The organism is Paraburkholderia sp. BR10882, from assembly GCF_040948855.1.
In the GTDB taxonomy this organism is placed as follows: domain Bacteria; phylum Pseudomonadota; class Gammaproteobacteria; order Burkholderiales; family Burkholderiaceae; genus Paraburkholderia; species Paraburkholderia nodosa_A.
The window spans coordinates 913,275-968,875 of record NZ_JBFPKP010000001.1 but is presented as its reverse complement, the minus strand read 5'-3'; the positions used below and the strand labels follow the sequence as shown (position 1 = coordinate 968,875).

The window sequence follows — 55,601 nt, the reverse complement described above, 5'->3', positions numbered from 1 at the left end:
ACAGAAGTATTAAATATTGTGCGGCGCGATTTACTTGCCACACTTCGGCCGGTATAAATCGAGCGCTCGCGATCCACAGATACGCCATCTGGCCTATTCTTGTACCGCAGCCCCCTCCGCTGGATGCGTCGTCCGTTCCCGGCTCACTGAAAATGCCCTCAATGGAGTGATTGCCATGCTCAAGAAGCTGCTGATGCTCTTCCTCGCAATCGGCCTGTCGCTGTCCGCCGTGCTCGCCGCAGCCGTGGAAGTGAACACCGCCGACGAAACCGCGCTCGAATCGGTCAAGGGCATCGGCCCCGTCCATGCCAAGGCGATCATCGACGAACGCACGAAGAACGGCCCGTTCAAGGATGCCGACGACCTGGTGAACCGCGTCAAGGGCATTGGCCCGAAGTCGGTGCAGAACCTCGAGGCGGCGGGGCTCACGATCAACGGCTCCTCGGCGCCGCCCGCGGGCAAGACGGCTAGCGCGAAGAGCGGCAAGAGCGCCGCTGCCACGAGCGCCGCGCCCGCTGCGACCACGGCCAATCCGATGACGGCGCAGACGCCGGCGGCCGCGACCACGGCGCAAGCCGCCTCGGACACGGCCGCGGGCAAGTCGAAGCACAAGAGCAAGAAAGACAAGACAGCCGCCGCTGCCAGCGCGCCCGAAGCGGGCTCCGCTGCGGCAGCTCCGGCCACGGCATCCGATACGAAGGCGAAAAAGCCCAGGAAGTCGAAGAAAGACAAGGCCGCGTCCGCTACGGCCGCTTCCGGCGCCTGATTGCCGCCATCGTCCGGCGCGCGCAAGCCGTGCACTGGACCTCGAAAACGCGGCGCCACCCTCGCGTGCGCCGTCCGACTTACCGGCCGCGTCCCCGTCGCGGCCATCACCCAGAGAGATCGTCATGAGTCTGCTAGATACCCTCGGTTCCCTGCTCGGTTCGCAGTCGCAACAGCAAGGCGGCGGCCAGGCCCAGCTCCTCGCCGCGGCGATGGAGTTCGTCAACAACCAGCCCGGCGGGCTGAACGGCCTCATCGAGAAGTTCCAGCAAGGCGGCCTCGGCGACATCGTGCAGTCGTGGGTCGGCAACGGCGAGAATCAGCCTGTTTCGGCGGATCAGCTGCACAACGTGCTCGGCTCGGACGTCGTCTCGGGTCTCGCGCAGAAGGTCGGCATGCAGCCCGACCAGGTGAGCGGGCTGCTCGCCCAGGTGCTGCCGCACGTGGTCAACGCGGGCACGCCGACCGGCGAAGTGCCGCAAGGCGGCCAGATCAACACCGAAAGCGTGCTCGGCACGCTTGGTGGGCTGGCGTCGCTGCTCGGCGGCGGCAACAAGCAGGCATGAGCGCCCATTAGCGCTTCCTTGCAGGCATGAAAAAAGGGCAGCGGATCACTCCGCTGCCCTTTTCGTTTCGGCTCAGTGCGCCGCCTGCCGGCGCGCGCCTCAGCCGAGGGTTGCTACTCGCGTTAGTGCACCACGCGCTCGAACACGAACTTGCCGTCGTGCACGCCGACCGGGATGACATCCTTCGGCCCGAACTTGCCCGCGAGGATCAGCTTGGCGACCGGGTTCTCGATCTCCTGCTGGATCGCGCGCTTGAGCGGCCGTGCGCCGAACAGCGGGTCATAGCCGACCTTGGCGATCTGGCTCAGCGCCTCGTCCGACACCACGAGCTCCATGTCGAGCTTCTCCAGACGCTCGCGCAGACGCTGCAGCTGGATCTTCGCAATCGACTCGATATTCGAGCGATCGAGCGCATGGAACACCACGACCTCGTCGATCCGGTTCAGGAACTCGGGGCGGAACTGCTGCTTCACTTCGTTCCACACGGCGTCCTTCACCGCTTCCTGCGGCTCGCCCGCCATCGCCTGAATGAGGTGCGAACCGAGGTTCGACGTCATCACGATTACGGTGTTCTTGAAGTCGACGGTGCGGCCCTGGCCATCGGTCATGCGGCCGTCGTCGAGCACTTGCAGCAGCACGTTGAACACGTCCGGGTGCGCCTTTTCGACTTCGTCGAGCAGGATCACGCTATACGGCTTGCGACGCACGGCCTCGGTCAGATAGCCGCCCTCTTCGTAGCCCACGTATCCCGGCGGCGCGCCGATCAAACGCGCCACACTGTGCTTCTCCATGAACTCGCTCATGTCGATGCGGATGAGGTGATCTTCCGAATCGAACAGGAAGCCCGCCAGCGCCTTGCACAGCTCGGTCTTGCCCACACCCGTCGGCCCGAGGAACAGGAACGAGCCGTACGGCCGGTTCGGGTCCGAGAGACCGGCGCGCGAGCGGCGAATCGCGTCGGCGACGGCGGTAATGGCCTCGTCCTGACCCACCACGCGCTCGTGCAGCTTCTCTTCGATCTGCAGCAGCTTCTCGCGCTCGCCCTGCATCATGCGCGAAACGGGAATGCCGGTCGAACGCGACACGACCTCCGCGATTTCCTCGGCGCCCACGAGCGTGCGCAGCAGGCGCAAGCGCGTGGGGTTGTTCTGCTCGTTCGCCTCCGCGAGCGTCACCTGCTTGAGCTGCGCTTCGAGCTCCGGCAGCTTGCCGTACTGCAGTTCCGCGACCTTCTCGAGCTTGCCTTCGCGCTGGAAGCGATTGATCTCCGCGCGCACGCGGTCGATCTCTTCCTTGATCTGCGCGCCGCCCTGCACCGCGGCCTTCTCGGTGGTCCAGATCTCTTCGAGATCCTTATATTCGAGGCTCAGCCGGTCGATCTCTTCCTCGATCAGCTGCAGACGCTTTTGCGACGCTTCGTCCTTTTCCTTCTTGACGGCCTCGCGCTCGATCTTCAACTGGATCAGGCGGCGATCGAGCTTATCCATTGCTTCGGGCTTCGAATCGATTTCCATCTTGATCTTCGAAGCTGCTTCGTCGATCAGGTCGATGGCCTTGTCCGGCAGGAAACGGTCGGTGATGTAGCGATGCGAGAGTTCCGCCGCCGCGACGATAGCCGGGTCGGTGATCTCCACGCCGTGGTGCAGCTCGTACTTCTCCTTCAGGCCGCGCAGGATCGCGATGGTCGCCTCGACCGACGGTTCATCGACGAGCACCTTCTGGAAGCGGCGTTCGAGCGCGGCGTCCTTTTCGATGTACTTGCGATACTCGTCGAGCGTAGTCGCGCCGATGCAGTGCAGTTCGCCGCGCGACAGCGCCGGCTTGAGCATGTTGCCCGCGTCCATCGCGCCTTCGGCCTTGCCGGCGCCGACCATCGTGTGAATTTCGTCGATGAAGACGATGGTCTGCCCTTCGTCCTTGGCAATGTCGTTGAGCACGGCCTTCAGGCGCTCTTCGAACTCGCCGCGATATTTCGCGCCCGCGAGCAGTGCGGCCATGTCGAGCGAGAGCACGCGCTTGCCCTTGAGCGTTTCGGGCACTTCGCCGTTGACGATGCGCTGCGCGAGGCCTTCGACAATGGCCGTCTTGCCCACCCCCGGTTCGCCGATCAGCACCGGATTGTTCTTGGTGCGGCGTTGCAGGATCTGGATCGAGCGGCGGATTTCGTCGTCGCGGCCGATCACGGGGTCGAGCTTGCCCGAACGCGCGCGCTCGGTCAGATCGACGGTGTACTTCTTGAGCGCTTCACGCTGGCTCTCGGCGTCCTGGCTGTGCACCTGCGCGCCGCCGCGCACCGCGACGATCGCGGCTTCGAGCGCCTTGCGCGTCAAGCCGTGCTGGCGCGCAAGACGACCCGCCTCGCCCTTGTCCTCGGATACGGCGAGCAGGAACATCTCGCTCGCGATATACGTGTCGTTGAGCTTCTGCGCTTCCTTGTCGGCCTGATTGAGCAGCCCCGTGAGTTCGCGGCCGATCTGCACGTTGCCGTCGGTGCCCCGCACCTGCGGCAAGCGGTTGATGGCGTCGTTCAGCGCGTTCTGCAGCGCCTGGACCTGCACGCCCGCACGCGACATGAGCGAGCGCGCGGAGCCGTCCTGCTGCGCGACGAGCGCAGCCAGCAGGTGAACGGGTTCGATGTACTGGTTATCGTGTCCCACCGCGAGGCTTTGCGCGTCGGCGATGGCTTCCTGGAACTTGGTGGTGAGTTTGTCGATTCTCATTTGATGCGTGACCTCCAGATTTCTAGACTGTCACCAAATTTGAGGGGGGACGCGCCGGTTTCAAGCGCTCTGGCGTCATTTTTTCCGATTTTTGCGATTCAGGCGCGGGCAGCGTCCGTCTACCGTTGCTGCCGCGGCGTGAGAAAACGGGGAAGAATGCGAGGCGGCCGCTGCCGCGCGAGGCAGCGCGTCACGGCTGAACACCGCGACTCGTAGGGGAAGAAAAACGAAGAGGTGACGCTGACGCGCGCTTCAATGCTCGCGCGAAGACGCGGAGCGAGCCGCCTGGGCGCGCGGCATGAACTGGATCGGCGCGAGGCCGAGCAACCCGGTCAGTTCGCCTGCAGGCTGGGCCAGTTCGCCGATGGTATGGCAGTCGAGTTCCGCGAGAAACGCATCGCGCGCCGCGGCCAGCGCGTGCTTGAGTCGGCATTGCGGCTCGATGACGCAGCTGCGCCGGTCGCCATGTTCGTCCGGAAAGCAGCCGACGAGCGAGAAGTCGCTCTCTGTCTCACGGACAACGGCGCCAACGCTCAGATCGAGCGACGCCGGTGCGAGCCGCAAGCCGCCATTGCGTCCGCGAACGGTGTCGACCCAGCCGAGCTCGCCCAGGCGCTGCACCACTTTCATCAGATGATTCTTCGAAACGCCGTAGGCGTCCGAAATCTCCTGGATCGTGGCCAGGCTGTCGCGACGCAGCGCGAGATACAGCATCACGCGCAAGGAATAGTCGGTGTAGTCGGTCAGTCTCATGGCGATCGCAATGACAGAGAGGGTGCAGGTGACAGAACCCATACAATAACATGCAGTTAGCATGCAGGTTTTGCCTGGACTGAGTATCATTGTCACTCTGATGGACGCTTCGCAGGGCTTGGCAGCTTGCATGCGGCCCGTTGTCGCATCGTGCCGGCGCCCCGCCGCCGACTACACTCCAGGCACTTCAGGCATCACCCAGGCCCCAAATGACTCGCCCCGACACCCCTCCCGCTGCCGCGCTGCACGCCCGGCCAACTGAAGAAAACATCCGCGAACTCGTCTACGCGTTCTACGACCGCGTGCGCGACGACGCCATGCTCGGCCCGGTGTTCGACGGCGTGCTCGCTGGACGTTGGGACGAACATCTGCCCAAGATGTGCCGCTTCTGGTCGAGCCTCGTGCTCGGCACCAAAAGCTACCGCGGCAACGTGCAGCAGGCGCACGATCCGGTGCCTGGCGTCGAGCCGCAGCATTTCAGCCGCTGGCTCTATCTTTTCCTCGATACGGTTCAGGCTCGCTACGAGCCCGCGGCAGCGGTGCAGTTCATGGAACCCGCGCTGCGTATCGCGCAAAGCCTGCAACTGAGTCGCTTTGGCTGGGACTACACGATTCCACCCGAGCAACAGGCGATTCTCGATCGCGTGGCGCCTCGCAGGCGCCACGCCGGGCACGGTCATGACTTGCCAACGCGCCCGACCGGCGAGCCGTTTCCGGCCCGTTTCGTTGGCCGCCAGATGGATGTCGGCGAGAACACGCCCGCGGAGTGAGCGCATCTGCTTCAAGCGGTATATCCGAATAGGCGGTTAGTTGCGTTAAATAGGGGCGCGGGTGAGCTGAATCCGTCCCTTCGCCCCTGCGGACGAGCGCCTAGCTGGATTCCCGCGACGCATTCCCCGAGGCCCCCCCCCAGCGCGCCAGCGCCTTATCGTCACTCTCGCGGGCATCGACCCAGCGCGCGCCCCGCTCCGTCTCTTCCTTCTTCCAGAACGGCGCCTCGGTCTTGAGGTAGTCCATGACGAACTCGCAGGACGCGAACGCGTCGCCGCGATGCTTCGAGGTCGTCGCGACCAGCACGATCTGGTCGAGCGGCGCGAGCTTGCCCACCCTGTGCACGATCAGCACCTCGATGCCGGCCCAGCGTCGTTGTGCATCGTCGACGATCGCCTCCAGCGCCTTCTCGGTCATGCCCGGATAGTGCTCGAGTTCGAGCGAGGCGATCGTGCTGCCGTCGTTCAGATCGCGCACCGTGCCGACGAAGCACGCCACCGCACCGATCGCCGGATTGCGCGCGCGCAGTTGCGCAACTTCGGTGGTGAGATCGAAATCTTCCGTTTGTACGCGCACGGGCATCGTGAGTCTCCTGTGGCGCTCAGCCGCCCGTCACCGGCGGGAAAAAGGCGACTTCGCAGCCCTCGGTGATACGCGTGCGCGGATCCGTCATCACGTGATTGCAAGCCATTCGCAGCGCGCGGCCTTCCGCCAGCGTCTCGGCCCACACACCGCCGCGCGCACGCAGCCAGCCGCGCACATCGCCGACCGTCACGATGGCATCTGGCAGCGTGACCGTTTCGTCCGCGACGCCTAACGCCTCGCGCACACTCGCAAAAAATTTCAACTGGATCTTCATCGCTCGAGGCTTTTCAGTACAGCAATTCGGTGAACGGAATGAAGCGCACGGTCTCGCCGGCGCTGATCGCATGATTGGGCGGATTGTCGATGAGACCGTCGCCCCAGACCGTGGACGTGAGGACCGCGGAACTCTGGTTCGGGAACAGGTCCAGACCGCCAGCCGGGTTCACGCGCGCTCGCAGGAATTCGTTGCGGCGGTCGCTCTTCGCCTGGGTGAAGTCGGCGCGCAGCGAGAGCGCGCGCGGGCTCACCTGCGTCGCGCCCGCAAGGCGCAGCAGGAACGGACGCACGAACAACAGAAAGGTGACGAAACTCGACACCGGGTTGCCCGGCAACCCGATGAAAAACGCCTCGCCGGTTTCCGCGTCCGCCGCCCCCTGCGTCCGACGCACCGCGCCGAACGCGAGCGGCTTGCCCGGCTTCATCGCGATCTGCCACAGGTTGATGCGCCCTTCGGCCTCGACGGCGGGCCGCACGTGATCCTCCTCCCCGACCGAGACACCGCCCGAAGTGAGGATGAGGTCGTGGCCAGCGGCCGCCTCGCGCAGCGTCGCGCGCGTGAGCTCGAGCTGGTCCGGCACGATGCCGTAGTCGGTGACTTCGCAGCCGAGATTGCGCAAGAGGCTCGTGAGCGTGAAGCGGTTCGAGTTGTAGATCGCGCCGGGTTTGAGCGGCTCGCCGGGCATCGTCAGTTCGTCGCCGGTGAAGAACACCGCGACCTTCACGCGGCGCACGACGGTGAGCGTGGCGCACCCCACCGACGCCGCGAGCCCGAGTGCCGCCGGCGTGAGGCGCGTGCCCGCCGGCAGGATCACCGTATTCTTGCGGATATCGGCGCCCTGCGCCGTGATCCATTCGCCCGCCTTGGGCGCGTGCACAAAGGTGACGGCGCCTTGCGCGGCCTCGGTCTGCTCCTGCATCACCACGGCGTCTGCGCCCGGCGGCACCGTCGCGCCCGTGAAGATGCGCGCGGCCGTGCCTGCCGCGAGCGGTTGTGGCGCGTGGCCCGCGGCAATGCGCTGCGAAACCGGCAGACGGCGGCTGCCTTGCGCGAGATCGGCCACGCGCACCGCGTAGCCGTCCATTGCGCTCGTATGCATCGGCGGCACGTCGAGCGGCGAGACGACGTCTGCGGCGAGCACGCGGTTCAGCGCGTCGAACGTCGAAATCGTTTCGGCACCGGCGAGCGGCTTCGCCGCGGCAAGCAGCGTGGCGAGGGCGTCGGCAGTGGAGAGCATCGGCGCGCGCGGTGCGGGCGCCGGCGCAGCGGAAGACGGGGACGTAGGCGTGGACATCGAGGTCGTCTCGGACGTGGGCGGCGGGGCCGCCAGCAGCGGTTGGTCTGTCGTTATTGTAGCGGCGCGACCGGCGCGCCGTGCCTTATGCCGTGGATATCCCTGGCGCGCAATGCCTGCGAGTGCGCAGGCCCGGCTGAAGTGATGCAGCGCGCGGGTACGATCGACCCGCCGACGCGTAAAAGCTGATGCGATGTCCACGCGCCGGGACCGCGAACCGATCCGGCCCCGGCTGCGTCCATCAGTGCGCCGTGTGAGCGGCGATATAGTCCTTCACGCGCTGCGCGTCGGCAGGCACGACTTCGAAGCGCTGCGGCAGCGCCTCGAGGCCTTCGAACGCCGCCGGACGCTCCGGCTCGCGGTCCAGCGCTTCGCGGATCGTCTCGCCGAACTTCACCGGCTGCGCGGTTTCGAGCACGATCATCGGCACACCGGGCTGCAGGTGTTCGCGGGCGACCTTCACGCCGTCGGCCGTATGGGTGTCGATCATCGTCTTGTAGCGCGAGTAGATGTCGCGAATCGTGGCGATGCGGTCGTCGTGGCTGCTGCGGCCCGAAACGAAGCCGAACTGCTTCACGCGCACGAAGTCGCCGCTCGCCACGAGATCGAAACCGCCCTTCTCCTCGACGTCGCGGAACAACTGCGTCACGCGCGCCGGGTCGCGGCCCAGCAAGTCGTAGACGAAGCGCTCGAAATTCGACGCCTTCGAGATGTCCATGCTCGGGCTCGTCGTGTGATACGTCTCGGCCGAGCCGCGCACGCGGTAAATGCCGGTGCGGAAGAACTCGTCGAGCACGTCGTTCTCGTTGGTCGCGACCACGAGCTTTTCGATCGGCAGACCCATCATGCGCGCGATATGGCCCGCGCACACGTTGCCGAAGTTGCCCGAGGGCACCGTGAACGAGACGCGCTCGTCGTTCGACTTCGTCGCCGCGAAGTAGCCGGCGAAGTAGTACACGACCTGGGCCACGACGCGCGCCCAATTGATCGAGTTGACCGTGCCGATCTTCTGCTGCGACTTGAACGCGTGGTCGTTCGAAACGGCCTTGACGATGTCCTGGCAGTCGTCGAACACGCCTTCCACGGCCAGATTGAAGATGTTCGGGTCCTGCAGGCTGAACATCTGCGCCGTCTGGAACGCGCTCATCTTCTTGTGCGGCGACAGCATGAACACGCGCACGCCCTTCTTGCCACGCATCGCGTATTCGGCCGCGCTGCCGGTGTCGCCCGACGTCGCGCCGAGAATGTTCAGCTCCTGGCCGGCCTTCGCGAGCGCGTACTCGAACAGGTTGCCGAGCAGCTGCATCGCCATGTCCTTGAACGCGAGCGTCGGACCGTTCGAGAGTTCGAGCAGCGAGAGCGGCGCGCCGTTTTCCTCGCCGAGCGTGGTGAGCGGCGTGATCTTGCTTGCGTCTTCGCCATGGCGCACGTTGCGGTACGTCTCGCCCGTGTAGGTGCGGCGCGTGATGTCGCGCAGGTCGTCGGCCGGAATGTCGCCCGCGAACTTCGAGAGGATCTCGAACGCGAGGTCCGCGTACGAAAGGCCGCGCCAGCGCGCCAGTTCTTCCTTGCTGATCTGCGGATACCCGGCCGGCAGATACAGGCCGCCGTCGCGCGCGAGGCCGCCCAGCAGGATGTCGGAAAACGAATGATGCTCGCCGGCGCCCGCGCCGCGCGTAGATACGTAATTCATAGCCCTTGCCTTAGTTCAGTCCTTCCATACGCAGCTTCGTGACCTGCGACTTCACCGTCGCGAGCTTTTCGATCTGCGCGATCGCCGCGTTGACGTTCTTCTCGATCGTCTCGTGCGTGATCAGGATGATGTCGGTTTCCGCCTTGCCTTGCGCGTCGACCTGCTCCGCTTCCTTTTGCAGCAGCGCGTCGATCGAGATGCCGCTGTCCGCGAGGATGCGCGTGATGGCCGCCATCACGCCGGTCTGGTCCGCCACGCGCAGGCGCAGGTAGTAGCCGCTCGTGACTTCGTCGATCGGCAGGATCGGCGTGTTCGAGAGGCTGTCCGGCTGGAACGCCAGATGCGGCACACGGTGCTCGGGGTCGGCCGTGTGCAGACGCGTCACATCGACGAGATCGGCCACCACGGCGGATGCCGTCGGCTCCGCGCCCGCGCCCTTGCCGTAGTAGAGCGTCGTGCCGACCGCGTCGCCGTGCACGACCACGGCGTTCATTGCGCCTTCCACGTTCGCGAGCAGGCGCTTGGCCGGAATCAGCGTGGGATGCGTGCGCAGCTCGATGCCGCGATCGGTGCGGCGCGCGATGCCGAGCAGCTTGATGCGATAGCCCAGTTCTTCCGCGTACTTGATGTCGATGGCGTCGAGCTTGCTGATGCCTTCCACATAGGCTTTGTCGAACTGCACGGGCACGCCGAACGCGATCGCGCTCATGATCGTCGCCTTGTGCGCGGCGTCCACGCCTTCGATGTCGAAGGTCGGATCGGCTTCGGCGTAGCCCAGTTCCTGCGCGGCTTTCAATGCGGTCGCGAAGTCGAGCCCGCGCTCGCGCATTTCCGAGAGGATGTAGTTGGTCGTGCCGTTGATGATGCCGGCGATGTACTGGATGCGGTTGGCCGTGAGACCTTCGCGCAGCGCCTTGATGATGGGGATGCCGCCCGCCACCGCCGCCTCGAACGCGACCATCACGCCCTTGGCGCGCGCCGCTTCGAAGATCTCCGTGCCGTGCACTGCCAGCAGCGCCTTGTTCGCGGTAACGACATGCTTGCCGCTGGCAATGGCGCGCAGCACGAGATCCCTGGCGAGCGTCGTGCCGCCGATCATTTCGGCGACGATCGAAATCGCGGGATCGTCGACCACGGCGTTGAAGTCGGTCGTCAGCTCGACGCTGCCGGCTTCACTGCCGAGCGCCGTCGTGGCCTTGGCCGGGTTGCGTACGGCGATGCGCGCCACCTCGATGCCGCGGCCCGCGCGGCGTTTGATTTCTTCCTGGTTGCGGCGCAGTACCGTGAAGGTGCCGCTGCCCACCGTGCCGAAGCCCAAGAGACCTACTTTGATCGGATCCATGCAGCGTGTGTTCGTCCAAGTGTTTGAAAAGGGGATGCGTGTGACTGGCTCAGGTGCCGTGCCGCTGGCGATAACCGTCGAGGAAGCGCGCGATGCGGTTGATCGAATCGGTCAGGTCGTCGACGTTCGGCAGGAACACCACGCGGAAGTGGTCCGGCTGCTTCCAGTTGAAGCCCGTGCCCTGCACGAGCAGCACGCGCTCCTGCAAGAGCAGATCGAGGATGAACTGCTGGTCGTTCTCGATCGGATAGAGCTTCGGGTCGAGGCGCGGGAACATGTAGAGCGCCGCTTCCGGCTTCACGCAGGTCACGCCCGGGATGGCCGTGAGCATGTTGTACGCCAGTTCGCGCTGGCGATAGAGGCGCCCGCCCGGCTGGATCAGCTCGTTGATGCTCTGGTAGCCGCCCAGCGCCGTCTGGATCGCGTACTGGCCCGGCACGTTCGCGCACAGGCGCATCGAGGCGAGAATGCCGAGACCTTCCGTGTAGTCCTTCGAGCGGCGGCGGTTTTCCCCCGTCATGCCCGAGAGGAACATCCAGCCCGCGCGGTAGCCGCACGCGCGATAGCTCTTCGACAGGCTGTTGAGCGTGACGGTGATCACGTCTTCCGAGAGCGAGCCGAGCGCCGTGTGCGTCTTGCCGTCGTAGATGATCTTGTCGTAGACCTCGTCGGCGAACAGGATCAGGCCGTGCTCGCGCGCGATCGCAACGAGCCCGCGCAGCAGGTCGTCCGAATAGAGCGCGCCAGTCGGGTTGTTCGGGTTGATGACGACGATCGCGCGCGTATTCGGCGTGATCTTCGAGCGGATGTCGTCGAGGTCGGGCATCCACGCGTTCGACTCGTCGCAGATGTAGTGCACGGGCGTGCCGCCCGAAAGGCTCACCGCCGCCGTCCACAGCGGATAGTCGGGCGCGGGCAGCAGCACTTCGTCGCCGTCGTTCAGGAGCGCCTGCATGGCCATCACGATCAGTTCGGACGCGCCGTTACCGATGTAGATGTCGTCGAGCTCGACGCCCTTGATGCCCTTTTGCTGCGCGTAATGCATGATCGCCTTGCGCGCGGCGAACACGCCCTTCGAATCCGAATACCCCGAGGAGCCCGGCAGGTTCAGGATCATGTCCTGAATGACTTCGTCGGGCGCGTCGAAACCGAACGGCGCGAGATTGCCGATGTTCAGCTTGATGATGCGGTGGCCTTCTTCTTCGAGGCGCTTCGCGTGCTCGAGCACCGGCCCGCGGATGTCGTAGCAAACGTTCTGCAGCTTGTTGGATTTGAGAATCGGTTTCACGGCGGGCTATCGGTTATCGGTCAGTAAAGCGGTCAGAGAATCAGTCAGGGCGTCAGAGGCGAGTAAGACGCGGTAAAAGGGCTGGAACAGGCTGAAATGCCGTCGACCGGCCGGCGGATGGCGCCTTGGTGGACAGGACAGGCAGGGAGCCGGAGGGGCGCCCCCGGCGGGACAAAAGCCGTGCACGATTGCGTGGGGAGCACCGGGCGCACGCGCGACGCTTCGCAAAGCGTGCGCTGGCCGACCCGACTACCCCAAAACCGCCCCAGCAGCTTGTGGCTGCCCTCGCCCGATGCGCGGATGGCGCGCGTAGCGGCCTGCCGGCGCGGTCTACCCGCGGGCGCCGCCGCAGCGGCGGCTAAAAAGCTATAATTTAGCGGATTTTGACCAACTTCCGCAATGCGCAATCGGCCACGAGGCGGGTCGCGAAGCGGGTGACACGGCGGGCTGCAAGGCGGTTCGCCGAGGCCGGCGGCGGCACAGGATATGCGCCCCTCGCTTGCGCACCCGACCTGCCCTTACCCCGGAACCCCGTTTTGAAATTACACCAGGACTCCAGCGCCGCGCTGAACACCGTGACCGGTTACGGCGCCGACTACGTCGAAGTGAACCTCGAACGCCATACGGGCAGCATCATCGTGATGCCCGAATCGCCGGTCACCCCCTGGCCGGTGCAGTCGTTCGACGCCCTCACGCCCGAACTCTTCGAGCTGCTTCTCCCGCTGAACCCCGAAGTGGTCGTCTTCGGCAGCGGGGAGCGGTTGCGCTTTCCGCATCCGCGCCTGACCGCGGCGCTCGCCAGGAAGCGCATCGGTGTGGAGGCGATGGACTTCAAGGCCGCCTGCCGCACCTACAACATCCTCATGGCCGAAGGCCGCCGTGTGGCGGCCGCGCTTCTGATCGAAAGCTGACGCCCCTTAAGCTTGCCATCAGGTCGCCGCGCGGCGGCGTAGTACACTTGCGCGCCGTGTGCGTAGCGCGCGCCCCGGACCCGGCCGCACACCGCGCGCGGCCAGCGCGCGCTTCGCACCCCGACCGCAACGACTGCAACAAGAACAGGCTGAAACCCATGAACGATACGCCATCGAGGCTACCGCTCAACCGCAGCGCGATCCTGCTACTGATCCTCGCCCTCGCCGTGATCTGGTTCCTGCCGCTCGGCTGGCGCCACCTGCTGCCGAGCGACGAAGGCCGCTACGCCGAAATGGCGCGCGAAATGCTCGCGAGCGGCGACTGGATCACGCCGCGCTACAACGACTACAAGTACTTCGAAAAGCCGCCGCTGCAAACCTGGATGAACGCGCTCACCTTCGCGTGGTTCGGCATCGGCGAGTGGCAGGCGCGCCTCTACACGGCGCTCACCGGCTTCGCGGGCGTGCTGCTGATCGGCTTCACCGGCGCGCGCGTGTTCAACGCCGCCACGGGCTTCTTCGCCGCGGTCGTGCTCGCCTGCGCGCCGTACTGGAACCTGATGGGCCACTTCAACACGCTCGACATGGGCCTGGCATTCTGGATGCAGCTCACGCTGTGCGCGCTGCTGCTCGCCCAGCGCCCGACCCTGCCCAAGGCGAACGCGCGCCTGTGGATGTGGGTGTGCTGGGCCGCCATGGCGATGGCGGTGCTGTCCAAGGGCCTCGTCGGCCTGATCCTGCCAGGCGCCGTGCTGGTGCTCTATACGGCGATTTCGCGCGACTGGGCGCTCTGGAAGCGCCTCTATCTCGTGAGCGGTCTGATCGTCTTCTTCGCGATCGTGTCGCCGTGGTTCATCCTCGTGCAGCAGCGCAATCCCGAGTTCTTCAACTTCTTCTTCATCGTCCAGCAGTTCCAGCGCTACCTCACGCCCGCGCAGAACCGCCCCGGCCCGTTCTACTACTTCGTGCCGGTCATGCTGGTGGGCTTCCTGCCGTGGCTTTCGGTGAGCGTGCAGAGCGTGCGCCATGCGCTGCGCGCGCCGCGCCAGCCCAACGGGTTCTCGCCCGTCATGCTGATGCTCGTGTGGACGGTGTTCATTTTCCTGTTCTTCAGCGCCTCGCACTCGAAGCTCGTCTCCTACGTCCTGCCGATCGCGCCGCCCGTGGCGCTCATCATCGGCATGTATCTGCCGGTCATGACGCGCGCCCAGTGGAACAAGCACCTCGCGGGCTACGCGGTGTTCGCCGTCGCGCTGATGGCGGGCTCGTTCGTGCTCACGCGGCTCGGCGACGCGCGCAATCCCAACGCGCTCTACCGCGAGTTCCAGGTCTGGGTGTTCGCCGCGGCCGCGGTGGCCTTCGTCGGCACCATGGTCGGCCTGCGCCTGAACCGCGCGAAACGCACGCCCGAAACCGGTGCGCGCGCGCCAGCGGTTGCGCTCGGCACCGCGTGGCTGCTGCTCGCGACCATTGCGGGCACGGGCCACGACGTGTTCGGCACGCTGAGTTCCGGCGCGCCGCTCGCGCCCGCTGTGCGCGCCGCCATTGCGAAGCTGCCGCCCGACACGCCGTTCTACTCGGTGGGCGTACTCGACCATACGATGCCTTTCTACGTGCGCCATACGATGACGATGGTCGAGGTCACCGACGAGCTGGCCTTCGGCATCTCCGAGGAGCCGCAAAAATGGGTGCCGACCATTGCCGACTGGGAGGCGCGCTGGAAGTCCGACCGCTATGCGCTCGCGCTGCTTCCCGTGAAGCGCTACGAAGAGCTGGCCGCGCAGGGCCTGCCGATGCAGGTTGTCGCGCGCGACGCGCGGCGCGTGATCGTTGAAAAGCCGCAATCCTGAGCGCTTCCTGGCCCCGATTGACGCATGGGCGATAATCGGGCCGCGCCGCGCCGGTGCGCGGCGGCCCGGGCTGGCCTGAACGGCACGGCCGGCCTGCGCAGCCCGGGCTCCCGCCCCAACCCGACAACCCGTTGAATCGCCCTTTCCGATGAATCCGATTTCCCTCATCTGCATCCTCGCCGGCGTCGGCCTCAACGCCTGCGCGCAACTGTTGCTGAAAGCGGGTGTCAATGCCGTTGGACACTTCGAATTCAGCCGTGCGAACATCTTGCCCATTGGCCTGAAGCTCGCGACGCAAGTGCCGATTCTCGGCGGCCTCACCTGCTACGTGTTCAGCGTGGTCGTGTGGATCGTCGGGCTCTCGCGCGTGGACGTCTCGATCGCCTACCCGATGCTCTCGCTCGGCTACGTGGTCAACGCGTTCGCGGCGTGGTATCTGTTCGGCGAGGTGCTGAGCGTGCAGCGGCTCGTGGGCATCGGCATCATCCTGATCGGCGTGTTCGTGCTGGCGCGCAGCTGACGCGCCGCGGCGCGCTGTGGCGCGCGTGGCGAGGCCGCTTGCAGCGCGGCATATTGCGCCCATATAAGTATTTCGTAAGATGCGCCGCGGCGGCCTTGCCGCCCGGCCCCACTTTCTGACGAGCAAAGAGCAAAGCACTCATGACCCAGTCATCCCCGCAGTCGACCCTTCCGTTCTTGCCGTTCGTGCGTCCCGAAATCGACGAGGAAACCATCCAGGGCGTCGCCGACGTGCTGCGCTCGGGCTGGATCACGACCGGCCCGCAGAACCAGGCGTTCGAAGCGGCGCTCTCGGAGTATTGCGGCGGCCGTCCGGTGCGCACCTTCAACTCGGGCACGGCGACGCTCGAAATCGGTTTGCGCCTTGCCGGCGTGGGTCCCGGCGACGAAGTCATCACGACGCCCGCGTCGTGGGTTTCCACGAGCAACGTGATCTACGAGGTGGGCGCGACGCCGGTGTTCGCCGACATCGATCCCGGCACGCGCAACATCGATCTCGACAAGCTCGAAGCCGCCATCACGCCGAAGACCAAAGCCATCATCCCGGTCTTTCTCTCGGGCCTGCCCGTCGACATGGACCGGCTCTACGCGATCGCCCGCCAGCACAAGCTGCGCGTAATCGAGGACGCCGCGCAGGCGTTCGGCTCGAGCTGGAACGGCAAGCGCATCGGCGCGATCGGCGACATCGTCTCGTTCAGCTTCCACGCCAACAAGAACCTCACGTCGATCGAAGGCGGCGCGCTCGTCCTCAACGACGAAGCCGAGGCCGTGCTCGCGCAGAAATACCGTCTCCAGGGCATTACGCGCACGGGCTTCGACGGCATGGACTGCGACGTGCTCGGCGGCAAGTACAATCTCACGGATGTGGCGGCGCGCGTCGGGCTCGGCCAGCTCAAGCACATCGAGCGTTTCATCCGGCAGCGCCGCGAGCTTGCGCGGGCTTACTTCGCGGGCTTCGAAGGCGGCGCGGCGGTTAAGCTCGGCGTCGGCCTGCCGCTCGCCGATTTCGCCAACAGCAACTGGCACATGTTCCAGATCACGCTGCCGCTCGACACGCTCGCGATCGACCGCGCCGGTTTCATGGGCGAACTCAAGGAGCGCGGCATCGGCTCGGGCGTGCATTACCCGGCCATCCACCTCTTCACGCTCTACCGCGAGCGTGGTTTCAAGGCGGGCATGTTCCCGCACGCGGAGCGCTTCGGTGCGAGCACGGTCACGCTGCCGCTCTTCACGCAGATGACCGAAGCCGACGTGGCGCGCGTGTGCAGCGCAGTGAACGAGATTTGCGCGAAGTTTGCGAAGTAGTTGGCAAAACAGGCAGTAACGGAAGTCGGAGACGGGATAACGCCGCTCTGACGGGCATGGGACCCGTGGCAGCGCTACAGCGCCAACTCGGGTCGACACAGGGGAAACGCAGGCGGACGGCGCGGCGCATGCGCCGCCGATTTGCGCATGCAGCAAACCGCAGCATCCAATAACGGAATCGACGCACACATGAGTCAAACGGAACAAGGCACCTTGACCCCGGACACGCCGGAAGTCTCGGTCATCATTCCGGTCTACAACGAGGAAGCTGGCCTTCCCGAGCTGTTCGTGCGCCTGTATCCGGCGCTCGACAAGCTCGGCACCTCGTACGAAGTGATCTTCATCAACGACGGTAGCCGCGACCGCTCGGCCGCGATGCTCGCGGAGCAGTTCCGCGCGCGGCCCGATACCACGCGCGCGATCCTGCTCAACGGCAACTACGGCCAGCACATGGCGATTCTCGCGGGCTTCGAGCAGGCCCGCGGCGAGATCGTCATCACGCTCGACGCCGATCTGCAGAATCCGCCCGAGGAAATCGGCAAGCTCGTCGAGAAGATGCGCGAGGGCTACGACTACGTCGGCACCATCCGCAAGCAGCGCCAGGACAGCCTCTGGCGGCGCAAGGCCTCGCAGGCGATGAACCGTCTGCGCGAGCGCATCACGCGCATCAAGATGACCGATCAGGGCTGCATGCTGCGCGCGTACAACCGCCGCATCATCGACACGATCAACCGCTGCGGCGAAATCAACACCTTCATCCCGGCGCTCGCGTACACGTTCTCGCAGAACCCGGTCGAGGTGGAGGTCGCGCACGAGGAGCGCTTCGCGGGCGAATCGAAGTACTCGCTCTACAGCCTCATTCGCCTGAATTTCGACCTCGTGACGGGCTTCTCCGTCGTGCCGCTGCAATGGCTCTCGTTCATCGGCGTGATCCTCTCGCTCGGCTCGGCAGGCCTCTTCCTGCTGCTGCTGATTCGCCGCTTCGTCCTCGGCGCGGAAGTGCAAGGCGTGTTCACGCTCTTCGCCATCACGTTCTTCCTGCTCGGCGTGATCATCTTCGCGCTCGGGCTGCTCGGCGAGTACATCGGCCGCATCTACCAGCAGGTGCGCGCGCGTCCGCGTTACCTGATCCAGACGATCCTCGAGGAGCGCAATGGCCGCGCCGTCGTCGATACGCCGCGCCAGGATTTCATGCAGGCGGCCGCCTTCGCGCAACCGGCTGAACCCGCGCGAGCGGCAGGTGCGGCTGCAAGGCCGGCCACCACGAACGCGGCCAATGAAGGAGCCGGCCAATGAAACCGCGCGCCGTTGTGTTCGCGTATCACAACGTGGGCGTGCGCTGTCTGCAGGTGTTGCTCGCGGGCGGCGTCGACGTTGCGCTCGTCGTCACGCATGAAGACAGCCCGACCGAAAACATCTGGTTCGGCAGCGTGAAGTCGGTGGCCGAGGAGCATGGCATCGAAGTCGTCACGCCCGCCGACCCGAAGAGCGCCGAGTTGCGCGCGGCCGTTTCGGCAGCGCGCCCGGACTTCATCTTCTCGTTCTACTACCGGCACATGCTGCCCGTGGACCTGCTCGCCCTCGCCGGGCGCGGCGCGTACAACGTGCACGGCTCGCTCCTGCCGAAATACCGCGGCCGCGTGCCCACGAACTGGGCCGTGCTCAACGGCGAAACCGAAACGGGCGCCACGCTGCACGAAATGGGCGCGAAGCCCGACGCGGGCGCGATCGTCGCCCAAACCCCGGTGCCGATCCTGCCCGACGACACCGCCGCGCAGGTCTTCGACAAGGTGACGGTCGCCGCCGAGCAGACGCTCTGGCGCGTGCTGCCCGCGCTGATCGCGGGCGAAGCGCCGCATCTGCCGAACGATCTCACGAAGGGCAGCTATTACGGCGGGCGCAAGCCGGAAGACGGCCGCATCGACTTCGGCGAGAGCGCGCAGCACGTGTACAACCTGATCCGCGCCGTCGCGCCGCCCTATCCGGGCGCGTTCACCGACATCGGCAACGAACGTTTCGTGATTGCACGCGCGCGTCTCGTGCGCCCCGGCTCGCAAGACGCCGAAAGGGTCCGCACCCTCGCCGGATTGCCCGTGGGCATCCACGTAAGCGATAATGCGCTTTTCGCCGTTTGCGGCGACGCACGCGCCATCGCGATCCACGAACTGCGGCATCAGCATAACGGTCAGGAGACCGTCATTAGCCCCGCCGCGTTCTCCGAACTCATTTCATCTGTCCCCCGTCCATGACCAAAAAAGTTCTGATCCTGGGTGTGAACGGCTTTATCGGCCACCACCTCTCCAAGCGCATCCTCGAAAGCACGAACTGGGAAGTGTTCGGCATGGACATGCAGACGGATCGCCTCGGCGACCTCGTCAAGCATGAGCGGATGCACTTCTTCGAAGGCGACATCACGATCAACAAGGAGTGGGTCGAGTACCACGTCAAGAAGTGCGACGTGATCCTGCCGCTGGTCGCCATCGCGACGCCCGCCACCTACGTGCAGCAGCCGCTGCGCGTGTTCGAGCTCGACTTCGAAGCGAACCTGCCGATCGTGCGTTCGGCCGTGAAGTACCGCAAGCACCTCGTCTTCCCGTCGACATCGGAAGTCTATGGCATGTGCTCGGACGAGCAGTTCGACCCGGATGCGTCCGCCCTGACCTACGGCCCGATCAACAAGCCGCGCTGGATCTACGCGTGCTCGAAGCAGCTGATGGACCGCGTGATCTGGGGCTACGGCATGGAAGGCCTGAATTTCACGCTGTTCCGTCCGTTCAACTGGATCGGCCCGGGCCTCGACTCGATCTACACGCCGAAGGAAGGTTCGTCGCGCGTCGTGACGCAGTTCCTCGGCCACATCGTGCGCGGCGAGAACATCAGCCTCGTGGATGGCGGCGCGCAAAAGCGCGCGTTCACCGACATCGACGACGGCATCGCTGCGCTGATGAAGATCATCGAGAACAAGGACGGCGTCGCCACGGGCAAGATCTACAACATCGGCAACCCGACCAACAACTTCTCGGTGCGCGAACTCGCGCACAAGATGCTCGCGCTCGCCGCCGAATTCCCGGAATACGCGGAAACGGCCAAGAAGGTGCAGCTCGTCGAAACGTCGTCGGGCGCGTACTACGGCGCAGGCTATCAGGACGTGCAGAACCGCGTGCCGAAGATCGACAACACGAAGCAGGAACTCGGCTGGGCGCCGAAGTCGACCTTCGACGAAGCGCTGCGCAAGATCTTCGAAGCATACCGCAGCCATGTCGCCGAAGCGCGTGCGCTCGTCGAGCAACATTAAGCGTTAGAGAAAGGTCATCGCCTCTTGGCCCGCATCGTCCTGAAAATCGACGTCGACACGCTGCGCGGTACCCGCGAAGGCGTGCCGAATCTCGCGCGCATCTTCGACCGCTACAAGGCGCGCGCCACGTTCCTGTTCAGCCTCGGCCCCGATCACACGGGCTGGGCGCTGCGTCGCGTGTTGCGACCTGGCTTTCTCAAGAAGGTCTCGCGCACGTCGGTGGTCGAGCACTACGGCGTGAAGCAGCTGATGTACGGCGTGCTGCTGCCGGGGCCCGACATCGGCGTAGAAGCCGCGGCGGAAATGCGCGCGATTCACGAAGCCGGCTTCGAGTGCGGCATCCATACGTGGGATCACGTGTACTGGCAGGACAACGTGCGCAAGCGCGACGCGCGGTGGACCGCGCGCCAGATGCAGAAGAGCCACGACCGCTTCACGCGGATCTTCGGCACGCCGCCCGTCACGCACGGCGCGGCAGGCTGGCAGATGAACGAAGCCGCCTTCGAGCAGATCGACACGTGGGGCATGCGCTACGCCTCCGACGGGCGCGGTCATTCGCCCTACCGTCCGGTGGTGGCGGGCCGCACGCTGAACCACGTGCAGATGCCCACCACGCTGCCCACGCTCGACGAGGTGCTCGGTGTCGATGGCGTCGATACCGATACGGTCGCGGCGTGGATGCTCAAGCGCACCGAAAACAACCCGCACGATCAGGTCTTCACGCTGCACGCCGAACTCGAAGGCCAGAAGCTCGCACCGGTGTTCGAACAGCTGCTCGCCGGCTGGCGCGCACAAGGCCATACGTTTGCCACGATGGGCGACTACCATGCGACGCTGGACCCGGATTCGCTGCCATCGTACCCTGTCACCTGGGGCGAGATCGCCGGCCGCTCCGGCCAGCTGATCGTGCAGCCCGACTGAATCCGCCGCCTGCGCGCCGCTCAGTGCCTGCCAGGACCCGCGCCCGTGCAACGCCCCCGCCGCGGGCGGCACGCCGTCCCGGCGAAACGGCGCCGTGCGCTGCGGCAACGCCAGCCAATAACAAAGGGAGAGCCACGTGCCTGACGTGACCATCGCAGTCGACCACCCCGTCCCGGACTTCACCGCCCCTGCTACCGGCGGCGACTTCACGCTGTCGAGCCTGAAGGGCAGCAAGGTGGTGCTGTACTTCTATCCGAAAGACAACACGCCCGGCTGCACGACCGAAGGCCTGCAGTTCCGCGACCTCTATCCGAAGTTCAAAAAGGCCGGCGCGCAGATCGTGGGCGTGTCGCGCGACAGCGTGCGTTCGCACGATAACTTCAAGGCCAAGCTCGAACTGCCGTTTACCTTGGTATCGGATGCCGACGAAGCGCTGTGCACGCTCTTCGACGTCATCAAATTGAAGAAAATGTATGGCAAACAGGTACGAGGGATCGAACGCTCGACCTTCCTCATCGACGCGACTGGCGTGTTGCGCCAGGAGTGGCGCGGCATCAAGGTCCCGGGCCATGTCGATGAAGTGCTGGAGGCTGTACAAGCGCTTTGAGGAGCGTTATATTGGGCTGCAATGAGTGCCTGTCCAACCCTTTTTACGTCGCGTTGCGGCGGTTTCGCAGCCGGTCATGGAATGACCGGAAGGGCGTATCCGAGGCAACGGGACAACACCGAAATGAAGCCGCTTGCCTCGTCATCCGGGGCGGCGGCTTTTTTGTTTGTTCGATGCTGTTCTCTTCCGCTTTTCTCCCCGTTCGTGCCGGCTTTGCGACCCGGCGCGCGCAAACATCAAGGAGCTGATCGAAAACCAGGCGAACCGGCATTTTCTGACATGAGCGCGCACCTTGCGCAGTAACGGCGGAGGCCTACCCGGCACCCGCACGCACCGCCCGAAAGCGCGCCTTACTGGGTAACCCCGCGACCACTCGACCCGATTTTTTCGAGGGACACCATGCCTTTGCCTACTCCCCCCAGCAAGCTCGGCAACCTGCTGCCGCCCGAAGAATACAAGGCGCGTGCCCGCACGACGCGCAGCACACGCAAGGCCGCGAGCGAGAACGACGCGGCCGACGTTGCAGAATACGGCCCCGGCAGTGTTGCCGAGCCGATGACGCAGGCCGCCAACGCCGCAACCACCTTGCGCACGGTGCCGCTTTCGAGCGCCAGCGCCGAACTGGCCGCGCTCGAACCGGTCGCACCGGCGCCCGCGCGCAACAAGCGCAACCACAGCAAGCAAGTCACGGCAGCGCTGCTGCAGCCTCTCGAGGCCCGCACCGATGCCGACGAGACACCCGTTGCGCGCGGCGGCAAACCCGCCTCGGCAAAAGCGTCCGGCGGCGCCGCTGCGCCCGCCACGCGCGCCGGCACGAAAAAACGCGTGCATCCCGAAGAGAGTACCGAAGTCCAGAAGCTCTTCGTGCTCGACACCAACGTGCTGATGCACGACCCGACCTGCCTGTTCCGTTTCGAGGAACACGACGTCTATCTGCCGATGATGACGTTGGAAGAACTCGACAACCACAAGAAGGGCATGTCGGAAGTCGCGCGCAACGCGCGCCAGGTGAGCCGCACGCTCGACCAGCTGGTCGCCAATGCGGGCCCGATCTCGGAAGGCATTTCGCTTGGCCGCCTCGGCAGCCGCGAGGCGCTTGGGCGCCTGTACTTCCAGACCACGCTCACGCATATCGATCCGGTCGACGGCCTGCCCCAGGGCAAAGCCGATAACCAGATCCTCGGCGTGGTGCGCGCGCTGCAGCGTGACCGGCCGGACCGCCTCGTCGTGCTGGTGTCGAAAGACATCAACATGCGCATCAAGGCTCATGCGCTCGGCCTGCCTGCGGAAGACTACTTCAACGACCAGGTTCTCGAAGACAAGGACCTGCTCTACTCGGGCGTGCGTGCGCTCCAGCAGGACTTCTGGTCGAAGCACGCCAAGGGCATGGAGTCCTGGCAGGACACCAAGACCGGCACCACGTATTACCGCGTGACGGGTCCCGAGTGCCTCTCGATGCTCGTGAACGAGTTCGTCTATCTCGAACCGCAGAACGGCGAACCGGCGTTCCACGCGATCGTGCGCGAGCTCAACGGCAAGACGGCGCTCCTGCAAACGCTGCGCGACTACGGCCACCACAAGAACAATGTGTGGGGCATCACGGCGCGCAACCGCGAGCAGAACTTTGCGCTGAACCTGCTGATGAATCCGGAGATCGACTTCGTCACGCTGCTCGGCCAGGCCGGCACGGGCAAGACACTCGTCGCGCTCGCGGCGGGCCTGGCGCAAGTGCTCGACGAGAAGCGCTACAACGAGATCATCGTCACGCGCGCGACCGTGCCGGTTGGCGAGGACATCGGTTTCCTGCCGGGCACCGAAGAAGAAAAGATGCAGCCCTGGATGGGCGCCTTCGACGACAACCTCGAAGTGCTTCAGAAGACCGATGACGCCGCCGGCGAATGGGGGCGCGCCGCGACCCAGGAACTGATCCGCTCGCGCCTGAAGGTCAAGAGCATGAACTTCATGCGCGGCCGCACGTTCGTGGACAAGTATCTGATCATCGACGAGGCGCAGAACCTCACGCCGAAGCAGATGAAGACGCTCGTCACGCGCGCGGGTCCGGGCACGAAGATCGTGTGTCTCGGCAACATCGCGCAGATCGACACGCCGTATCTGACCGAAGGCAGCTCCGGCCTCACCTACGTGGTGGACCGCTTCAAGGGCTGGGCGCACAGCGGCCACGTGACGCTCGCACGCGGCGAACGCTCGCGGCTTGCCGATTACGCGTCCGATATCCTGTAATCCATTCGCTTGGGCACCGCCTTTCTGGGGCGCCCGTGCAGATGGCGAGGACCGTATCCGGGGAACCGGATACGGTCCTTTTTTATTGCCCAGGCGTCCCCCAGGCACAACAGTTGGCGCACGAACTTCAAGTAAGTTGTGAAGAATTCTTGCGAAAGCGCTGACGGGCGGGCTACCATCCGCCCATGATCCGTTTTCCCGATGGCGCGAGCGTCGCGCGCGCGCCACCTCCGCTTCATGCGTCGACTCTGGCTTCCGCTTCTGATCGCAGTCCTGCTTGCCGCGTGCTCCAGTGCGCCGCAAAGGGTATCGCGCAGTGGTTCGTCCGCCGGCGAAAACGCGTGGCGCACCAAGCCTGCGGGCGTCCCCAATTTCGTCGATCACAGCGTGGGCCGCGAGGAAATCTCGATCCAGGCGATGGGGCTCGTCGGCATTCCGTATCGCTGGGGCGGCAATACGCCCGACAGCGGCTTCGATTGCAGCGGTCTCGTCAAATACGTGCTCGCGCGCTCGGCCTCGGTGGACTTGCCCCGCACCACGGCCGACATGAGCATGCGCGGCGAAACGATCGAGCCCGACGAGATTGCCGCCGGCGACCTCGTCTTCTTCAATACGACGGGGCGCCCGCATTCGCACGTCGGGATATATGTCGGCAACCTGCGCTTCGTCAACGCGCCTTCGACCGGCGGCACAGTGCGACTCGACTATCTGACCAACCCGTACTGGGCGAAGCGCTTCGACGGGATCCGCCGCATGGCGCCGCCCAAACGCACGCCTTTCGAGACGCCGACCTGGGAAGCGTCTGCGCCGGCTGAACGCGTGCCTGGCGCGAACACCGCGCCACCGGCTGCCGCAATGGCGAGCGTCGCGCCGACTGCGGCGGCGCAGCCCGTGCCGCGAGTCGCGGCCGCGAGCCAGAACCGCGTCGTCGGCGCACCGCAGGCGGCCTATGCGGCAACACCACCGACAACGCCAGCCACCACGCCGACGGCTTCCACCGCCGCTCCGGCCGACGCGTTCGAGCCCCCGCCCGCCTCGCTCGGCGCGGCGCAGACGCAGGCACGCGACGCGGGCGCGCTCGCACCGGCGGCCGCGCCCGCCAACAACGCGCCTGCATACGCTACCAACCCCGCCGCCAGCGCCCCGCGCGACGCCATCGACGCCGCCGCCGACGCCTTCGAGCCCCCTCCGCCCACGGCAAGCGCAGCGGCGCGCCAGGCCGGCCAGGTGGGCTCGACGCCGATCCAGGCGACGTCGCCAGCCGCGGGAGGCGCGCAGATCATGCGCGCCTCGACGGCCGGCCCGGCCTCGCCCGCCCCGACCCAGCCCAGCGACGACCCGATCGCGCGCTTTGCCAACGGCGGCGACTGAAGCGACCCCGGCCACGGCGCTGCGCGGCACGTTGCCCCTGGCCGAACGGCCGAGCATGCTTGCAGCGGTTTGCGGCGCCCCGCGCCTCTGCTATCGTTTTGGGACCGTTTTTCATACTTTCGCGCAGCGAGGCGACGATGGATCTTGGACTCAGCAAGAAGGTGGTACTCGTGACGGGCGGCAGCAAGGGCATTGGCCTTGCCTGCGCGCGCGCCTTTGCGCAGGAAGGCGCCCGCGTGGCGATCGTCTCGCGCGACCCCGCCAATCTCGCGCGTGCTCGTGAGCAACTAGCGAGCGAAGGCCTGCACGTGCACCTCACGCGCGCGGACCTGCACGAAGCGCATAGCGCCGCCGACGTGGTCGAAGAAGTCTCCACCGCGGTCGGCCCCATCGATATCCTCATCAACAGCGCGGGCGCGGCACGCCGCTACGACCCGGAAACCCTCGATGCGGACGCGTTCAGGGCCACGATGGAGGCGAAATATTTCCCCTACATCTACCCGCAGCAAGAGGTGCTGCGCCGCATGGTGCAGCGGATCAAGTCGGGCGAGAGCATGGAACCCGGGGCGATCGTCAACATCATCGGCATGGGCGGCAAGTTCGCGAGTGACATCCATATCGCGGGCGGCGCGGCCAACGCGGCGCTGATGCTCGCGACCGTGGGCCTCGCGCATTACCACGCGCGCTATGGCATCCGCATCAACGCGATCAACCCCGGCGCCACGCTCACGGAGCGGCTGCAGGAGGCCGTTCAGCTGGAGGCGCAACGCACGGGCGTCGGTGCGCAAGAGGCCTTGGCGAACGGCGAATCGAGGGTGCCGCTCGGGCGCTACGCGAAGCCGGAGGAAATCGCCGATGTCGCGCTCTTCCTCGCGAGCCGCCGCGCGAGCTACGTCACCGGCGCGCTCATTCCGATGGACGGGGCCAGCACGCCACTGATCTGAAGCGCGCGTCAGCGCGCGGGCGTAGCCTCAAAAGCACTGCGGCGCCCGAAGGCGCCGCAGGTTTTACATGAAGCGGTGACCGAGCCACCATGCGGCCGCGGCCAGCGTGGCCGAGGCCGGTATGGTCAGCACCCAGGCCCAGACGATGTTGCCCGCCACGCCCCAGCGCACCGCGCTGAGTTTTTGCGTCGCGCCAACGCCGACAATCGCGCCGGTGATCGTGTGCGTGGTCGAAACGGGAATGCCCATCCACGAAGCCGTGAAAAGCGTGAGCGCCCCGCCCGCCTCCGCGCAGAAACCGCCCACCGGCTTGAGCTTGGTGATCTTCTGCCCCATCGTGCGCACGATGCGCCAGCCGCCGAACAGCGTGCCGAGACCCATCGACAGATAGCAGCCGCCGATCACCCAGATGGGCGGCGCGTCCGAGCCGATCGCCGAGTAGCCCGTTGCGATCAGCAGCATCCAGATGATGCCGATGGTCTTCTGCGCGTCGTTGCCGCCGTGGCCGAGACTATAGAGGCTCGCGGAGAGCAGCTGCAGGCGCCTGAAGCGCCGGTCGACCTTGCTGGGCGGCGTGCGGAAGTACAGCCACGACACCGTGAGCATGAAGAACGAACCCAGCACGAAACCGAGCAGCGGCGAGATGAAGATGAACGCCACGGTCTTCATGAGGCCGTCGAAGTTGAGCGAGGCCCAGCCCGACTTCGCGAGCGCCGCCCCCACGAGACCGCCGATCAGCGCGTGCGACGAACTCGACGGAATGCCGTAGTACCAGGTGAGCACGTTCCAGCCGATCGCGCCCATCAGCGCGCCGAACACCACGTAGTGGTCGACGATATCGGGATCGATGGTGCCCTTGCCTACCGTCTGCGCCACCTTCAGGTGGAACACGAAATAGGCGATCACGTTGAACATGGCGGCGAAGGCCACCGCCTGCTGCGGCTTCAGAACACCCGTGGACACGACCGTGGCGATGGAATTCGCCGCGTCGTGAAAGCCGTTCATGAAATCGAAGACGAGAGCGATGGCGACCAGCGTCGCGACCGCCCAGAGAGCGAGTTGTATCGATTGCATCGCAGTGTGCTCAGGCGTTCTCTAGCACGATGCCTTCGATGATGTTCGCGACATCCTCGCACTTGTCCGTGATCGCTTCGAGCAGTTCGTAGATCGCCTTCAGCTTGATCAGGTTCTTGACGTCGTCTTCCTCGCGGAAGAGCTTCGAAATGGCCCCGCGCAGCAAGCGGTCGGCGTCGGACTCCAGACGGTCGATGTCTTCGCAGGCCTGCAGGATCTCGCGCGCCTGCTTCATGTCGGAGAGCAGGCCCACCGCCAGCTGCACGCGCTCGGCCGTGGCCGTCACCACGTGCGCCAGCTGGCTCGCCTCGGCGGTCACGGCTTGCACGTCGTAGAGCGAGATGGCCGTGGCGACGTCTTCCATCAGGTCGAGGCAGTCGTCCATCGTGGTGATCAGCTTGTGGATCTCGTCGCGGTCGAGCGGTGTGATGAAGGTCTTGTGCAGAAGGTCGATCGCCTCGTGCGTGAGCTTGTCGGCGGCCTTTTCGGAGGCCTGCACATTCTGCTTGTGAACCTCGGCGTCAGCGAGGTTATCGATCAGGAGTTCGAGTTCGCGGCTCGCGGAAACGATGCATTTCGCATGCGCATTGAAAATCTCGAAGAACTTGCCCTCGGTGGGCATGAATCGACCGAACATTGGTATCCCGGAAATTGGTCTCGGATTGCCGTCACGAAGCGGTGACTTCGCGGTCACTTCGCGGCAATCGGGCGGCAAAATAAGTGACAGAGATGGCTGTCATAAAACGGCAATATTGTATCGTCAGGCGAGAGCTGCCGCATGGATCGGCAGTCGCCAACGCGGCATTTGCGCCACTTTGGCGCAAGCCGCGCAACGCTTTGCGTTATTCGCCGTAGAAGGTCTGCGCTCCGGCAAAATTATCGAACTTCGTGTATTGACCGTGGAACGTGAGGCGAACGGGTCCGATCGGACCGTTACGCTGCTTGCCGATGATGATTTCGGCCGTGCCCTTGTCGGGGCTGTCGGGGTTGTAGACTTCGTCGCGATAAATGAACAGGATGACGTCCGCGTCCTGTTCGATTGCGCCCGATTCGCGCAGGTCCGACATCACCGGCCGCTTGTTCGGACGCTGCTCCAGACCGCGGTTCAACTGCGAGAGCGCGATCACAGGGACATCCAGTTCCTTCGCCAGGCTCTTGAGCGAGCGCGAAATTTCCGAAATTTCGGTCGCACGGTTCTCGCCCGTGCCCGAGCCGCTCATCAGCTGCAGGTAGTCGATGATGATGAGCCCGAGCTTGCCGCACTGGCGCGACAGACGCCGCGCGCGCGAGCGCAATTCCATCGGATTCAGGCCGCCGGTTTCGTCGATGAAGATCTGCGCCTCGCTCATTTTCTGCACGGCGTGCGTGAGCTTCGGCCAATCCTCATCGGTCAGACGGCCCGTACGCATGCGGTGCTGATCCAGACGGCCCACCGACCCGAGCATACGCATGATGAGCTGCGTGCCCGGCATTTCCATTGAGAACACGGCCACCGGCAGACCATACTCGACGGCCACGTACTCGCCGATGTTCATCGAGAACGCGGTCTTACCCATCGAGGGGCGCCCTGCCACGATGATCAGCTCGCCGCCGTGCATGCCCGACGTCATGCGGTCGAGGTCCATGAAGCCCGTAGGCGTGCCCGTCACGTCGCTCGGGTTGGCCGTGTGATAGAGCGTGTCGATGCGCTCCACGACCTGCGTGAGCAGCGGCCCGATCTCGAGGAAGCCCTGGGTGCCGCGCGCGCCGTCTTCGGCGATCGAGAACACCTTCGACTCGGCCTCGTCGAGCAGCTGGCGCACTTCCTTGCCCTGCGGGTTGAAGGCGTCGGCGGAAATTTCGTCGGCGACGGAAACGAGGCGGCGCAGCACCGCGCGGTCACGCACGATTTCCGCGTAGCGGCGAATATTCGCGGCGCTCGGCGTGTTCTGCGCGAGCGCGTTCAGGTACGCGAGGCCACCCACGTCATCCGCTTTGCCCGAGGTGCCGAGCGCCTCGTACACCGTCACCACGTCGGCCGGGCGCGTGGCGGCGATCAGCCGGCCAATGTGCTCGAAGATGATGCGGTGATCGTAGCGATAGAAGTCGCTTTGCGAGAGGAAGTCGGCAATCCGGTCCCATGCGCCGTTATCCAGCAGCAGGCCGCCGAGCACCGATTGCTCGGCTTCGATCGAATGCGGCGGGACTTTCAGCGAGTCGAGTTGGGGATCTTTCGGAGCGTTCATGGAGGGCAATTATCGGACAAGGGGGTGCCTCGAACAAGCTTGAAAACTTGCAATGCGCGGAGCGTCCAGGCAGCGCACAACAAAAAAGGCAGAAGCCCTGCGGCTCCTGCCCTTCCTGAATCTTGCGTCAAACCGCGCGGCCCGTGAGGGCCGCACGTGGGTACTTAGGCGTGCTCGCCCAGCACCGACACCGTGACGTCGACGAGGACGTCGGTGTGCAGTGCAACCTGCACCGGGTGGTCGCCCACCATCTTCAGCGGGCCTTCCGGCAGACGCACTTGCGCCTTTTCCACTGCGAAGCCTTGCTTCGTGAGCGCAACGGCGATGTCCGCGTTCGTGACCGAACCGAACAGGCGGCCGTCCACGCCGGCCTTCTGGCCGATCTGGACGGTCAGGCCGTTCAGCTTTTCGCCTTCGGCTTGCGCGGCTGCCAGCTTTTCAGCGGCGACCTTTTCGAGTTCTGCGCGGCGGACTTCGAATTCAGCGATTGCGTCCTTCGTAGCACGGCGTGCCTTCTTGTTCGGGATCAGGAAGTTACGTGCGTAACCGTCCTTCACCTTGACGATGTCGCCGAGGTTACCCAGGTTGACGACTTTTTCCAGAAGAATGATCTGCATTCTATTGCTCCTTATCGCGTCGTCTTATTAGGCCTTGTGCTGGTCGGTGTACGGCATCAGCGCGAGGAAACGCGCGCGCTTGATAGCCGTGTCCAGCTGACGCTGATAGTGGGCCTTCGTACCCGTCAGACGAGCCGGCGTGATCTTGCCGTTTTCGCCGATGAAGTCCTTCAGCGTGTCGAGGTCCTTGTAGTCGATTTGTTCGACGTTTGCAGCCGTGAAGCGGCAGAACTTCTTGCGCTTGAAGAGCGGGTTTTGTTGCTGACGACGCTTGTCGAATTTCTTACCAGTCGGGCGGGGCATGATTAGTCCTTTCCTGTGCCTTGCATTTCGGTGATGTGAAACACCAGGGTTCGCGCATTGCGGTGCTTTTTCGCCAGAAAACCGGTGAAGAGCGCTTCCACGCCCATCTCACAGCTTTCTACGAGACCGCAGGCCTTGCCGGCCGCGACCGCGGGCATCGTGAGTTCGACGAAGCGGGGAATGCCGGCTTCGACGACCTCCGTGCGATGCTGCAACGTGACGCTTGCGATCGGAACGCCGGCGGGGGTATACCGCACCGGTTCGCGTTCGACGACGCTAGCGGTAAGTTGAAGCCTGTTCACGCGGGGTTGGCTATGACTTTGCTTGAATCCTGATGGCTTACGTACTTAAGCCTGCGCTTCGGTCGGCTGGGCAGCCGCCTTCTTGGCTTCTTCGCGCTGCACTTCCTTCATCATCGGCGACGGGCCGGTTTCGGCCTTCTTCATCTTGACGATGAGGTGACGCAGAACAGCGTCGTTGAACTTGAACGCGTGTTCCAGTTCGTCGAGCGTGGCCTGGTCGCATTCGATGTTCATGCAGACGTAGTGAGCCTTCGCGAGTTTCTCGATCATGTAGGCCAGTTGACGACGGCCCCAGTCTTCGATGCGGTGGATCTGGCCACCGTGCGAGGTGATCGTGCTCTTGTAGCGCTCGATCATGGCGGGCACCTGCTCGCTCTGATCGGGGTGCACGATGAAGACGATTTCGTAATGACGCATGTATCACTCCTTGTGGATTTAAGCCACCCGGGCGTCGGAACCGGTGCGGCAAGTGAGAAGCCGAAGATTGTAGCGCGGATGGGCTACGCACGCAAGACAGATCGTGCGTTCGGGCGATGATTCGGGCGTGTTTTCAATGACTTGCGCGGCGAGGAGCGCCATGAAGGCGCCCCTGTGCGGCCGTGTGAGGCGACAGCCTAGCTGCCGGCCGCCTCGCTCGCGCCGCCCGCGAGACGGGCGTCGAGCGCCGCGCGCAGGCCGTCGAGCGCGTCCGCACCGGCGTCCGACACCGCCCACAAGGTCATGCCCGCCGCCTGCCAGCGCAGAAGGGCGTAGCCTTCGCTCGAACTCTGCGGCACGGCGCCCGAGACGGCCGGCCCGTTCGCGCCTGGCGGGAACACATAGACATCGATCACGTGCTTGCCATGGTGATAGACGAGCACGGCGACGCGTTCGCGCCCCACATAATCGAGACGTCCGCCCGCGAGCGCAAAGCCCTGCTGCGCCAGATCGAAGACAGGCGGCGCGTAGTCGATCCGGCCATTGAACCACGGCTTCACGGTATGGCGGTCGGTCGAGATCACGTCGATATCGCGGCCCGAAATCTGGGCCCGCACGTGGCTGGACACGAGATCGTCGACGAAGGCCACCTCAGCGGCCGGGCGGCGCAGTTGCAGCGTGGCAATCACTGCCAGCGCGCAAAGAATCAACACCGCGCAGCCGAACCACGCGAGCGTGGCCGCGCGCGGCCCCGCGTTGACGGACGCAGCGCCCCAGCCACGACCGCCCGCCTCGCCTCGCGCCCCGCCGCCGCTGCCCGGCCACCAGTTGCGCAGCCAGGCGCGCCAGCCGCCCGAAGCGCGCGCGGGGGTTGGCGAAGGCATTGCTTTTGCCGGCGGTACGTCCGTCGCCGGCAATGCCGCGACGATACGCGCAGCCAACCCAGCCGGCGCACGGTTGTATGGCGCGGATCGGATCATTCGAGAGATGGCCTGCGCGTCGTCGGCGACACGCCGGCATGGCTCGCAGCCTGCGAGATGCTCGCGCACACGCCATTCGTCGGCGGCGGAGAGTTCGCGGTCGACGCTCGCGTCGACCAGCGGGCGCGCTTCGTTACAGTTCATCGGGCGCCTCCGTCGTTCGGCCTTCGGTTTGAGAGCGAGTGCGCAACGGCGCTCCGCCGTCGGCGGCCGGCTCCTCGCGGAACCGACCGCCGTTCCCCCGGCCGGATGGTCTCCTGGCTTGACTGCTTCCCCCGACTCCTGCCCTGTCGTCCGCGCAGCCGGGGGCGCGGACAACCGAATCGTTTGCAGTCTCACCGACTGCACTACCTGCCGCTGACCTGTTTCGCTCGCCGCCGTGGTACGCCGCCAGCAGCGTCGCCAACCGTCTGCGGCCACGCGCGAGCCGCGACATCACGGTGCCGAGCGGCAGATCGGCGATCGCCGCGATCTCGCGATAACCCAGCTCCTCCAGCTCGCGCAGCACCAGTACTTCCCGATACTCCACCGGCAGGCGCCTGAGCGCATCCTGCACATAACGGGTGTCTTCGGCGCGGATCGCGAGCGTCTCGGGATCGACGCCGCCCGTTTCCCAGCCTTCGAGCGGCGCGTCGTCGCGCAACTCGTCGAACGGCGCCACCTCTTCCGCGCCCGCGCGCCGCCGCCATTCGTCGTACCAGACGCGCCGCACGATCGCGAGCAGCCAGGGGCGGGCCTCGTCGCCGCGAAACGCGTCGAAGAAGCGGAACGCCCGCAGAAACGCCTCCTGGACGATATCTTCCGCGTCGCCCGGGTTACGCGAGAGCCAGCGCGCGAGGTTGTAGGCCGCATCGAGATGCGGCAGCGCCAGCGCCTGAAAGCGGCGGCTGCGTGCGGCCTCATCCTGCTCGTACGCGGTTTCTCCCACGTCGTCCCCTCGCGTCTTCGTTTGGCTTACGCGACCGTGGCCGCATACAGGCACTACCGAAGCTCGGGCCAGTTTATTCCCGCTCCGTGTGCACGAAAACGAAAAATAAATGCGAAGCGCGCGACTACGCGCCGGCCCAGTACCCCGGCCGCGCGTAGACCTCCTTGAGGTAGTCGATGAAGTAGCGCACGCGCGCCGGCACGTAGCGCTGCTGCGGATACACCGCGAGGATGTCGTAATCGGGCAGCGCGTATTCGTCGAGCACCGTTTCGAGTTCGCCGCGCGCGAGCTGGGCGTCGATCTCCCAGGTCGAACGCCAGCCGAGGCCGAGGCTCTCGGTCACCCAGCGATGCAGCAGCTCGCCGTCGTTGCAGTCGAGCGTGCCGCCCACGCGCACGGTGACGAGCTTGCCGCCGCGGCTGAAGTACCAGCCGCGGTTCTGGCCGCCCTGCAGGTTGAACGCGAGGCAATTGTGGTTTGGTAGGTCTTCGAGCGTTTTCGGCCGCCCGTGCCTGCGGAAATATTCGGGCGTGCCGCACACGACGCGCCGGTTGGTGGCGAGCTTCACGGCGACGAAGTTCGGGTCCACCGCGCCGCCGATGCGGATCGACAGGTCGTAGCCCTCGCGCACCAGATCGACCACGCGGTCGGTGAGGTTGAACGACACCTGCAGTTCGGGCTTGTCGGCGAGGAACTCGGGCGCGAGCGGCGCGACGTGCTTGCGCCCGAACGCCGCCGGCGCCGAGACGATCAGATGGCCGCTCACCACCTGGCGCCCGGCGGATAGTTCGTTTTCGGCCTGATCCCAGTCGGCGAGCAAGCCGCGGCAGCGTTCGAGAAAGGCCGCGCCCTCCTCGCTCACCACGAGCCGCCGCGTGGAACGGTAGATGAGCTTCACGCCGAGGCGCTTTTCCAGCGCGTCGATACGACGCCCGAGGATCACCGGCGAAACGCCTTCCTCGAGCGCCGCCGCCGCGAGGCTGCCCGCGTCCGCGACGCGCACGAAGGTCTCGATCTGCTTGAAGCGGTCCATTGCGTGTCTCCCCCGTCGGGTTGCGAGCCGGAAAGCCCCCTCCCGCCGGCATTCCATACTTTTTGTTTCGGAATAAACGACCTGGACTGATCTTATCAAACCTTTCCTGCGCCCCTAAAGTGGGCCTCAACGCATCGCCATTCCTCGCATACGAGACATTCAGGAGACAATCATGGCCAAAATGAGAGCCGTCGACGCCGCCGTTCTGGTGCTCGAAAAAGAAGGCATCGACACCGCTTTCGGCGTGCCGGGCGCCGCCATCAATCCGTTCTATTCGGCGATGAAAAGGGCCGGCGGCATCACGCACGTGCTGGCGCGCCACGTCGAAGGCGCCTCGCACATGGCCGAAGGCTACACGCGCGCCACGCCGGGCAACATCGGCGTGTGTATCGGCACCTCGGGTCCCGCGGGCACCGACATGATCACGGGCCTCTACTCGGCCCAGGCCGATTCGATTCCGATCCTCGCGATCACGGGCCAGGCGCCCCGCGCGCGCCTCTACAAGGAAGACTTCCAGGCCGTCGACATCGAGTCGATCGCCAAGCCCGTCACCAAGTGGGCCGTCACCGTGCGCGAGCCGGCGCTCGTGCCGCGCGTGTTCCAGCAGGCGTTCCATCTGATGCGCTCGGGCCGTCCGGGTCCGGTGCTGGTCGATCTGCCGATCGACGTGCAGCTCGCCGAAATCGAATTCGACATCGACACGTACGAGCCGCTGCCGGTCTACAAGCCGCGCGCGACGCGCAAGCAGATCGAAGCCGCGCTCGAACTGCTCAACGCGAGCGACAAGCCGCTGATCGTCTCGGGCGGCGGCGTGCTCAACGCAGCAGCCGAAGACCTGCTCGTGCAGTTCGCCGAAACCGTGGGCGTGCCCGTGATCCCGACGCTCATGTCGTGGGGCGCGATTGCCGACGACCATCCGCTCATGGCCGGCATGGTCGGCCTGCAGACCTCGCATCGCTACGGCAACGCCACGATGCTCGCCTCCGACTTCGTGCTCGGCATCGGCAACCGTTGGGCGAACCGCCATACGGGCAGCGTCGAGGTGTACACGAAGGGTCGCAAGTTCGTGCACGTCGATATCGAACCGACGCAGATCGGCCGCGTGTTCGGCCCGGATCTCGGCATTGTCTCGGACGCGAAGGCCGCACTCGAACTGTTCGTCGAAATCGCCAGGGAATGGAAGGCCGCGGGCAAGCTGAAGGATCGCAGCGCGTGGGTGGCCGACTGCCAGGAGCGCAAGCGCACGATGCTTCGCAAGACGCACTTCGAGAACACGCCGATCAAGCCGCAACGCGTGTACGAAGAGATGAACAAGGCGTTTGGCCGCGACACCTGCTACGTGAGCACCATCGGCCTTTCGCAGATCGCCGGCGCGCAGTTCCTGCACGTGTACAAGGCGCGCAACTGGATCAACTGCGGCCAGGCGGGCCCGCTCGGCTGGACGATTCCCGCGGCGCTCGGTGTGCGCGCAGCCGATCCGACGCGTCCCATCGTGGCGCTCTCGGGCGACTACGACTTCCAGTTCATGGTCGAAGAGCTGGCCGTGGGCGCGCAGTTCAAGCTGCCGTACGTGCACGTCGTCGTGAACAACTCGTATCTCGGCCTGATCCGCCAGGCGCAGCGCGCGTTCGACATGGACTTCTGCGTGCAGCTCGCGTTCGAGAACATCAACGCACCTGAAGTGAACGGCTATGGCGTCGATCACGTGACGGTCGCCGAAGGCCTCGGCTGCAAGGCGCTGCGCGTGTTCAAGCCCGAAGAGATCGCCCCGGCGCTCAAAGAGGCCCAGGCGCTCGCCGCCGAGCACAGCGTGCCGGTCGTCGTCGAAGTGATACTCGAGCGTGTGACCAACATATCGATGGGCACCGAGATCGACGCCATCAACGAGTTCGAGGAACTGGCCGAAAAACCCGAGCACGCGCCGACTGCCATCAGCGCGATCAATGCCCTCGACTGAGCGCACTCGAGCCCGCATCAACGCAGCACGAGCAGCGCGCCCGGCATCGGCGCGCTGCCTGAATGATTGACTGCGTGACCTTCCGCCTGACTTCTTTCATTGACCGACCAGCGAGACCCAGCACCATGCCAAAATTCGCCGCGAACCTCACCATGCTGTTCAACGAAGTGCCCTTCCTCGACCGCTTCGCAGCGGCCGCACAAGCGGGCTTCGACGCCGTGGAGTTCCTGTTCCCGTATCCGTACAAGGCCACTGAGCTGGCCGAGCGCCTCGAGGTCAACGGGCTGAAGCTCGTCCTCCACAACCTGCCCGCCGGCAACTGGGAAGCGGGCGAGCGCGGCATTGCCTGCCTGCCCGAGCGCCGCGGCGAATTCCAGGAAGGCGTGGGCCGCGCGATCGACTATGCGAAGGCGCTGAAGGTGCCGCAACTGAACTGCCTCGTCGGCATTCCGACGGCAGGCGTCGATCGCGACACGGCGCTCGCCACGATCGTCGAGAACCTGCGCTACGCCGCGGGTGAATTGAAACGCGAAGGCATCCGCCTGCTGGTCGAGCCGTGCAATTCGTACGACATTCCCGGCTTCGCGCTGAACCGCTCGGGCGAAGCGCTCGACGTGATCGAAAAGACCGGCTCGGACAACCTGTTCCTGCAGTACGACATCTATCACATGCAGCGTATGGAAGGCGAACTCGCCGCGACGATCAAGAAGCACTTCGCGAAAATCGCCCACGTCCAGCTCGCCGACAATCCTGGCCGCAACGAACCCGGCACGGGCGAAATCAACTACCCGTTCCTGTTCGATCTGCTCGACTCGCTCGGCTACGAAGGCCACATCGGCTGCGAGTACAAGCCGCGCACGACGACCGTCGAAGGCCTCGGCTGGCTGCGCAGCGCGAAGCAGCGCACCGCCGAACTCGCCTGAGCCCGCAATCGGACGCAACTACGCACATTCACGCATTCGCTTTAACGGAGACACAAGATGGCAAAGATTGGCTTTATCGGACTCGGCATCATGGGCGCGCACATGGCGCGCAACCTCATCAAGGGCGGCCACACGCTCGCCGTGAACGGCAAGTATCCGGTGCCCGACGACCTGCGCACGCAAACCGAAGTCGTCGCCGATTCGACGGCTGTCGCGAAGGTATCGGACATCGTCATCGTGATGGTGCCGGACACGCCTGATGTCGCCAACGTCCTGTTCGCCGACGACGGCGTCGCCAAGGGTCTCTCGGCCGGCAAGCTCGTGATCGACATGAGCTCGATCTCGCCGCTCGAAACGCAACAGTTCGCCAAACAGATCAACGCACTCGGCTGCGACTATCTCGACGCGCCGGTCTCGGGCGGTGAAGTCGGCGCACGCGAAGCCACGCTCACGATCATGGTGGGCGGCCCGCAGAAGTCGTTCGATCTTGCCAAGCCGCTGTTCGAATTGATGGGCAAGAATATTTCGCTCATCGGCGACAACGGCGCGGGCCAGACCTGCAAGGTGGCGAACCAGATCATCGTCGCGCTGAACATCGAGGCCGTGGCCGAAGCGCTGCTGTTCGCAGCACGTTCGGGTGCGGACCCCGAGCGCGTGCGCAAGGCCCTCATGGGCGGCTTCGCTTCGTCGCGCATTCTCGAAGTGCACGGCGAGCGCATGACCAGGCGCACGTTCAATCCGGGCTTCCGCATCGAACTGCACCAGAAGGACCTGAATCTCGCGATCGACGGCGCGCGCAAGCTGGGCATCGCGCTGCCGCATACCGCGAGCGCGCAGCAGCTCTTCAGCGTGTGCGCCGCGAACGGCGGCAAGGCATGGGACCACTCGGCCATGATCCGCGCGCTCGAGATCATGGCGAACTTCGAGATCGCCGAGCCGCAAGCGCAGGTGAAGGTGGCTTGATTTTCAGCGGTAGCAGGTAGCAGCACGGCGGTTCGCGCGACGCAACGTGCGGACCGCCTGTAGAACCGGATCACGCATACCGGCTGGTGCGCAGGCATTCGAGCGTGTGCATCAGCCTCCCGTGGGGCGCTTCGCGGCGGCGGCAACCGTCGCGAGGCAAATCGGTGCCGCTCTGGGCTGAGGGCGGCCAGTGGGGTCCGAAGCGGCGCCCGGTGACGGCGGGGAAGCCTTGGTCGGTCAGACGTCGTCATCGGGTGTCCGCGTGTCGGATGCCCGTTTTTCTTTGCCTTCTCTCTTCTTTCCCCGGTTTCACACTCTTTGACGCTGCCCCGATGGACGCGTTCGCAACCGCGTTTCTAGAATCGTGCTTTCATCGGGCTGTCATGCCGACGGGTCAATGTGGACCCGACGCGTGACCACCCAGTCATTTCCAGCACGTGAGGAGTGTGATCGATGGGCATTATCAATTTCATCAAGGAAGCAGGCGAAAAACTCTTCGGCACGGCTGCCGCGCCGGCCGCCGCCGCGGAACCCGCTGCCGCACCGTCAGACCCCGCCGCGAATCTCGCCGAGCTGAACCAGAAGGCCGGCGACGCGATCGCGGCCTATATCCGCTCGCAGGGCCTCGACGCCGACAACCTCGGCGTGACCTACGACGGCGTCTCGCACACGGTGACGGTCACCGGCAACGCCGCCGACCAGCCCACCAAGGAGAAGATCCTCGTCGCGGCCGGCAACGTGCAGAACGTCGACAAGGTCGACGACCAGATGACCGTGACCAACCCCGCGCCCGAAGCGCAGCACCACACGGTCGTTGCCGGCGACAACCTCTGGAAGATCGCCGAAAAGTACTATGGCAGCGGCGCGAAGAACGACGCGATCTTCGAGGCGAACACGCCGATGCTCAAGAGCCCGGACAAGATCTATCCGGGTCAGGTGCTCGTGATTCCGCCGCTGCAGTAAGTGCGGCGACACACGAACAGGGCCAGAAACGAAACGGGCCTGGCGGAGCGATCCGCCAGGCCCGTTTTACTTTGTACGCGGCCAGGCTCAGTACGTGTCGAACACGCCCTGCAGCCCCGCCTTGTCGGTCGTGCCAGCCGCCAGCGCGAGCAGCAGCACCACACGCGCCTTGTACGGGCTAAGCGTGCCCGAAGACACGAAGCCGAGCGTATCGTCCTTGGCCGCGCCGTTGTGCATCACGTGGCCCGAGCCGACGCGCGAGGCGCGCACGACGGCCACGCCCTTGGCGGCCGCTTCGGCCAGCGACTGCTGCAACGCGCCGTGAATCGAGCCGTTGCCCGTGCCGGCCACGACGAACCCATCCACACCGGCGGCAAAGAGTGCTTCGACCGCCGCGCGCGACACGCCCGCGTAGCTCGTCACGATCTCGACCTGCGGCCATTGGACCGGTGCCGTGAACGGCGCATCGACCGTATGCGGGCGCAGCGCGCGGCGCTGGAATTCCACGCGCCCATCCTGCACCCAGCCCAGCGCGCCGATTTCCGGCGACTGGAATGCATCCACCGCATAGGTGCTGATCTTCGCGACGTCGCGTGCGCAATGAATGCGGTTATTGAACGCCACCAGCACGCCCTGTCCCGCCGCCGCCTCGCTCGCCGCGAGCGTGACGGCATTGAGCAGATTGAGCGGGCCGTCGGCGGAAAGCGCCGTGGCGGGCCGCATGGCGGCCGTCAAGATACATGGCTTCGCGCTCTTCACCGTGAGATGCAGCAGGTACGCGGTTTCTTCGAGCGTATCCGTGCCGTGCGTGATCACCACGCCGTCGATCTCGTCGCTGGCCAGCAGTTCGTTCACGCGCTGCGCGAGCGTAGTCCACAGCGCAAGCGACATGTCCTTGCTGTCGATGCTCGCGACCTGCTCGGCATGGATCTGGGCGATGGCGTCGAGGCCCGGCACGGCTGCGAGCAGCTGCGCGACGCCGATCACGCCGGCCTGGTAGCCCGCGGTGTTCGCGGCGTCCGCGGCGGAGCCCGCAATCGTGCCGCCCGTGGCGAGCACGGCAATGCGCGGCAGCGCCCTGGGCGCCGCCGCTGAGGAGGAAGTGGAAGTATTCATGGCGGCGATTTTAAGCGATCCGCCGCCCGCCGAGAAAATCAGCGCGCTTTTCAGGTTGCCTCGCGCAGCTGGCTCGCGATCTGCTGCTCGGTGAGCTGCGGCGCGAACATTTCGATGAGCCGGTACGCGTACTGGCGCAGGAATGCACCCTTGCGCAGGCCCACTCGCGTCGTGCTCGCATCGAAGAGATGCTCCGTGTCGAGCGCGACGAGTTCGCTGTCGCGCTTCGGGTCGTAGGCCATCGCCGCGACGATGCCCACGCCCATGCCGAGTTCGACGTAGGTCTTGATCACGTCCGCGTCGATGGCGGTCAGCACCACGTCGGGCACCACGCTCGCTTTCGCGAACGCCTGGTCGATGTGCGAGCGGCCCGTGAAGTCCTGGTCATAGGTGATGACCGGATACTCGGCCACGTCTTCGAGCGTGAGATTTTCGCGGCCCACGAGCGGATGCGACTTCGGCACGACCACCACGTGATGCCACGAGTAGCACGGGAACGTGACGATGTCGGGGAAGCGGTCGAGCGCCTCGGTCGAGATGCCGATGTCGGCCTCGCCGTTGATGATCATCTGCGCGATCTGCTGCGGATTGCCCTGGCGCAGCGCGAGGTGGACTTTCGGAAACACTTCGCGGAACCGGTGCACGACCTTAGGCAGCGCGTAACGCGCCTGCGTATGCGTCGTCGCGACCACGAGGTGACCGCTGTCCTGGTCCGCGAACTGGCGCGCCACGCGGCGCAGGTTCTCGGCGTCGAGCAGCATGCGCTCGATCAGCTGATGCACGGCCTTGCCAGGCTCCGTGAGGCCGGTCAGGCGCTTGCCGCGGCGAATGAAAATGTCCACGCCGAGCTCGTCTTCGAGATCCTTGATCTGCTTGGAAACGCCTGATTGCGACGTATACAGCACGTTCGCCACTTCGGTCAGGTTCATGTTCTGCCGTACGGCTTCGCGCACGAAACGCAACTGCTGAAAATTCATGGTCTTCTCTCCGGGACTGCTGACCGATTATTCGTTTTTGTCGATGTGAGCACTGTAACGCTTGCTGCGCCGCTTTTTACAGCGCTCATTGCGCCGGAAATACGCGAAGCCCGCGCGGCACGGCCGTCACGCCCTCGCCGACCGAAAGGCCCAGCGCACGCCACGACTCGCGGTCGAGCTCGGCTTCGAGCGCGCCGCCCGTGCGGCTTTCCAGCTCCACGCGCACCGAGCCGCCCAGCGTCACCACGCGGCGCACGTCGACGACGATGCCGTCGCGATGATCGCTCGCCTGGCGGTGCAGCACGAGGTCGTGCGGCCGCACGTAGGCGAGCGCGGGGCCTTCGAAGCTCGCGTGCACGGAGATCGGCTGCGCCGCGCCCTCGGCGACGAAACCGCGTGCATCGACGCTACCGCGCAGCCGGTTCGCAGCGCCCAGGAACTCGTAGACGAAGGCCGTCTGCGGATGATCATAGACGTCCTGCGGGCTGCCGACCTGCTCCACGTGCCCATGATTCATCACGACGATGCGATCGGCCACCTCGAGCGCTTCCTCCTGGTCGTGCGTGACGAAGATCGTCGAGATATGCAGGTCGTCGTGCAGGCGGCGCAGCCACGAGCGCAACTCCTTGCGAACCTTGGCGTCGAGCGCGCCGAATGGTTCGTCGAGCAGCAGCACCTTCGGCTCGACGGCGAGCGCGCGCGCAAGCGCGATGCGCTGACGCTGGCCGCCCGACAGCTCGGACGGATAGCGCTGCGCGAGCCAGTCGAGCTGCACGAGCTTGAGCAGTTCATGCACCTTCTCGCGAATCACGGCCTCCGAGGGCCGCTCGCTGCGCGGCTTCACGCGCAGGCCGAACGCCACGTTCTCGAACACCGTCATGTGGCGGAACAGTGCGTAATGCTGGAACACGAAGCCCACCTGGCGCTCGCGCGCGCCCACCTCGCCCACGTCCTGGCCTTGCAGCACGACCTGGCCCGCGTCGGCGTATTCGAGGCCCGCAATGACGCGCAGGAGCGTGGTCTTGCCACAACCGGAAGGTCCGAGCAGCGCAACCAGTTCGCCCGGCGGAAAGTCGAGCGAGACGTTGTCGAGGGCGGTGAAGTCGCCGAAGCGCTTGTGCAGATTGCTGACGGTGATGCCCATGTTTACTGCTCCCCTACTTGAATCGGTTGGCGCACGGCGCGAGGCGCTGCGTGTTGTGAAACATGTTGCACGGCCACGGGTTGCGGGCCGGCGTAGGCGGGAATCTCGTCCGCGCCGCGCAGTTCCGCCGAAAGGCGGCGCTCCGCGAGCAGCTTCAGGCCGAGCGTGACGAGCGCGAGCAACGCGAGCAGCGATGCCACGGCGAACGCCGCCGCGAAGTTGTACTCGTTGTAAAGAATCTCGACGTGCAGCGGCATCGTGTCGGTCTGGCCGCGAATATGACCCGACACCACCGACACCGCACCGAACTCGCCCATGGCGCGCGCGTTGCAGAGAATCACGCCGTACAGCAGACCCCAGCGGATATTGGGCAGCGTCACGCGGCGGAACATCTGCCAGCCCGAGGCGCCCAGCACGTGGGCGGCCTCTTCTTCGTCGTTGCCCTGCGCCTGCATCAGCGGAATCAGCTCGCGCGCGACGAACGGGAACGTCACGAAGATGGTGGCGAGCACGATACCCGGCACCGCGAAGATGATCTGCACGTTGCGGTCTTCGAGCCACGGCCCGAGCCAGCCCTGCGCGCCGAACAGCAGCACGTAGATGAGACCTGAAATCACGGGCGAAACTGAAAACGGCAGGTCGATCAGCGTGGTGAGCAGCGCCTTGCCGCGAAACTCGAACTTCGCGATCGCCCACGACGCCGCGAGGCCGAAGCCCAGATTCAACGGCACCGCGATCGCCGCGGTGATGAGCGTGAGCTTGATCGCGGAGAGCGCGTCGGGATCGACGAGCGACGTGAAGTAGAAGCCGATACCCTTCGACAGCGCCTGCCAGAACACCGCGACGAGCGGCACCACGAGAAACAGCGCGAGAAACGCGAGCGCGATGCCGGTCAGCAGCCAGCGCACCCACGGTGATTCGGTGACCGGGTCCGGCCGGCGCGTACTTCGTTGTTGCGGCAGCGTGCTCATTGCGCACCTCCCGCGACGGTTGCGCCCACCACGGCACTCGGCGCGCTGCCGGCCGTTACACCCCGGCTCGTGCGGCGCTGCAAATACCACTGCAGCGAGTTGATGAGCAGCAGCATGACGAACGAGACGCAGAGCATCATCACGGCAAGCGCCGTTGCGCCCGCATAGTCGTACTGCTCGAGCTTGGTGATGATGAGCAGCGACGTAATCTCCGACTTCATCGGCACGTTGCCGGCGATGAAGATGACCGAGCCGTACTCGCCCAGCGCACGCGCGAACGCGAGCGCGAAACCCGTGAGAAGCGCCGGCAGCACCGCGGGCAGCACGACACGGCGGAACGTGAGCCAGCGCGAGGCGCCGAGGCACGCAGCGGCCTCTTCCTGTTCGCGCTCGAAGTCCTCGAGCACCGGCTGCACCGTGCGCACGACGAACGGCAAGCCGATGAAGGTCAGCGCCACGAGCACGCCGAGCGGCGTGAAGGCGATCTTCAGACCGAGCGGCTGCAGGAACTGGCCGATCCAGCCATTGCCGGCATACACGGCGGCGAGCGAAATGCCCGCCACGGAAGTCGGGAGCGCGAACGGCAGATCGACGAGCGCATCGATCACCCGTTTGAACGGAAACCTATAGCGCACGAGCACCCACGCGAGCAGGAAGCCGAATACCGCGTTGATCAGCGCCCCGCCGAGCGCGGCGGTGAACGTGAGCCGGTACGACGCGATCACGCGCGGCGACCACACGGCGCGCACGAACTGGCTCCAGTCGAGTGTCGCCGTCTTGAGAAAGGTGGCGGCAAGCGGAATGAGCACCACGAGGCTCAGATAGGCCACCGTGATGCCAAGCGTCAAACCGAAGCCAGGCAGCGCACTGGGCTTGCGCAATCGAAACGTTGTCATGCTCATCGTCCAGACATGGGTTGCGCGATTCGTGCGTTGCAGATTCGCGCCGAAAAGCGCGCCCGTAGGCGCGCTTCGTTGTTGTGCGGTCACGTCGTTATGCGGACCGCTTACTGCTTGACCGCCTGCTGCTTGACTGCTCGACAGCTTTACTGCGGCTGATAGATCGAATCGAACACGCCGCCATCCGCGAAATGCGTCTTCTGCGCGTTGGGCCAGCCGCCGAACGTGTCGTCGACCGTGTAGAGCTTGAGCTTCGGAAACTTCGCCGTGAGCGCCGCCGGGACCTTGTCCGAACGCGGACGGTAGAAGTTCTTCGCGGCGATCTCCTGACCCTCTTCGCTATAGAGGAACTGCAGGTAGGCTTCGGCCTCCTTGCGCGTGCCCTTCTTGTCGACGACCTTGTCCACCACGGCAACCGGCGGCTCAGCCAGAATGCTCACCGAAGGCACCACGATCTCGAACTTGTCCGGGCCGAACTCCTTGAGCGAGAGAAATGCTTCGTTTTCCCATGCGATCAGCACATCGCCGATGCCGCGCTGCACGAAGCTCGTCGTGGCTCCCCGCGCGCCCGAGTCGAGCACGCCCGCGTTCTTGTAGAGCTTCGTGACGAAGTCCTTCGCCGTCTGCTCGTTGCCGCCCGGCTGGTGCAGCGCATACGCCCACGCCGCGAGATAGTTCCAGCGCGCGCCGCCCGAGGTTTTCGGATTCGGCGTGACGATCGAGACACCCGGCTTGGTCAGATCGTCCCAGTCCTTGATGTGCCTGGGGTTGCCCTTGCGCACGAGGAACACGATGGTCGACGTGTATGGCGAGGCGTTGTCGGGCAGGCGCTTTTGCCAGTCCTTCGCGACGATGCCCTTGTTGGCGAGCGCGTCGATGTCCCATGCCAGCGCGAGCGTCGCGACGTCGGCCTGCAGACCGTCGAGCACCGAGCGCGCCTGTGCGCCCGAGCCGCCATGCGACTGTTTGATGGTGAGCGTTTCGCCCGTCTTCGCCTTCCACTGCTTGATGAAGGCTTCGTTGATGTCCTGGTACAGCTCGCGCGTCGGATCGTAGGAGACGTTGAGCAGCGATGTATCCGCGTGAGCGGCCAGCGGCACCATAGCCGCCATCGCCGTGACGCCGACGAGCGGCGCAACGCCAATGACCAGTTTTGCCGCCAGTGTTTTCAGCCAGCCCGCGCGCCCCGTATGTGTCGTGCCCATCTATCTGTTCTCCGTTCTCGTGTGTGCTCGTTTGCGCTCATTGATGAAACTGCAGCTAACGATGGAGGCCAGTCTAGCGATCCCCTTACATTATTAAAAATGATGTTTTCTTATTTTTTAATACGCAAAAGTGGTAAGGGCAGAGGAAGTCGCTGTTAGAGCGCGGTTTCATCCGCGCAAACACGGGAAAACGGCCTGATGGCAACGTTCAGTCGATGAACTTCAAGTAACACTTGAAAAGTGGCGAGTACTGTATAAAAATACAGTTACCTGTTCAAACATACAGTGGCGCCATGACCAAACTCACCGCACGACAGCAGCAGGTTTTCGATCTGGTTCGCCGGGCCATCGAGCGCACGGGCTTTCCGCCCACGCGCGCCGAGATCGCGGCGGAACTCGGCTTCAGCTCCGCCAACTCCGCGGAGGAGCATCTGCGTGCGCTGGCGCGCAAGGGCGTGATCGAACTGGCTGCGGGCGCCTCGCGCGGCATCCGCCTCGTGCCGGGGCCCGACGACCTGCCACACCAGTTCACGCTGCCGCACCCGAGCATCATGCAGCTCTCGCTGCCGCTCGTCGGCCGCGTCGCTGCGGGTAGCCCGATCCTCGCGCAGGAGCACATCTCGCAGAACTACATGTGCGACCCGGCGCTCTTCTCGAGCCGCCCCGACTACCTGTTGAAGGTGCGCGGCCTTTCCATGCGCGACGCCGGCATCCTCGACGGCGACCTGCTCGCCGTGCAGAAAAAGGCCGAAGCGAAAGACGGCCAGATCATCGTGGCGCGCCTCGGCGACGACGTCACCGTCAAGCGCCTGAAGCGCCGTCCGAACGGGCTCGAGCTGATCGCCGAGAACCCCGATTACGACAATATTTTCGTCGAGGCCGGCAGCGCGGAATTCGCGCTCGAAGGCATCGCGGTCGGGCTGATCCGCCCCACCGAATTCTAAGGAATCCGTCTGAGCGCGGTTTGCACATTGTTTGCGCACCATCTGCGCATACCTGGAGAGAGTCATGGAACGTCTTGCCCGCCTGCTGCCCTTCCGCCAATTCGGCCGCCTTCGCCATCTCCGTGGAATCGCCTCGTGCGCGGTCCGCGAAGTCCGCGATTCGGCTGCCGCACTGAGCGGCTCGCTCTTCGAAGACTCGCCTGAGATGGTGGCGGCCAGCGCAGCCGACCTGCCCGTGCTGCCCTCGGCACAGCCGGCGTTTGCGCGCGTGTCGCTCAACAGCACGCTCAACACCGAACAGCCCATGCGCCGCGCGCCCGTGCGCGTCTATCAGGGTCCGTCGCGGCTCATCCTCGTCGGCACGGTCGACGCGGTTTGCCGCGCAATTGACCGCTGCATCGCCGAGCAGCACAGCGACCTGCCCGCGGCACTCGCGAAGTAAGCAGCAACGCTGCACAAATGTGAGAAGAGGTTACGGGCGGGATCGTTTGGCCCGGTTTGCGGTCAACACCGTGTTTAAACGATTTGCCCTATGCCGATGACGGAATCTCTCTCTACCCCGCGCAAGACCCAAGGCTGGAAAAAGCCCGTTGCGATCACGGTCGCCGTCGCAATGGTCGTTGCCGCGATCGGCTACGCCTATGCGTCGCCCTATATCGCGGTGAAACACATGAAAGCCGCGGCCGACGCGCGTGACGCCGTCGCGCTCAACGAATACGTCGATTACCCTGCGCTGCGCCTGAGCCTGAAACAGCAGGTGGGCGAGATGCTGCACCGGCGCGTCGAGGGGCAGCACAGCAGCAATCCGTTGCTGATCCTCGGCGCCGTAATTGGCGCGGCACTGATTAGTCCGCTCGTGGATGCCTACGCCACACCGGAAGGCGTGGCCGCCCTGCTCGATGGTATGCCGCCGACGGGCAAGCCCGGCGACCGGCCACACGCGCCGCCGCCAGCGGAATCCGGCGCGCCATCCGCGCAATCGGCAGAGCCGCCGCAGTCGGCAGCCGCCTCCGCCGCGCCACCGGCCCCGGCCGTATCCGGCACCCCCGCGCCCGAGGCGCGGCCGGTGACCACGGCGGGCTATCGCGGCCTCAATGAGTTCGCGCTCACGTGGGACCGCGGCAGTACGGGCGAGCACTACGCCGCCATTCTGCAGCGTCACGGGCTCTTCTCGTGGAAGCTCTCGGCGGTCGAGCTAAGCGAAGGAAACGTCTCGAACTGAGACAGATCGGCAGTGGCAGCGCTAACAGGCCGGTTCCAGGCGAGCCGGCCCGCTTGATCCCCTACGCGGCGGCTTGCTGCTGCTTTTCCTCAGCCGCCGACGAACACGCCACGAGAATGCTGCACGAAACGCGGTCGAGCAGCGGCGTGTTGCCGGCGCCCATCCACCAACGCGAGAGCCCTGTGCGGCAGCGGTGGCCCACCACCACGAGGTCGGCATTCAGCTCGTTGGCCAGATTCGCGATTTCGTCGATCGGATGACCGAACGCGAAATGCCCCTGAGCGCGCACGCCGCGCTCAGTTAGCCAGTCCACGCCTTCCTGAAGAATCTCGCGCGCCGTTTCCTCGAAGCGGCCGCAGGCCACGTCGGTCAACAGGCCGGCGCTCTGGGCAATCGTCGAACGCATGTCGACGACCGAGAGCAAGTGCGTCTCGGCCTGCAGATCGAGTGCAAGATCGGCGCCGCACCGCAGCGCCTTGCGGCCTTCGCGCGAGCCGTCGTAACAGAGCAGAATTTTTTTATAGCTCGCCATGATCGCTTCTCCCCGCCCGCGTGATTTGCAGGCTGTGCGATTCTCATGATGGTGCGCCGCAATTCCACACGCAAGGGCTGGAAAACGCCAGGTGTGCATCGAAAAACGCCAGGCGCGTCCCAATCGGCGCATGCATCTTGCACAGTGCTGGATGCTTGCCGCGACATGCATTTACCTCGTGCATCGTCAAAACACTTGTGAGCGACGCCCGACCCGCCGCGCAGCAATGCACTAAAATGGGCCGCCTCGTTTCGTGCGATTTTTCGTTCGGTACTTCGAGCGACTCGCGCGATGCCCGATCGACTCACGTTCAACCGGTCCATGCCCGCACCCGCCATCGAATTCGAGCAGGTCATCAAACATTATGGAGACAGGACGGTCGTCAACGGCCTGTCGTTCGACGTCGTTCCCGGCGAGTGCTTCGGACTGCTCGGCCCGAACGGCGCGGGAAAAACCACGACACTGCGCATGCTGCTCGGCATCGTTTCGCCCGATGCGGGTCGCATCAGCCTGTGCGGCGAGCCGGTGCCGGCGCGCGCGCGCCACGCCCGCCAGCGCGTGGGGGTGGTGCCGCAGTTCGACAATCTCGACCCCGACTTCACCGTGCGCGAGAACCTGCTCGTGTTCGGCCGCTACTTCGGCTTGTCCGCGCGCGAAACGCGCGAGCTCGTCGCGCCGTTGCTCGAATTCGCGCGCCTCGAAAGCAAGGCCGACGCACGCGTGGGCGAACTCTCAGGCGGCATGCGCCGACGTCTCACACTCGCGCGCGCGCTCGTGAACGACCCGGACGTGCTTGTGATGGACGAGCCCACTACGGGCCTCGATCCACAGGCACGGCATCTGATCTGGGAGCGGCTGCGCTCGCTGCTCGCGCGCGGCAAAACGATTCTCCTCACCACGCATTTCATGGAGGAGGCCGAACGGCTTTGCAATCGGGTCTGCGTGATCGAGGAAGGCCGCAAGATCGCCGAGGGCGCACCCAAGGCGCTGATCGAATCGGAGATCGGCTGCGATGTGATCGAGGTGTACGGACCGGACCCGGTCGCGTTGCGCGATGAACTTGCGGCCGACGCGAAGCGCACCGAGATCAGCGGCGAGACGCTGTTCTGTTATGTCGACGACCCTGCGCCTGTCCATGCGAAGCTGCGCCATCGCTCTGATTTGCGCTATCTGCACCGGCCCGCGAATCTCGAAGACGTGTTCCTGCGGCTCACGGGCCGCGAGATGCAGGATTAACGGCGGCAGGATCAACGCCCCGCGTACGAATCGCCAAGGACACCATGCAGACACGCACCAACAACCCGACGCCCTCGCGCCCCGAACATGCGAGCGTGCGCGAGCCGCGCGCCGCGCTGCCTTCGAACGCGACGCACTGGATGGCCGTGTGGCGGCGCAACTATCTGGTCTGGCGCAAGCTCGCCCTCGCGTCGATGTTCGGCAATCTCGCCGATCCGATGATCTATCTCTTCGGTCTGGGCTTCGGGCTCGGGCTGATGGTCGGGCACGTCGACGGCGTCTCGTACATCGCGTTTCTCGCGGCAGGCACGGTGTCGTCTTCGGTGATGATGTCGGCGAGCTTCGAGTCGATGTACTCGGGCTTCTCGCGCATGCACGTGCAGCGCACTTGGGAAGCGATCATGCACACGCCGCTCACGCTCGGCGACGTGGTGCTCGGCGAGGTGATGTGGGCCGCGAGCAAGTCGATGCTATCGGGCGTTGCGATCATGGTGGTGGCGGGCCTGCTCGGCTACGCGAGCTTTCCTTCCATGCTGCTCGCGCTGCCCGTGATCGCGCTCGCGGGCCTCGCCTTCGCGAGCTGCGCGATGATCGTCACCGCGCTCGCACCGTCCTACGACTTCTTCATGTTCTATCAGACGCTCGTGCTCACGCCGATGCTGCTGCTCTCCGGCGTGTTCTTTCCGATCGCGCAACTGCCCGCCGCCGCGCAGCACATCACGTTGATGCTACCGCTCGCGCATGCCGTTGCGTTGATCCGCCCCGCCATGCTCGACCGGCCTGTCGAGCAGGCCGGCCTGCACCTGCTCGTGCTCGCGATCTACGTAGTAGTGCCGTTCGCGATCGCATCCGTGCTGTTCCGCCGGCGCATGATGCGCTGACACCCCATAGCGCGGCGTTCAGTCCTCGTCGTCGCCCCAGGGAATATCGACGTCCGAAATAAACGCGACCGTCGCGAACGGGCCGCCTTCCTGGCGGCCGACCTTGCCGTCGGCGCGATGCCATTCCACGCGGAACATCGTCGATTGGGTCTGGGCGAGCAAGCGCACCGTGCGGATCTCTTCGGGATCCGACTCCTCCACCGGGCCATCGAGCGAGACCAGCAGCGACTGCGGCCAGAGACCGTCGGCCGGGTCGTAGATGCGATCGCCGTCGGGGATCGAGGTATCCGCCTCGACGCCGATGGTGGCCGAAGCCTCGACGATCATCTTGCCGAGCGCACGAAGCACCGCCGTGGCGCGTGCCGAATTGGCCTGGCGAATGGCGAGATCGCCGCGCGTGAGCGCCTGCTCGAGTTTCGGATTGGTTTTTTGCTTTGCCATGCTGGTTTTCGGGCCGCGGCCCGCTCCGTGGCGGACGGCGAACCGCCCGCGTATTACAAGAATCCCAACGCTGAACGCATGGCGCCTGCCTCGTCCCGGCGTCCCTAGAAGCCTAGCGCCACCGCCGCGAGCCCGGCGGCGATGCCGAAGAACACCACCGTCGTGCCCACGACCGCGAGCATGCGCGGCCGGAACGAGCCCGCCAGCATCGCGAACGACGGCACGCTCACGGGCGGCAGCGTCATCAGCAGCGCGCCCGCGGGACCCACACCCATGCCGAGCGCCAGCATCGCCTGGATGATCGGCACCTCGCCGGCCGTGGGGATCACGAACAGCATGCCGACCACGGCGAACGTGACGATCCAGCCAAGGCCGCTCGTGACTTCCGGGCCGATATGCGGGAACAGCCATGCGCGAGCGGCGCCAAGCAACAGCACCAGCACGATGTATTCCGGCACCAGCCGCACGGCCATGCGCGCAAAGATGCGCGCCCAGCGCACGAAGACGTTGCCGCCTTCGGCCTGCTGCTGGGCGAGTTGCGCGAGGCGATCGTCGGCGGCACGCGATTCCTCGGGCGTCACGAGCCGGTTGCAGACCCAGCCGAGGCCGAACACCATCAGCAGGCCCAGCGTGAGACGCAGCGCACTCCACTGCCAGCCGAGCACGAAGCCCATGAACACGAGCGTCGCGGGATTGAGCACGGAGTTGCCGAGCCAGAACGCAATCGCGCCACCAGCCGACGCATTGCGCGCGCGCAGGCCCACGACCACTGGCGCGGCGCAGCAGGTGCACATCATGCCGGGCACGGCGAGCAGGCCGCCCGCCGCGACGCTGCCGAATCCGCGTCGGCCGAGCACGCGCGCGACCCATTGCACGGGCAGGAGCGCCTGCACGCCGGAACCGAGCAGCAGGCCGAGCACCATGGCCTGCCAGATCGCCTTGCCATAGGCGTAGGCGTAATCGAGCGCGGCGGAGAACGAGGGATCGGGGGCGGTGGCCGCGCCGCCCATCAGGATCGATTTGCCGATGGAGTGCGTCTCCTCGGCGGTAAATGCGCGGTGATAGTACGGGAACCACTTCACGTAGAAGAGGCCGGCCACCGCCAGCAAAATAAAAATGGGCCAGCCGTAAGACGGGGGCGATTGCGCTGGACGTGCGCTCGTCATTGTAAAAATTCTCCGGGATTGAGCGTATGAACGGCCGACGGGGCGCCGTCACGCGAGGCGTGATGGCGCCCCGGCGGCGCATGCTGGATCGTAGTGTATGCCTTGCGAATCGCCAACGCCTTTGCTGCGTTGGCGCCTCACGCGACGCCGCGCGGCCCGGTGAGGGACAGCGCGGTTTGCCGCTTTCCCTTTAAGGGGCCGGATTCGGCTGCTGCTCGTGCAGCGCGTCGATCTGCGCGAGCACTTCGGGGGTGAGCTTGACGTCGGCGCTGGCGATGTTTTCCTTCAACTGCTCGAGCGAGGTCGCGCCGATCAGATTGCTGGTGAGGAACGGCCGGCTGTTGACGAACGCGAGCGCGAACTGCGCAGGCGTGTAGCCATGGGCGCGGGCGAGTTCCACGTAACGCGTCGTTGCGGCCACCGATTCCGGCTTGCTGTAGCGCTTGAAGCGCTCGAACCGCGTGATGCGCGCGCCTTCGGGACGCGCCCCACCCTCGTACTTGCCCGAAAGCCAGCCGAACGCGAGCGGCGAATACGCGAGCAGGCCCACGGCTTCGCGGTGCGCGAATTCGGACAGGCCGCTCTCGAACGTCCGGTTGAGCACGCTGTACGGATTCTGGATGCTGACGATGCGCGGCAGCCCGAGCTTTTCGGCCGCACGCAGGAACTGCGCGACGCCCCACGGCGTTTCGTTCGACACGCCGATATGGCGGATCTTGCCCGCCTTCACGAAATCGGCGAGCACGCTGAGCGTTTCCTCGATCGGCACCGTGTATGCATCGTCGAGATACGGGTACATGCTGCGGCCGAACGTCATCGTGCTGCGATCGGGCCAGTGCAGCTGATACAGGTCGACGTAATCGGTCTGCAGGCGCTTCAGGCTGCCGTCGAGCGCTTCGGTCAGGTTCTTGCGGTCGAACTGGTTCTGCGGCCCGCGAATGTGCTGCGGATTGTGCGGCTGGCGCGCCGGGCCTGCAATCTTGGTGGCGAGCACGATACGCTCGCGCGCCGCGCGATGCTGCGCGAGCCACGTTCCGATGAAGCGCTCGGTCTGTCCCTGTGTCTCCGGGCGCGGCGGCACGGGGTACATTTCAGCGGCGTCGATCAGCGTGACGCCCTGGTCGAGCGCGTAGTCGATCTGCGCATGCGCCTCGCGCTCCGTGTTCTGCTCGCCCCACGTCATCGTGCCGAGCCCGATCAGGCTCACCTTGACGTCGGTCTCGCCGAGTGTGCGGTATTCCATGGAAACGTTGTCCATCAGTTCGGTTGGGGAGCGCCGAAACTACCACGACGCGGGAAATTTTTCAGGAGTTGCAGAATACGACCGCATGCTTCCGCAAGTGGCGCAATGCGCCGCGGCGGTCGCGGCGCCGCTCGGCGACAGACGTGCCAGAATCCGCACGTGCGCCTACTAGGAGAAATCGGCATGGAAAACCGACGCAGCTACGAATATATGGGTTTCGACATGACAGCCGGCGTGGACGGCGATCACGAAGCCGGTTTTTACGTCTCGACGCAGATCATCCAGAGCCTCACAGACGCCGAAAACGCCAACGTGCCGGTCGACGGCATCGCCGCTGGCCGCTTTCCGACCCAGGACAACGCCTTCGACGCGGCCTTCGATCGCATTCGCGAAGCGATCGACAAGCGCCTGCGCGCCGCTTCCTGAGCGGCGCACGGGAAAGAAACAGAACGGCCGCAGAAAAGCAAAAAGCCGGACGTCGCAACGACATCCGGCTTTCAGGCCGCCCGACTCACGGGCGGCTCAGCAACGAATCGGAAACTTCGGCGCGACTTACTGGCCGAAGAAAACCGATTGCGGGCCCGTGGCCTTTGCGTGGCTGCCCGACTGCGAAGCCGAGCCGGCGACACCGCCGTAAGCCGTCTGGGCGCCTTGTTCCTGGACGCGTTCGGCGGCCACGGTCTGGACGCTCTGGCCACGCTGCGAAGCGGGCGCGCCGACGTCCGGGCGATAGAACGGTGCCGGGCCGTAGCCGCTGGCGAACGCCGGAGCGGCAACAGAAGCGGTAGCTGCGACCAGCAGCGCTGCGATGAGTTTGGTCTTCATGGTGGACTCCAATATCAGGTTCAGTTGCGGATCGGGAAGGCGCCGCGCCTGGGAGGTCAGTGCCCACGGGCTGCGTCAACGAAACTCAGTGTATACACCTACTATCGGAAAATAATCGCGATAATCCGAATTTACTATTCTCCGTTCCACAACAATCCTGTCAGGCAGATTTGACGGGGCTGAGCGCCGAACAGACCCTAAAAGTGCTCCCAAAAAAATTTGCGCGACGCAGCAAATTGCACGCGGATTACATAACGCGGATAGGGTTTTTCGGCCGAAAATGGCCATCGGGCGCACATCCTGCTTAGGTATCCGGCAAATTGGCGCAGTGCGCAAAGGGTACGAAGAACCAGGCCCGCATGCGTTAAAATGGAAGGTTGATCCACGTCAGCCGTTACTCACCGGTTTCCCATCGCCATGTCCGCCACCCGTCAAGCCAGCCCCCGCCGCGTTTCTGTCGCGCCCATGATGGACTGGACCGATCGCCACTGCCGTTCGCTGCATCGCTTCATCTCCCGGCACACGTGGCTGTATACGGAGATGGTGACGACGGGCGCCCTCATCCACGGCGACGTGCCGCGCCATCTCGCGTTCACGCCGGCCGAGGCGCCGGTCGCGCTTCAGCTGGGCGGCAGCGAACCCGACGACCTCGCGCGCGCCGCGAAGCTCGGAGAACAGTGGGGCTACGACGAGATCAACCTGAACTGCGGCTGCCCGTCCGAACGCGTGCAGCGCGGCGCGTTCGGCGCATGCCTGATGAACGAACCGCAACTGGTGGCGGACTGCGTGAAGGCGATGCGCGATGTCGTATCCGTACCCGTGACGGTCAAGCACCGCATCGGCGTGGATACGGTCGAGGACTATGCGTTCGTGCGCGATTTCGTCGGCACGATTGCCGAAGCGGGCTGTGAGGTTTTCATCGTGCACGCGCGCAACGCGATCCTGAAGGGCTTGAGCCCGAAGGAAAACCGCGAGATCCCGCCGCTCAAGTACGACTACGCATACCAGCTCAAGCGCGACTTCCCGCAGCTCGAAATCATCATCAACGGCGGCATCAAGACGCTCGACGAAGTCGAGCAGCATCTACAGCACGTCGATGGCGTGATGCTCGGCCGCGAGGCGTACCACAACCCCTACGTGCTCGCCGACGTCGATGCGCGCTTCTATGGCTCGACCGATGCTGCGCTTACGCGCGAGGAAGTGGAAGCGAAGCTCATCGAGTACTGCGCGAGCGAGATCGCACGCGGCACTTACCTGGGCGCGATCGTGCGCCATGCGCTGGGCCTCTACCGCGGCGTGGCCGGCGCGCGCGGCTGGCGCCGCATCCTCTCGGACAGCCGCAAGCTCGCGAAGGCAGATCTCGCGATCTTCGACGAGGCCCGAGAATATCTGCGCGTTCCGGACGAAATTCTTGAATAAAGGGCTAGGCAAGGCAACTTTAGTATGTATATAATCTTGCTTCTTGATTGACGCCGCTTTCGAAGCAGCGCTAGTTGAGAAAACAGCGGTGGCTGTAGCTCAGTTGGTAGAGTCCAGGATTGTGATTCCTGTCGTCGTGGGTTCGAGTCCCATCAGCCACCCCAAAGAATTCAAGCACTTAGCCCAGTTCGATGAACTGGGCTTTTTGCTTTCTGGAATCTGTTTAAGCGCCGGTGTAAGCAATTCAAGTCGAAGCGGCGCGAGCGGTTGGTCGCGAAAGCGATCCCGCATGCGACGCTGCAATCTTTTGAGTGTGCGCGTAGCTGGCCTGGGTCGTCAGCCTGAGCCCGGCATGAAACACTTTCGAACCGTCGCCTAAGTAATGCCGTTTGCCCGCTCTTTCGCAGCAACGAATTGGCGATGGGTAGCGACCTCGCGCGCGATCAGGGCGCGTATCAAATCGTCGTTCGGGTTTTCGAGGATCAGCGGCGGCAGATCACGCGCCAATCCTTCGCGTGCCGCAACCCAAGCCTCGTAGGCAGTTGTGAGCTCGTCAACTTTGTCCAAAGTCTGTCCCCGACGACTGGCAATGATTCTCCCGAACCATTGCACCGATTTCGCTTGCTGCGCGCTCGCATGGGCGCGAGCGGGAGCAAGTTAATCACACATTTGCGTCG

At 65.1% G+C, this 55,601-nt stretch carries 56 protein-coding genes and 1 tRNA gene; 27 read left to right on the top strand and 30 right to left on the bottom strand.

The genetic code is table 11. The features are described 5' to 3' along the window. The first annotated feature begins 175 nt into the window (after positions 1–175). Together AB3X99_RS04545 and AB3X99_RS04540 are read left to right on the top strand one after the other, a co-directional pair. Positions 176–766 carry a ComEA family DNA-binding protein gene (locus tag AB3X99_RS04545; RefSeq protein WP_368616213.1) on the top strand — a complete coding sequence of 197 codons (591 nt, stop codon included), beginning with the start codon at positions 176–178 and terminating at the stop codon, positions 764–766. 124 nt (positions 767–890) lie between these two features. After that, on the top strand, positions 891–1,331 hold the full coding sequence (locus AB3X99_RS04540; protein WP_069267517.1) for a YidB family protein: 441 nt from the start codon (positions 891–893) through the stop codon (positions 1,329–1,331). Between the two features lie 122 nt (positions 1,332–1,453). On the opposite strand, the gene clpB is transcribed toward AB3X99_RS04540, so the two are convergent. After that, entirely contained in the window at positions 1,454–4,051 is a 2,598-nt protein-coding gene (gene clpB / locus AB3X99_RS04535) for an ATP-dependent chaperone ClpB (protein ID WP_368616212.1), read from the bottom strand. Positions 4,052–4,303: 252 nt separating this feature from the next. Continuing rightward, entirely contained in the window at positions 4,304–4,804 is a 501-nt protein-coding gene (locus AB3X99_RS04530) for an Rrf2 family transcriptional regulator (RefSeq protein ID WP_069267519.1), read from the bottom strand. Positions 4,805–5,013: 209 nt separating this feature from the next. Here AB3X99_RS04530 and AB3X99_RS04525 point away from each other — a divergent pair, with 209 nt between their 5' ends. Continuing rightward, positions 5,014–5,574: a group III truncated hemoglobin gene (locus AB3X99_RS04525; RefSeq protein ID WP_069267520.1), complete on the top strand. Its 561-nt coding sequence runs from the start codon at positions 5,014–5,016 to the stop codon at positions 5,572–5,574. A 100-nt stretch (positions 5,575–5,674) separates the two neighbouring features. On the opposite strand, the gene AB3X99_RS04520 is transcribed toward AB3X99_RS04525, so the two are convergent. From AB3X99_RS04520 to AB3X99_RS04495, 6 genes are all read right to left on the bottom strand, one after another. Continuing rightward, the gene (locus tag AB3X99_RS04520; RefSeq protein WP_368616211.1) at positions 5,675–6,157 is read right to left on the bottom strand and encodes a molybdenum cofactor biosynthesis protein MoaE; all 483 of its coding nucleotides are present in this window, start codon (positions 6,155–6,157) and stop codon (positions 5,675–5,677) included. Positions 6,158–6,176: 19 nt separating this feature from the next. Then, positions 6,177–6,434 carry a molybdopterin converting factor subunit 1 gene (gene moaD, locus AB3X99_RS04515; protein ID WP_069267522.1) on the bottom strand — a complete coding sequence of 86 codons (258 nt, stop codon included), beginning with the start codon at positions 6,432–6,434 and terminating at the stop codon, positions 6,177–6,179. Positions 6,435–6,447: 13 nt separating this feature from the next. Next, entirely contained in the window at positions 6,448–7,731 is a 1,284-nt protein-coding gene (gene glp / locus AB3X99_RS04510; protein ID WP_368616210.1) for a gephyrin-like molybdotransferase Glp, read from the bottom strand. A gap of 241 nt (positions 7,732–7,972) precedes the next feature. Further along, complete coding sequence (thrC, locus tag AB3X99_RS04505; protein ID WP_069267524.1) at positions 7,973–9,424, bottom strand: threonine synthase; 1,452 nt, start codon at positions 9,422–9,424, stop codon at positions 7,973–7,975. 10 nt (positions 9,425–9,434) lie between these two features. Next, the gene (locus AB3X99_RS04500) at positions 9,435–10,766 is read right to left on the bottom strand and encodes a homoserine dehydrogenase (RefSeq protein ID WP_069267525.1); all 1,332 of its coding nucleotides are present in this window, start codon (positions 10,764–10,766) and stop codon (positions 9,435–9,437) included. Between the two features lie 49 nt (positions 10,767–10,815). Further along, entirely contained in the window at positions 10,816–12,054 is a 1,239-nt protein-coding gene (locus AB3X99_RS04495; protein WP_069267526.1) for a pyridoxal phosphate-dependent aminotransferase, read from the bottom strand. Positions 12,055–12,590: 536 nt separating this feature from the next. Between AB3X99_RS04495 and AB3X99_RS04490 the strand changes: the two genes are divergently transcribed. The 12 genes from AB3X99_RS04490 to AB3X99_RS04435 all read left to right on the top strand — a co-directional run bounded on the left by AB3X99_RS04490 (position 12,591) and on the right by AB3X99_RS04435 (position 26,018). Next, on the top strand, positions 12,591–12,965 hold the full coding sequence (locus tag AB3X99_RS04490) for an Mth938-like domain-containing protein (RefSeq protein ID WP_368616209.1): 375 nt from the start codon (positions 12,591–12,593) through the stop codon (positions 12,963–12,965). 158 nt (positions 12,966–13,123) lie between these two features. Next, entirely contained in the window at positions 13,124–14,815 is a 1,692-nt protein-coding gene (locus AB3X99_RS04485; protein WP_368616208.1) for a glycosyltransferase family 39 protein, read from the top strand. Between the two features lie 148 nt (positions 14,816–14,963). After that, the gene (locus tag AB3X99_RS04480) at positions 14,964–15,335 is read left to right on the top strand and encodes an SMR family transporter (RefSeq protein ID WP_028204911.1); all 372 of its coding nucleotides are present in this window, start codon (positions 14,964–14,966) and stop codon (positions 15,333–15,335) included. 140 nt (positions 15,336–15,475) lie between these two features. Then, positions 15,476–16,639 (top strand): DegT/DnrJ/EryC1/StrS family aminotransferase, encoded by a 1,164-nt coding sequence (locus AB3X99_RS04475; RefSeq protein WP_368616207.1) that lies wholly within the window; start codon positions 15,476–15,478, stop codon positions 16,637–16,639. Between the two features lie 189 nt (positions 16,640–16,828). Next, complete coding sequence (locus AB3X99_RS04470) at positions 16,829–17,935, top strand: glycosyltransferase (protein ID WP_368616206.1); 1,107 nt, start codon at positions 16,829–16,831, stop codon at positions 17,933–17,935. Further along, on the top strand, positions 17,932–18,888 hold the full coding sequence (locus tag AB3X99_RS04465; protein ID WP_069267529.1) for a formyltransferase: 957 nt from the start codon (positions 17,932–17,934) through the stop codon (positions 18,886–18,888). The genes AB3X99_RS04470 and AB3X99_RS04465 overlap by 4 nt, the downstream gene beginning before the upstream one ends. Further along, the gene (locus AB3X99_RS04460) at positions 18,885–19,934 is read left to right on the top strand and encodes a bifunctional UDP-4-keto-pentose/UDP-xylose synthase (protein ID WP_342945673.1); all 1,050 of its coding nucleotides are present in this window, start codon (positions 18,885–18,887) and stop codon (positions 19,932–19,934) included. Before AB3X99_RS04465 ends, AB3X99_RS04460 begins: the two co-directional genes overlap by 4 nt. Before the next feature lie 24 nt (positions 19,935–19,958). Further along, positions 19,959–20,855: a polysaccharide deacetylase family protein gene (locus AB3X99_RS04455; protein ID WP_342945672.1), complete on the top strand. Its 897-nt coding sequence runs from the start codon at positions 19,959–19,961 to the stop codon at positions 20,853–20,855. Positions 20,856–21,000: 145 nt separating this feature from the next. Next, positions 21,001–21,462 (top strand): peroxiredoxin, encoded by a 462-nt coding sequence (locus AB3X99_RS04450; protein WP_028204906.1) that lies wholly within the window; start codon positions 21,001–21,003, stop codon positions 21,460–21,462. Positions 21,463–21,861: 399 nt separating this feature from the next. Next, positions 21,862–23,703, top strand: a complete 1,842-nt coding sequence (locus AB3X99_RS04445; protein WP_368616205.1) for a PhoH family protein — start codon at positions 21,862–21,864, stop codon at positions 23,701–23,703. A 237-nt stretch (positions 23,704–23,940) separates the two neighbouring features. Further along, positions 23,941–25,074, top strand: a complete 1,134-nt coding sequence (locus AB3X99_RS04440) for an NlpC/P60 family protein (RefSeq protein ID WP_368616204.1) — start codon at positions 23,941–23,943, stop codon at positions 25,072–25,074. Between the two features lie 137 nt (positions 25,075–25,211). Then, positions 25,212–26,018: an SDR family oxidoreductase gene (locus AB3X99_RS04435; protein ID WP_368616203.1), complete on the top strand. Its 807-nt coding sequence runs from the start codon at positions 25,212–25,214 to the stop codon at positions 26,016–26,018. Between the two features lie 63 nt (positions 26,019–26,081). Here AB3X99_RS04435 and AB3X99_RS04430 read toward each other — a convergent pair whose 3' ends face one another. The 10 genes from AB3X99_RS04430 to AB3X99_RS04385 all read right to left on the bottom strand — a co-directional run bounded on the left by AB3X99_RS04430 (position 26,082) and on the right by AB3X99_RS04385 (position 33,897). Then, the gene (locus AB3X99_RS04430) at positions 26,082–27,092 is read right to left on the bottom strand and encodes an inorganic phosphate transporter (RefSeq protein ID WP_321931921.1); all 1,011 of its coding nucleotides are present in this window, start codon (positions 27,090–27,092) and stop codon (positions 26,082–26,084) included. Positions 27,093–27,102: 10 nt separating this feature from the next. Beyond that, positions 27,103–27,729: a DUF47 domain-containing protein gene (locus tag AB3X99_RS04425; protein WP_069267536.1), complete on the bottom strand. Its 627-nt coding sequence runs from the start codon at positions 27,727–27,729 to the stop codon at positions 27,103–27,105. A gap of 205 nt (positions 27,730–27,934) precedes the next feature. After that, positions 27,935–29,317: a replicative DNA helicase gene (locus AB3X99_RS04420; RefSeq protein WP_069267537.1), complete on the bottom strand. Its 1,383-nt coding sequence runs from the start codon at positions 29,315–29,317 to the stop codon at positions 27,935–27,937. A 164-nt stretch (positions 29,318–29,481) separates the two neighbouring features. Then, on the bottom strand, positions 29,482–29,934 hold the full coding sequence (gene rplI / locus AB3X99_RS04415) for a 50S ribosomal protein L9 (RefSeq protein WP_069267538.1): 453 nt from the start codon (positions 29,932–29,934) through the stop codon (positions 29,482–29,484). 27 nt (positions 29,935–29,961) lie between these two features. Continuing rightward, a complete protein-coding gene (rpsR, locus tag AB3X99_RS04410; RefSeq protein ID WP_027797225.1) occupies positions 29,962–30,237 on the bottom strand; it encodes a 30S ribosomal protein S18 in 276 nt (91 codons plus the stop codon). 2 nt (positions 30,238–30,239) lie between these two features. Continuing rightward, positions 30,240–30,539: a primosomal replication protein N gene (priB, locus tag AB3X99_RS04405; protein WP_028204898.1), complete on the bottom strand. Its 300-nt coding sequence runs from the start codon at positions 30,537–30,539 to the stop codon at positions 30,240–30,242. Positions 30,540–30,584: 45 nt separating this feature from the next. After that, entirely contained in the window at positions 30,585–30,956 is a 372-nt protein-coding gene (rpsF, locus tag AB3X99_RS04400; protein ID WP_028216785.1) for a 30S ribosomal protein S6, read from the bottom strand. A 197-nt stretch (positions 30,957–31,153) separates the two neighbouring features. Beyond that, positions 31,154–32,080, bottom strand: a complete 927-nt coding sequence (locus tag AB3X99_RS04395; protein WP_368616202.1) for an anti-sigma factor — start codon at positions 32,078–32,080, stop codon at positions 31,154–31,156. Further along, complete coding sequence (locus AB3X99_RS04390) at positions 32,070–32,864, bottom strand: RNA polymerase sigma factor (protein ID WP_083245505.1); 795 nt, start codon at positions 32,862–32,864, stop codon at positions 32,070–32,072. The genes AB3X99_RS04395 and AB3X99_RS04390 overlap by 11 nt, the downstream gene beginning before the upstream one ends. Positions 32,865–32,988: 124 nt before the next feature. Further along, positions 32,989–33,897 (bottom strand): LysR family transcriptional regulator, encoded by a 909-nt coding sequence (locus AB3X99_RS04385; RefSeq protein ID WP_368616201.1) that lies wholly within the window; start codon positions 33,895–33,897, stop codon positions 32,989–32,991. 172 nt (positions 33,898–34,069) lie between these two features. Between AB3X99_RS04385 and gcl the strand changes: the two genes are divergently transcribed. The 4 genes from gcl (at position 34,070) to lysM (ending at position 38,703) form a co-directional block, all read left to right on the top strand. After that, positions 34,070–35,854 carry a glyoxylate carboligase gene (gene gcl / locus AB3X99_RS04380; RefSeq protein ID WP_342945666.1) on the top strand — a complete coding sequence of 595 codons (1,785 nt, stop codon included), beginning with the start codon at positions 34,070–34,072 and terminating at the stop codon, positions 35,852–35,854. Positions 35,855–35,979: 125 nt separating this feature from the next. Further along, the gene (gene hyi / locus AB3X99_RS04375) at positions 35,980–36,777 is read left to right on the top strand and encodes a hydroxypyruvate isomerase (protein ID WP_342945665.1); all 798 of its coding nucleotides are present in this window, start codon (positions 35,980–35,982) and stop codon (positions 36,775–36,777) included. A 57-nt stretch (positions 36,778–36,834) separates the two neighbouring features. Then, entirely contained in the window at positions 36,835–37,740 is a 906-nt protein-coding gene (locus AB3X99_RS04370) for a 2-hydroxy-3-oxopropionate reductase (RefSeq protein ID WP_069267543.1), read from the top strand. Positions 37,741–38,193: 453 nt separating this feature from the next. Next, positions 38,194–38,703 (top strand): peptidoglycan-binding protein LysM, encoded by a 510-nt coding sequence (gene lysM / locus AB3X99_RS04365; RefSeq protein WP_368616200.1) that lies wholly within the window; start codon positions 38,194–38,196, stop codon positions 38,701–38,703. An 87-nt stretch (positions 38,704–38,790) separates the two neighbouring features. Here lysM and AB3X99_RS04360 read toward each other — a convergent pair whose 3' ends face one another. The 6 genes from AB3X99_RS04360 to AB3X99_RS04335 form a co-directional block, all read right to left on the bottom strand. After that, entirely contained in the window at positions 38,791–39,819 is a 1,029-nt protein-coding gene (locus AB3X99_RS04360; protein WP_368616199.1) for an asparaginase, read from the bottom strand. Between the two features lie 50 nt (positions 39,820–39,869). Further along, positions 39,870–40,796, bottom strand: a complete 927-nt coding sequence (locus AB3X99_RS04355) for a CysB family HTH-type transcriptional regulator (RefSeq protein WP_069267546.1) — start codon at positions 40,794–40,796, stop codon at positions 39,870–39,872. Positions 40,797–40,881: 85 nt separating this feature from the next. Then, on the bottom strand, positions 40,882–41,940 hold the full coding sequence (locus tag AB3X99_RS04350; RefSeq protein WP_368616198.1) for a sulfate/molybdate ABC transporter ATP-binding protein: 1,059 nt from the start codon (positions 41,938–41,940) through the stop codon (positions 40,882–40,884). Positions 41,941–41,942: 2 nt separating this feature from the next. After that, positions 41,943–42,911 (bottom strand): sulfate ABC transporter permease subunit CysW, encoded by a 969-nt coding sequence (gene cysW / locus AB3X99_RS04345; RefSeq protein WP_069267548.1) that lies wholly within the window; start codon positions 42,909–42,911, stop codon positions 41,943–41,945. Next, on the bottom strand, positions 42,908–43,807 hold the full coding sequence (gene cysT / locus AB3X99_RS04340; protein ID WP_368616197.1) for a sulfate ABC transporter permease subunit CysT: 900 nt from the start codon (positions 43,805–43,807) through the stop codon (positions 42,908–42,910). The genes cysW and cysT overlap by 4 nt, the downstream gene beginning before the upstream one ends. Positions 43,808–43,956: 149 nt before the next feature. After that, a complete protein-coding gene (locus AB3X99_RS04335) occupies positions 43,957–45,015 on the bottom strand; it encodes a sulfate ABC transporter substrate-binding protein (protein WP_069267549.1) in 1,059 nt (352 codons plus the stop codon). A gap of 293 nt (positions 45,016–45,308) precedes the next feature. Between AB3X99_RS04335 and lexA the strand changes: the two genes are divergently transcribed. The 3 genes from lexA to AB3X99_RS04320 all read left to right on the top strand — a co-directional run bounded on the left by lexA (position 45,309) and on the right by AB3X99_RS04320 (position 47,181). Next, positions 45,309–45,959, top strand: coding sequence for a transcriptional repressor LexA (gene lexA / locus AB3X99_RS04330; protein WP_042268621.1), 651 nt, complete (start codon positions 45,309–45,311; stop codon positions 45,957–45,959). A 64-nt stretch (positions 45,960–46,023) separates the two neighbouring features. Beyond that, a complete protein-coding gene (locus AB3X99_RS04325; RefSeq protein WP_368604199.1) occupies positions 46,024–46,401 on the top strand; it encodes a hypothetical protein in 378 nt (125 codons plus the stop codon). A 96-nt stretch (positions 46,402–46,497) separates the two neighbouring features. Further along, positions 46,498–47,181: a DUF2939 domain-containing protein gene (locus tag AB3X99_RS04320; RefSeq protein WP_368616196.1), complete on the top strand. Its 684-nt coding sequence runs from the start codon at positions 46,498–46,500 to the stop codon at positions 47,179–47,181. A gap of 61 nt (positions 47,182–47,242) precedes the next feature. Here the strand turns inward: AB3X99_RS04320 and AB3X99_RS04315 are convergent, their stop codons facing one another. Beyond that, positions 47,243–47,713 carry a universal stress protein gene (locus AB3X99_RS04315; RefSeq protein ID WP_069267551.1) on the bottom strand — a complete coding sequence of 157 codons (471 nt, stop codon included), beginning with the start codon at positions 47,711–47,713 and terminating at the stop codon, positions 47,243–47,245. Between the two features lie 321 nt (positions 47,714–48,034). On the opposite strand from AB3X99_RS04315, the gene nodI reads away from it, so the two are divergent. Both nodI and AB3X99_RS04305 read left to right on the top strand, forming a co-directional pair. After that, positions 48,035–48,949 (top strand): nodulation factor ABC transporter ATP-binding protein NodI, encoded by a 915-nt coding sequence (gene nodI, locus AB3X99_RS04310; protein ID WP_069267611.1) that lies wholly within the window; start codon positions 48,035–48,037, stop codon positions 48,947–48,949. Positions 48,950–48,993: 44 nt separating this feature from the next. Further along, positions 48,994–49,830, top strand: coding sequence for an ABC transporter permease (locus AB3X99_RS04305; protein WP_133184261.1), 837 nt, complete (start codon positions 48,994–48,996; stop codon positions 49,828–49,830). A gap of 18 nt (positions 49,831–49,848) precedes the next feature. Here AB3X99_RS04305 and AB3X99_RS04300 read toward each other — a convergent pair whose 3' ends face one another. The 3 genes from AB3X99_RS04300 to AB3X99_RS04290 form a co-directional block, all read right to left on the bottom strand. Then, positions 49,849–50,271, bottom strand: a complete 423-nt coding sequence (locus tag AB3X99_RS04300; protein WP_042268617.1) for a hypothetical protein — start codon at positions 50,269–50,271, stop codon at positions 49,849–49,851. 104 nt (positions 50,272–50,375) lie between these two features. Then, positions 50,376–51,437, bottom strand: coding sequence for a permease (locus AB3X99_RS04295; protein WP_069267553.1), 1,062 nt, complete (start codon positions 51,435–51,437; stop codon positions 50,376–50,378). 190 nt (positions 51,438–51,627) lie between these two features. Further along, the gene (locus AB3X99_RS04290; RefSeq protein ID WP_368616195.1) at positions 51,628–52,680 is read right to left on the bottom strand and encodes an NADP(H)-dependent aldo-keto reductase; all 1,053 of its coding nucleotides are present in this window, start codon (positions 52,678–52,680) and stop codon (positions 51,628–51,630) included. Positions 52,681–52,863: 183 nt separating this feature from the next. Between AB3X99_RS04290 and AB3X99_RS04285 the strand changes: the two genes are divergently transcribed. Next, the gene (locus AB3X99_RS04285) at positions 52,864–53,106 is read left to right on the top strand and encodes a hypothetical protein (protein WP_342945658.1); all 243 of its coding nucleotides are present in this window, start codon (positions 52,864–52,866) and stop codon (positions 53,104–53,106) included. Between the two features lie 126 nt (positions 53,107–53,232). Here AB3X99_RS04285 and AB3X99_RS04280 read toward each other — a convergent pair whose 3' ends face one another. Next, positions 53,233–53,505 (bottom strand): hypothetical protein, encoded by a 273-nt coding sequence (locus AB3X99_RS04280; RefSeq protein WP_028204875.1) that lies wholly within the window; start codon positions 53,503–53,505, stop codon positions 53,233–53,235. Positions 53,506–53,922: 417 nt separating this feature from the next. On the opposite strand from AB3X99_RS04280, the gene dusA reads away from it, so the two are divergent. Together dusA and AB3X99_RS04270 are read left to right on the top strand one after the other, a co-directional pair. Further along, positions 53,923–54,924 carry a tRNA dihydrouridine(20/20a) synthase DusA gene (dusA, locus tag AB3X99_RS04275; RefSeq protein WP_368616194.1) on the top strand — a complete coding sequence of 334 codons (1,002 nt, stop codon included), beginning with the start codon at positions 53,923–53,925 and terminating at the stop codon, positions 54,922–54,924. Positions 54,925–55,012: 88 nt separating this feature from the next. Beyond that, positions 55,013–55,088, top strand: a tRNA-His gene (locus tag AB3X99_RS04270). 211 nt (positions 55,089–55,299) lie between these two features. Here the strand turns inward: AB3X99_RS04270 and AB3X99_RS04265 are convergent. Continuing rightward, positions 55,300–55,491: a hypothetical protein gene (locus tag AB3X99_RS04265; protein ID WP_141710819.1), complete on the bottom strand. Its 192-nt coding sequence runs from the start codon at positions 55,489–55,491 to the stop codon at positions 55,300–55,302. Positions 55,492–55,601: the final 110 nt, after the last annotated feature.

Coding starts and splice junctions, on each gene's coding strand:
- AB3X99_RS04470 (WP_368616206.1), top strand. CDS start 16,829: ATGAGTCAAACGGAACAAGGCACCTTGACCCCGGACACGCCGGAAGTC.
- dusA (WP_368616194.1), top strand. CDS start 53,923: ATGTCCGCCACCCGTCAAGCCAGCCCCCGCCGCGTTTCTGTCGCGCCC.
- nodI (WP_069267611.1), top strand. CDS start 48,035: ATGCCCGCACCCGCCATCGAATTCGAGCAGGTCATCAAACATTATGGA.
- cysW (WP_069267548.1), bottom strand. CDS start 42,911: ATGAGCACGCTGCCGCAACAACGAAGTACGCGCCGGCCGGACCCGGTC.
- AB3X99_RS04280 (WP_028204875.1), bottom strand. CDS start 53,505: ATGAAGACCAAACTCATCGCAGCGCTGCTGGTCGCAGCTACCGCTTCT.
- AB3X99_RS04395 (WP_368616202.1), bottom strand. CDS start 32,080: ATGAACTGTAACGAAGCGCGCCCGCTGGTCGACGCGAGCGTCGACCGC.
- moaD (WP_069267522.1), bottom strand. CDS start 6,434: ATGAAGATCCAGTTGAAATTTTTTGCGAGTGTGCGCGAGGCGTTAGGC.
- AB3X99_RS04420 (WP_069267537.1), bottom strand. CDS start 29,317: ATGAACGCTCCGAAAGATCCCCAACTCGACTCGCTGAAAGTCCCGCCG.
- AB3X99_RS04285 (WP_342945658.1), top strand. CDS start 52,864: ATGGAAAACCGACGCAGCTACGAATATATGGGTTTCGACATGACAGCC.
- AB3X99_RS04445 (WP_368616205.1), top strand. CDS start 21,862: ATGCCTTTGCCTACTCCCCCCAGCAAGCTCGGCAACCTGCTGCCGCCC.
- AB3X99_RS04460 (WP_342945673.1), top strand. CDS start 18,885: ATGACCAAAAAAGTTCTGATCCTGGGTGTGAACGGCTTTATCGGCCAC.
- AB3X99_RS04540 (WP_069267517.1), top strand. CDS start 891: ATGAGTCTGCTAGATACCCTCGGTTCCCTGCTCGGTTCGCAGTCGCAA.
- AB3X99_RS04440 (WP_368616204.1), top strand. CDS start 23,941: ATGCGTCGACTCTGGCTTCCGCTTCTGATCGCAGTCCTGCTTGCCGCG.
- AB3X99_RS04435 (WP_368616203.1), top strand. CDS start 25,212: ATGGATCTTGGACTCAGCAAGAAGGTGGTACTCGTGACGGGCGGCAGC.
- AB3X99_RS04295 (WP_069267553.1), bottom strand. CDS start 51,437: ATGACGAGCGCACGTCCAGCGCAATCGCCCCCGTCTTACGGCTGGCCC.
- gcl (WP_342945666.1), top strand. CDS start 34,070: ATGGCCAAAATGAGAGCCGTCGACGCCGCCGTTCTGGTGCTCGAAAAA.
- lexA (WP_042268621.1), top strand. CDS start 45,309: ATGACCAAACTCACCGCACGACAGCAGCAGGTTTTCGATCTGGTTCGC.
- AB3X99_RS04425 (WP_069267536.1), bottom strand. CDS start 27,729: ATGTTCGGTCGATTCATGCCCACCGAGGGCAAGTTCTTCGAGATTTTC.
- AB3X99_RS04520 (WP_368616211.1), bottom strand. CDS start 6,157: ATGCCCGTGCGCGTACAAACGGAAGATTTCGATCTCACCACCGAAGTT.
- AB3X99_RS04530 (WP_069267519.1), bottom strand. CDS start 4,804: ATGAGACTGACCGACTACACCGACTATTCCTTGCGCGTGATGCTGTAT.
- AB3X99_RS04485 (WP_368616208.1), top strand. CDS start 13,124: ATGAACGATACGCCATCGAGGCTACCGCTCAACCGCAGCGCGATCCTG.
- AB3X99_RS04475 (WP_368616207.1), top strand. CDS start 15,476: ATGACCCAGTCATCCCCGCAGTCGACCCTTCCGTTCTTGCCGTTCGTG.
- thrC (WP_069267524.1), bottom strand. CDS start 9,424: ATGAATTACGTATCTACGCGCGGCGCGGGCGCCGGCGAGCATCATTCG.
- AB3X99_RS04315 (WP_069267551.1), bottom strand. CDS start 47,713: ATGGCGAGCTATAAAAAAATTCTGCTCTGTTACGACGGCTCGCGCGAA.
- lysM (WP_368616200.1), top strand. CDS start 38,194: ATGGGCATTATCAATTTCATCAAGGAAGCAGGCGAAAAACTCTTCGGC.
- AB3X99_RS04350 (WP_368616198.1), bottom strand. CDS start 41,940: ATGGGCATCACCGTCAGCAATCTGCACAAGCGCTTCGGCGACTTCACC.
- AB3X99_RS04465 (WP_069267529.1), top strand. CDS start 17,932: ATGAAACCGCGCGCCGTTGTGTTCGCGTATCACAACGTGGGCGTGCGC.
- rplI (WP_069267538.1), bottom strand. CDS start 29,934: ATGCAGATCATTCTTCTGGAAAAAGTCGTCAACCTGGGTAACCTCGGC.
- AB3X99_RS04370 (WP_069267543.1), top strand. CDS start 36,835: ATGGCAAAGATTGGCTTTATCGGACTCGGCATCATGGGCGCGCACATG.
- AB3X99_RS04300 (WP_042268617.1), bottom strand. CDS start 50,271: ATGGCAAAGCAAAAAACCAATCCGAAACTCGAGCAGGCGCTCACGCGC.
- AB3X99_RS04385 (WP_368616201.1), bottom strand. CDS start 33,897: ATGGACCGCTTCAAGCAGATCGAGACCTTCGTGCGCGTCGCGGACGCG.
- AB3X99_RS04320 (WP_368616196.1), top strand. CDS start 46,498: ATGACGGAATCTCTCTCTACCCCGCGCAAGACCCAAGGCTGGAAAAAG.
- AB3X99_RS04525 (WP_069267520.1), top strand. CDS start 5,014: ATGACTCGCCCCGACACCCCTCCCGCTGCCGCGCTGCACGCCCGGCCA.
- AB3X99_RS04335 (WP_069267549.1), bottom strand. CDS start 45,015: ATGGGCACGACACATACGGGGCGCGCGGGCTGGCTGAAAACACTGGCG.
- AB3X99_RS04500 (WP_069267525.1), bottom strand. CDS start 10,766: ATGGATCCGATCAAAGTAGGTCTCTTGGGCTTCGGCACGGTGGGCAGC.
- glp (WP_368616210.1), bottom strand. CDS start 7,731: ATGTCCACGCCTACGTCCCCGTCTTCCGCTGCGCCGGCGCCCGCACCG.
- rpsR (WP_027797225.1), bottom strand. CDS start 30,237: ATGCCCCGCCCGACTGGTAAGAAATTCGACAAGCGTCGTCAGCAACAA.
- AB3X99_RS04325 (WP_368604199.1), top strand. CDS start 46,024: ATGGAACGTCTTGCCCGCCTGCTGCCCTTCCGCCAATTCGGCCGCCTT.
- AB3X99_RS04360 (WP_368616199.1), bottom strand. CDS start 39,819: ATGAATACTTCCACTTCCTCCTCAGCGGCGGCGCCCAGGGCGCTGCCG.
- hyi (WP_342945665.1), top strand. CDS start 35,980: ATGCCAAAATTCGCCGCGAACCTCACCATGCTGTTCAACGAAGTGCCC.
- cysT (WP_368616197.1), bottom strand. CDS start 43,807: ATGACAACGTTTCGATTGCGCAAGCCCAGTGCGCTGCCTGGCTTCGGT.
- rpsF (WP_028216785.1), bottom strand. CDS start 30,956: ATGCGTCATTACGAAATCGTCTTCATCGTGCACCCCGATCAGAGCGAG.
- AB3X99_RS04430 (WP_321931921.1), bottom strand. CDS start 27,092: ATGCAATCGATACAACTCGCTCTCTGGGCGGTCGCGACGCTGGTCGCC.
- AB3X99_RS04480 (WP_028204911.1), top strand. CDS start 14,964: ATGAATCCGATTTCCCTCATCTGCATCCTCGCCGGCGTCGGCCTCAAC.
- AB3X99_RS04355 (WP_069267546.1), bottom strand. CDS start 40,796: ATGAATTTTCAGCAGTTGCGTTTCGTGCGCGAAGCCGTACGGCAGAAC.
- AB3X99_RS04305 (WP_133184261.1), top strand. CDS start 48,994: ATGCAGACACGCACCAACAACCCGACGCCCTCGCGCCCCGAACATGCG.
- AB3X99_RS04290 (WP_368616195.1), bottom strand. CDS start 52,680: ATGGAATACCGCACACTCGGCGAGACCGACGTCAAGGTGAGCCTGATC.
- clpB (WP_368616212.1), bottom strand. CDS start 4,051: ATGAGAATCGACAAACTCACCACCAAGTTCCAGGAAGCCATCGCCGAC.
- AB3X99_RS04545 (WP_368616213.1), top strand. CDS start 176: ATGCTCAAGAAGCTGCTGATGCTCTTCCTCGCAATCGGCCTGTCGCTG.